Source organism: Rhizobium sp. WYCCWR 11146 (assembly GCF_013591995.1).
Taxonomy (GTDB): domain Bacteria; phylum Pseudomonadota; class Alphaproteobacteria; order Rhizobiales; family Rhizobiaceae; genus Rhizobium; species Rhizobium indicum.
The window spans coordinates 1-57,671 of sequence record NZ_JACCEY010000005.1; the positions used below are offsets into that span (position 1 = coordinate 1).

The following is a 57,671-nucleotide window of genomic DNA, read 5'->3' on the forward strand; positions in this document are numbered from 1 at the left end:
AGAAGTCTTCCGCCAGAAACTCCTCGCGCAAATCAGGCGTACCGGTTAGCCTCTCAAAGCCCGCAGGTCGCGGTTCAGCATGAACTCACCCGACATTCCTGGGGGGAAATTTGGCATCCGTGAAGTCTCTATCGCAGGCTGAAGTCAGTGTCATAAAGGGTATGCTGAACCTCAGCCCCCGGCCAACTGATCAGAAAATCCTGGCCTATTTCACCCATCCGGATCGAGACCTCAATCACCGCCTAATCGGGCAGATTCGCAAAGGCCATTGGTTTAGCGCGATCAGACCCGCATCTGAGACAGCGGTGCACGCCTTTATGCTCGCGTGCCAATTTGGCGTTTATCCTGACGCAACACTGTTCGAGCCGCCTGCTGGTGGTCCCTCTCTTGGAGGGCATGGCCCACGATATCTCTTGCTCGATTGGTGGCCCGTAGGCCAGGGCCTTTTCTCCTCAGGTGCAATTTTGGCGGACAACGGCCCCCGCTTCAATTGGGTCTATGACTGCGGAACGACATCAAAGGACAGCCTCTTGGCGGATGCCATTGCGTCCTGCAATTTCAGGCGTTCTGCACTGGGTTTCAACCGGCTCGATCTGGCCGTCCTCTCCCATTTCGACCGCGATCATATCAGCGGCTTTTCGCGCCTCGTGCAGACATCTCGAATTCGGATGATCTTGCTCCCCTATCTCACGCCGCTCCAGCGCCTTGTCTTGGCGCTTCAGCAAGGCGTATCAGCCGACGACGCCGAGTTTGGCTTCTACATTGACCCGGTTGGCTATCTCAGAGCCTTGGACGGTGGCGATATAGGCGAAATCGTGTTTGTACTGGCCTCCGGACCGGATGACGAACTGCCACCTCCGCCTATCGAACCGGGTCCAGATCTTGAGGGACCGGAAGAGCCCCCTATCAAGTTCCCCGAGGACACGCCACCGGAAGGGTCACAGGATGAGCTATTCTGCGCGCAAGACAATGCGAATGTGCGCTATCTGAAGCGAGGCGGAACGATATCAGTACCGTTCGATTGGGAGTTTCTTCCCTATAACGACCCGTCAATGCTGCCAAAAGCCACGAAAAGGTTCCAGTTAGCAGCGTCGAAGTTGGTACAAGATATCCTGACCGTACCGACGACACGCAGCGCCACGCTCGACAAGCTAAAGAAGCTTTACGATGCCCACTTTGGGAAATCATCAAAGAACCGGAATATTATCTCGCTTTTCCTTTATTCCGGCCCCGTCAATCAATCTGCGGTCCTGCTTTGGCACTCCTCCAATCGTCCGCTCGGCTCCCTCGCCGGAAGCACGCGCTTCTCGCAGATGTATACGGGCGACGGAACCCTCGGCGCAGGGAAACAATTCGCCGATTTTGAGAAGCATTATCGACCCGGAAGCCGACTTGCACGTGCTGGCATCCTCCAGGTCATGCATCACGGGGCCGAGGGTAACTGGCACTCAGGTTTGGGATCGCTTCTAAAACCGGAAGCGAGCATTTTCTCATCTGACCCAGACCACAAAGGCTACGCGCATCCGCACGCAGCTGTCCTCCGTGACTTCTGGTCCTTTCATCCGGTGCAGGTCGACGGATCTCAAGGATTGCATTTATTGGGTGCGTTTTAAGACTATGGCCAAAACTCAGTCGCCTGAAGCTATCCTGGAAGCGGTGTGCGCAACACGAACAATTCCCTCGTCCTGACTAGCCACTCTCAGACTACCCGCTCGCTTCACAACAACGTGCTGCTTTCCTCCTCCGCGAGGACTTCTTTCTGACCCAAAGTTCGGCGGTTCGTCCCATCGGGTCATCGACGCCTCATTACTCCTTTTTGCCGTCCGTAGATGGTTCAGGACGGACAAGGTCGTTGACCCACTCGCCAATCAAGACCTTCGATTCCAGAAACATTCCGCTGAATAGGAAAAGGGATGAAAACGGAATTCCTTCGATGCGGAGAAGATGCGTTCGAAAGGTAGCGTCATGAACGCGGCCATTCTGGAGGCTGCCGTCAAACCTCTTTTTCCGGTCCTCGTCCTCATAAACATTAATGGCTAAATCCAGATGCTGCATCTTCACTTCGCCAAGGGGCGTAAACGCTGGATCACGAGAATGCACTAGTTTGGCCAGTTTCTCGAAGTATCCGTCAATATTCATGCTGGGCCACCGAAATTTATATCTCAAATGTCTGTACGCGCTGGATTGTTAGAGCGACACTGTATCGCGATCAACCCAGGAGTATTACTCTGTAAGACAAGCCCACCGCCGCGCAGGGGCCTATCGATGTCGGCCGACCAAAGGAAAGACCACGGCCTTGCGCTTGCCGATCCTTCGAGGTGAGCAATTAGACCTTCGTTGAAGAAAGGCACGGGCCACCACATTGCAAACTGTCAGAAAGCTGCATATATTTCTGACAGGAGAAATAATATGCAACGACTGACAAGTCAGATCATGGCCTATGCCGAACAGCTGCCCGAGGGAACAGCGCTGTCCGCAAAGGCCCTCCTGCATTTGGGAAACCGTGCCGCGGTAGACCAGGCACTGTCGCGCCTATATGAACGCGGCGAGCTCGTCCGGGCCGGTCGTGGGATCTATCTCAAGGCGATCAAGAGCCGTTTCGGGAGCCGACCGCCGACGGTCGAGCAAGCCGTCGAAGCCGTTGCACACCAGCGTGGCGAGGTCATCGTTTCGAATGGTGCTGCGGCTGCAAACTCGCTGGGGCTGTCCACTCAGGTACCGATCCGGTCCGTCTATTTCACATCCGGCCGCAGCCGAACCATTACTGTCGGTAGCCAGACGGTCGAGTTGAAGCACGTGCCGCGCTGGCAGCTCGCCTTGGCGAACAAGCCTGCCGGCCTGGCTGTGCGCGCGCTGGCATGGCTTGGTCCGGAAAAGGCAGAAGAGGCACTTCCGAGCATCAAGCGGAAGCTTTCCGCCGAGGCATTCGGCGAACTCGTTGCCGCCGCCCCTCAGTTTCCCAGCTGGCTTGCCCGCAGTGTAGGAAAGGCCGCCTATGGCTGAGCAGTTTTTGAAGCTGTCCCTGGACGATCGAAGAGACGTTCTTGCGATCGCCGCAGAGAAAGCCGGGCGCCCGATCCATCTCCTGGAAAAGGACACGTGGGTCGTCTGGGCTCTGCAGACCCTTTATGGAACGGCGCTCGGTGACCACCTCGTCTTCAAAGGCGGCACGTCCCTCTCTAAAGCCTACAACGCCATCCGTAGGTTTTCGGAAGATGTCGACCTGACCTACGATATCCGCGAACTCGCTCATGATCTCGTCGGCGAGAACGAGCAGGCGTTGCCGGAAACCAGAAGCGAGGAAAAGCGCTGGTCGAGCGAAGTCCGCAAGCGTTTGCCGACCTGGGTATCGGAGACCGTGAGCCCGCTCATTGTCGATGCGATCGACGCCCAGTCGCTTCCAGCCACCGTCCGTGTCGACGGCGACAAGCTCTTCATCGACTACGAAGCAGTTGCTGGAGGATCCGGCTATGTCGCGCCGAGCGTCATCTTGGAGCTCGGGGCTCGGTCGACCGGAGAACCGGCAAGCGTTCGTGACATTTCATGCGACGCTGCTGGCCTTGTCGATGGTATCCAGTTTCCCACCGCAAGGCCGCGGGTCATGCATGCCGAACGCACGTTCTGGGAAAAGGCGACGGCAATCCACGTTTTCTGTCTGCAGGAACGGCTCCGCGGAGAGCGATTTTCACGACACTGGCACGATATCGTTCGTCTCGACGAAATAGGCATCGCCGACAGCGCAATCGCTGATCGCGAGCTGGCCAAGTCGGTGGCGCAGCACAAATCGATGTTCTTCGCTGAGAAGGCGGCTGACAAAACGCCGATCGACTACGAAGCAGCAGTGGGCGCTGGGCTTCAGCTGACGCCCTCCGGCGCAGGGAGGGCAGAACTCGAACAGGACTACGCCCGAATGCTGGATGACGGCCTCCTTCTCGATCAGGCCGAGACCTTCGACGAACTCCTCGCTCGATGCGCAAAAATCCAAGACAAGGCCAATGCCAGCGGCTGAGAAAAGCGCCCATGATCGCGGGAACCCAACTGAAATGACAATTCGCGCGATGGCCGATCCGTGATTTTCAACCGCTACACCACCTATCGGCCCGGCCTTTTCGCCCGTCTGCTTCCCTCCGGCAGGTGGAAGCTCCGGCTACCGACGGCGACCACGGCGTCCGTCGAGCTCCACACCGGAACGCGGGCCAAGCTACGCTGTCTGGACATTACCGCCATCGGGATCAAAAAGGCCCTGCTTTGGCACACGGTCGAAATCCGCACATGCAGTCATGTCGAAACTCTGTCGTGCCTCGGCGAGGACGCCGCTACTCGGCTCGCGACGGACCTTCACAGGTTCATCAATCGCTACCTGCTCGAACTGATCCGGTCGGATCAAGAGGTTTTGAAAGAGGTCGATGCGAAACTCGAGCCATTGATCGAGGGGAAGCGGCAATACCTCGCACAGGCAGATCTGGCGCAAGCCATCGCGAGTGTTTCTGGTCCGGCCGCCGCAGCACTCTCCCATCCCTTGTTCGACGCCGACGGCTTAACCGCGGCCATGGAAGCCGATCTTCCACGGTCCCTGTTTTTCCTGACCGACCCCGACCGGCGCCATCAGTACAATAATGAATTTGTTGCGACCGAGCTCACCAGATACGCCCCCTTCTTTGACGATCTCGATGGCCGATCATTGTCCGACCAACAGAGGGAGTCCTGTATTCGCCTTGAGGACAGCAATCTCCTCATCGCGTCCGCAGGGTCAGGCAAGTCGGCGACGATGGTCGGCAAGGTCGCTTATGTGCTGGACAAGGGACTGTATCAACCGGAGGAAATCCTTGTCCTCGCCTATAATCGGGCCGCAGCTGAAGAGCTGAGGGAACGAATTGCGCAGCAGCTTGGCGTCCAGCCAGCGGATCTGCAGTGCAAGGTCACGACGTTCCACGCTCTCGGTCGGGGTATCATCGAACTGGTGGAGGCCAGGCCACCGCAATTGGCGAATTGGGTGGACCACCCTACTGGCGAAGCACGGGTCATCGCAAAGATCATCGAAGACTTGATGCAATCGGACGCGGGCTTTGCCAAGGTCTGGATTGACCTTCTCGTGCTATATCCGCAAGCCGATATTCCAGCGTCCGTTTTTGACAGCGATGCGGACTACAACCGCTACATCTCGGCGCGCCGGCGTGGTGGCGACGCGTCTATCGGCGCATTTGGCGGGATCTATGTCAGATCTTTGCAAGAGCAGACGATAGCGAACTGGCTGTGGCTCAACACGGTCGAGTTCCAATACGAGCGCCAAATCGACACGGAAGACGAAGACGGGACGATCAGATATGTGCATCCCGACTTCTATTATCCGGCAAGCAACACCATCCATGAACATCTTGCCATCGATAGCGCCGGATCCTCGCCATTTGCCAACTATGTGGAACATGCCGATAGCAAGCTGGCGGCCTACAACCGCGCAGAGCTTGACGTTTTCACGACGAAATCGGCCCAGGCAAACGACGGAACGCTTCTTCTTCAACTCGAGGCCGAGCTTGCAAAACGAGAAATTCAGTTCCATCAACGCAGCCTTGAGGAAATCCTGAAGGCGGTCGAACCGGTCGTTATCAAACACTTCCAGAAGCTGATCGCCATCTGCATCAAGCATATCCGTGCTGGCGATCTGACATTGGAAATGCTCTTGGTGCGCGCAAATTCCCTTCACGACAAGAAGCGTGCCAAGGCGTTCGCGCAGGCAATCTGGAAGATTACCGAGGCCTACTCGAAAAAACTAATTGATGACAAACGCATCGACTTTGATGCCATGATCGCCAACGCGACCCGTTTGGTGGAAGAGGCCCGCTATAAGAGCCCCTACTCCCTCATCCTCGTCGACGAATTCCAAGATATCTCAGATTCCCGCGCCAATCTGATTAAAGCACTGAAGCACCAGAAGCCATTCTCGAAGATCTTTGCGGTCGGAGACGACTGGCAATCGATTTATCGCTTTGCCGGCTCTGATATCAGCATATTCACGCAATTCGAGGAAAATTTCGGCGCAAGCTGGCAAGGCAGGCTCGAGACGACCTACCGATGCAATCAGGTGATCGCCGATGCTGCCGCAAACTTCATACAGCGAAACCCCGCTCAGCTGAGAAAGGCAGTTCGCTCGGCCAGACCGGCGATTGCGCGATCCATCAGAGCAATTCCGATAACGGGCGAGCAAGGCAAGCCCGACTTCGGTAAGGCCAGCCTGCGGCTCCTGGACCGGCTTGACCGGTTTCTCGGCGGGATCGCAAGCCAATGGCGCACGAGCAGCGCTGCCCGGCTGAAGGTCATGGTGCTTTGGCGGTATAACCTGCTTGATCCGTTTGCCGGCGGGCTCCCCCGGTTTGAAAACATCGAGGTATCGGGTTTGTCATTTCATCGCGCGAAGGGGCTGGAGGCGGATTACACAATCCTGCTAGATGTCAGCGAGGGTGAATATGGTGTTCCCAGCCGAATTGAAGATGACGAGCTTCTAAACCTCGTTATGCCGCAGCCAGAGACCTTCGAATACGCTGAGGAACGGCGTTTGTTTTACGTCGCCCTAACGCGGGCAAGCCGAGGTGTCTTCCTGCTGATGAACGATCGGCAGCCATCACGTTACATTCACGAGTTGGCAAACATCGCCGGTGGCAACTTCCGACTGGAGACAATTGACGGCGAGGCGCTGCCTCAATGTCCAACATGCCATGTCGGGCATGTCACCGAAAGAAAGAGCAAGACCGGAGACCGCTTTATGGGGTGCACGCAGTACCCAGATTGCAGTTACACAGCGCAACTTGGTGTGCGCTGAAGAACATCCGATCATCGTGGACAACCAAAAATGCTAGAACCGGCTCAAGAACTCCCACGGGTACCCTTGGAAACCGTGGACCCGATAGCGCGTAAGTGAATAGTCGTTGCGATTACGATGTCCCCGGGTAACGAGCGTTCGCCGTTTCGTCGCGGCGGTCGGCTGGGACTGGGATGACGGTCGACCGGAGTCGTTCCGGGCTCCGATGACCTCATAGTTGACTGAATTGTCCAGTGCGCGCCAGGCGGGCCGGCAAATTGCGGAAAAGATCACGGATCCCGGTGGTGTCCGCACATCACCAGAGCACCGGGAACTCCTCGAACCCGCCATTGATGATCTCCTTGCGCAACTTGGGTTCTTCCAGCGCCACGACCAGGCGCAGCGTGGGGAACCGCTGAAGATCGTACCGAACACCACCTTGACGGCGCGTCCGATGTGGAATTTCCGGGTCGTCGAAATGGCTTCGATCGAACAACTTCGCCGGTAGCCGATCAGCACCTTGCTCTCCGCGGGAATATGCACGCCCGCGATGGTCGCGGCCGCCCCTTGGATAGCGCACGATGCCATCCCAGCCCGCGCCCCGGCCAACGCCTTGTCCACCAGGGATGGATCGCCGACCAGGGTTCGGCTTAAGAGAGCGCGCGTATTCGTCCGGTCATCGCAGGCGCTCGGGCTGCTTCAGGTTCCGCAACCAGCAATCGGTTAATGATACTAGTGGATATACAACTAAAAGTGCAGAAAAGGTCCGACCCTACTCTCGACTAAGAGACGCATCAGCGGTTAAACATCCATCGGGTGGAAGCAAATTTCGCACGGCAACGCCGCTTTACTTCAGCGGAGTGAACACCTGTTGCCGTTCAGGGGGGTCTTATGAAATTAATCTATTCGCTCTTTCTTGCCTTTACGCTATCAGCAAGTTCGGCTACCGCACACGGCGGCGGAACTGACGGGAACGGGTGCCATACCAATCACAAGACCGGGGGCTACCATTGCCATTGAGAACTCTTGCACTGATTGGAATGTTTTTCGCCTCGAGCAATATTTGCCTTGGCTGGGATGGCGTCGATAACGAAACGGGGGCCTCAGTCGAGATCGGTAAAGGTAATCTTGTTAGATCCGGCCAGACTATTGAGATCTACGACCACGGGTCCGGTGAATACCGCGACGTTGACGTCCAAAGCATTCAACGTTCCGGTGGATCCGTTGAAGTGGAAGTCTACGACAGTGAGAGCGGCGAATATCGCACTCTCGAGATGGATGATTGAAGCCATGAGCAGGCGTCATGGTGGCGCCTGCTTCATATTGTTGCACAGCGTTGAATCAAGTTTTCAAAGGCGCGGTCAGAAATTGACGATCGGCTCCCAACCCCGGTGCAAAAATCGCGGAGATAGTTGCGCTACGTAGCTCCTGCACGCTTGCTTGCGGGGTATGGGTTGCTTGTCACACCGAAAACCAGAGTAATCCATGTCTATTGGTATCCTCACGCCGACTGGTGAATGCAGCATCGAGCCTGCTCCTGGAAGGCCTATCATCCTCCTCGGACCTAACGGTACTGGAAAGAGTCGCCTTGGCATCCACATCGATAATCTTGAGGAGACAGGAGCCTCTTATCGTATCGGGGCACAACGCTCACTTGAGCTCCCGGATGAAGTTTTTTCGGAGAGGTACGAACGAGCCATTGGCTTGCTTCGCCGTGACAGCCGGCGCGTCCAGGCCTCGCCGGGATCAATGGAGCATAATTACGATGAAGTACTTGTCGCCCTCTTTGCCGAACGCCTCCGGGCACTGGAACTTGCGCACGAAAAATCGAAGGGGCGGAAAAATTCCATTCGACCGGTTACCGTGATCGACAGACTTCAAGAGCTTTGGCATGAGTTGATCCCCAGCCAAAGCCTTCTGTTTTCGGAAGCCACCGTCCGGGCGGTCAGGCTCGATGGCGATGGCGAGTCATACGAAGCGTCCGCGATGAGCGATGGAGAGAGGCTTGTTCTCTATATTCTCGGTCAGGTCCTACTGATCGAGACCGATAGCCTTCTGATTGTTGACGAACCCGAACTGCACATGAACCGCTCGCTGCTTGTGCGGTTATGGGACCTTGTCGAGCGCGCCCGACCGGACTGCTCTTTTCTCTATGTGACACATGACATCGATTTCGCGGCGTCCCGTCGCAGCGCTCAACTATATGCCGTTCTAAACTATGTGCCGGCGACCTATAAGGAGGTGCTTGTTCGCACACGAACTCGGCTTGAGGAGGACACGCCGGCAATGTGGACGATCGAGCCCTTGCCCTCGGCGACTGAGCTCCCGCGCGATCTTCTTGTGCGGATGGTCGGAAGCCGCAAACCAATCCTGTTTGTTGAAGGGAAACAAGGCGGCCTGGACGAGACGATCTATAGGGCGATCTATGGCAATTTCACCGTCATCCCGTCCGGATCTTGCGGCCAGGTGATCCAGTTTGTCCGCAGCTTCCGCAAGCAGGAGGAGTTGCATTGGCTGCATTGTGCCGGTTTGGTGGATCGCGACAATCGCGATCCATCGGCGGACGGTGCTCTTGAGGAGGGGATTTTTACACTTCCCGTTCTCGAGGTCGAAAACTTGCTTCTCGCGCCCGAAGTTTTCTTTGCGTTGGCCGAGGAACTCAAGCTCGACAAACGTGAGGCGACGCGCCGCTTTGACACGCTGACGAGTGACGTCTTTGAAGCGGCAGGACGCGACGCGGACCGCGTTAGCCTGAGACACACCAGCAATGTTATCTGGCAATCCGGTAAATCAGTCGGCGCGAAAGCCAAGAACATCAATGAGTTGTCGCGCATTTACGCTGAGCTTACGGCTAAAACCGACCCCTCCTCGATCTATTCTGATTTTCACTCAAAATATCAGGGCGTCTTGGCAGCGCGGGACTTCGAGCAACTTCTCCTTCTATACGACAACAAGAACAAGCTTTTGGACATGCTCGGGAAAGCATTGGACCTGCAAGGCAGAAGCGCGCTCGAAAATCTCGTGTCTCGGCTTCTTGTATCGCCAACCGCGAGCCCACTGACTGGCGCTCTCGTGCAACGACTTCCGGTAATTGATACTGGTACGTACTGACTCGCAGGCAACTTCCGTGAACCCCTCGTACGCGGCTCCTGCTTGCTTCAGAAGCTCGGGGGCCATGACATCTCCATGCTACCCTCGACCTCCGATCGATCTTCGCCTCCGCCCATGCTAACGCCGAAACGCGCAAGAGGTGCGGCAGCGTCGCCGATCGGTTGGTTGCAAAAGCCCTATCCGGTTGACGCTTTGATCGATCTGGGGTGGCATCTGGCTTCATCGTCGTCATCGGACGACCTCCAAAAGGAACGGAAGTTAGCGCGCTCCTATGGGATCCGAACTTTGAAGCCGAAGGGGATTTCGAACGACGAGTTCGACGCCGACCACGTTCTGATCGCTTCCCTTACTTGGTGGCTTCCTGTCGGACGATCGGCGTGCGCAACGCTTCTGGGCAGATCTGCAGAATCTTGTCGATCCAGATGAGGACGTGCTTCTGAATGCGCTCGGCACTTATGACGCTGGCCGCGGTGCCGAGTGATCAGGCTTTTCAGCCCTTGGTGATGCCAACGTCGGTTGCGGCCTTGACTTTCGGTTGCATTCTGGGGAATGCTCGCTCAGAGCTTTTGCAAGAAAAAAGTACGCTAAAATGGCTGGAGCGGCAGGGTAGACTTGGTCGTTCGGCAACGATCTGCGGTCGGGCTACCGCGATTTATAGATAGCCGTCAGATTATACGCCTTCAAGCAGTCTTACCTATGTCTTGTCCGGAGGGGTCATGGCAATTCGGGTTCTGCCTTCACAGATCATCGCGATGCTTGCGCCGCGGCGCCATCGCTTGCGCAACTTCTTGTGGCACGCAGTCCGCGGCGCCTGGAACAATCCACAGCTCACCTGCCCCGCCATGGCAACCGGCAGGACGATACGGATCTTCGCGATATGGAGGCGATCATACAAAAGCTCGGCTCCTACCGGGTCATTCGCAATTCCTACGACCTTCTGCACGACCCGGATTGATGCCGCAGCGCGAATACATCTGCAACCAACACTTTGGGAGGCAAGTCATGGCAAAGGTTACTCGTGGAAGCCGGCAATCAACGGGGGGGATTTCCGAAGAGGCGTTACGCAGACACATCCGCGCCAAAGGCGCTGACTATCTGCAGGATCCCAACGTCACATCGGTAGGGATCGGCCTGAAGAATGGGGACGGCCCGATCTGCATTCAATTCACGGTCGGCACCAAGGGAGATTCTGCGATTGAATCACTCGGCAGCCGCCGCATTCCTGAGGCAATCGAGGTCGAAGGGCAGATGGTCCCGACGGATGTCTTGCAGCGCGCCTTCCGTCCGTCGTTCGAAATTGTTGCAGAGGAACAAATTGATCTGCGCCGCCAGAGGCTCGATCCGATCCGGCCAGGTGTCAGCATCGCGCATACCGCTGAAACTGCTGGGACGCTTGGCTTGATCGTTTTCGATCGCGCGACCGGAGCGCCCTGCGTGCTGTCCAATTGGCATGTTCTCAACGGCAACGTCGGAAAGATCGGAGACACGATCGTTCAGCCCGGGCCCTACGATGACAACAATATCACGCTCAACGTCGCGGGAACCCTGCTCCGCAGCCATTTGGGCGCGGCCGGCGATTGCGCGCTATCAAAAGTTCAGCAACGCGGGTATGACCGCTCGGTTTTCGAACTCAATGTGGTGCCGGCTCGAATGGCGCGCGTCGCACTCGGCGACAAGGTGGTCAAATCCGGGCGGACGACCGCAGTAACCAGAGGCGTCGTTCGTCGCGTCGACGTCATGGCCAAGATCAACTACGGCATCCCCGCGGGCGAACAGGCGATCGGCTGCTTTGAAATCGGTCCCGATCCTCAGGACGTTCCCGCAGACGGCGAGATCAGCAAGGGCGGCGATTCCGGATCGGCGTGGCTCATCTTCGACAAAGGCAAGGCCACCGACATTTTTGCCGGCCTCCATTTTGCTGGGGAGACCAATGGCACGAGCGACGAGCACGCGCTCGCCTGCTACCCAGCCTCCATCCAGAAGAAACTCGATTTCGTCCTGGAGCCACTGACCACGGCGCCCACCGCAGTCCAGATCGAGAGTATCGTGGCTCGACGAGGCTACGATGCGGGTTTTCTTGGAGCAGCCGTCCCGGAGCCAGGCCTGTCTGCCGCGCAGAAGCGTGACGCTGTCAATTTCGGACGAGGCCAAACGATACCCTACACGCATTTTTCGGTCTGCCTGAGCGCAAAGCGCCGGATGGCGCGCTATGTCGCCTGGAACATAGATGGCTCGAGGATGGTGGCACTGCCACGCCGCGGCTTTTCGATCGATCCGAGGATCGATGCCAAATACCAATTCGGAGATGCGCTTTATCTCGAGAACCGCGTCGACCGTGGACATATTGCGCGCCGCGCCGACGTCTGCTGGGGACCCGTTGCGGAAGCGGAACAGGCCAATCGGGATTCGTTCTATTTCACCAATATTGCGCCGCAGCACGAGCGTTTCAACCAGTCATCCAGAAAAGGGCTGTGGGGTGAGCTCGAGAATCTCGTGTTTGACCAGGCCGACCTCAAGGACCTCAAGCTCTCGGTCGTTGGTGGGCCGGTATTCGGAACGGAAGATATTGAGTACAGGGATGCCCTCATTCCTCGATCATTTTGGAAAATGATCGCCTATCTCGGCAAGGATGATCGGTTGCGATGTGCAGCTTTCATCCTGTCTCAGGAAAAGCTGCTCAACGATCTTGAGAGCCTCGATCTCGATCCCTTCCGTATCTATCAGGTGTCGCTTGCCGAGCTTGCCCGGAAAACCGAGCTCAATTTCGATCTGCTTTCGGATGCCGACATCATTAGTCGTCCCGAGCTAGTTACCCGACCGGTCGGCCCTGAATCCCTGGTCGACGCCACCAAGGCTGTGACAGAGATCCGTTCCGAGCGCGACATACGCCTCTGATCTGGTGGACGATGAAATCTCGACCGGGCTCGTCCTTGGACAACCAGGCCGGGCACCGCGGTTGACGCAGCGACTAACCGCGTTAGTCGAGCAAGCGGGAGCTTGGCTTCGGCTTCTCTGGTTCGATGCAATCACTCCCGGACGATTTCTCGTATGGGAGACGGATCGGCTAGATTTCGAGTTAGTCCGTTCGGCCATGATTAAGCTGGAAAGTGCTTTAGGAGAGATCATGGAAATTCTTAGCAAGTTGAAACAGATGCGGCTTCCTACCGGTCATACAATTCGAGAGTTCTTTTGGCCCTGTGTTTTTTGCATTATCGGATTGTTTGCGCCTGTTTTGCTGGGCGACGCGGTTTTTGAGGTCTTACGAAGCGCGGCAGAGGATTTAGACCTGGCGCTCGGCCGGATACTTTTTGCAGGTTTTACGTATTGTATCCTCGGCCTTGCGACCTCCCAATTGCTTTATGCCACAGTTCAGGCTGTTAGAAGGCAACCAGGACGTGGCGCTCGCACGACGCCTTCACAGACGGATTTCCACTCCGTGTGGATTGATTTAAGTATAGCTGTCGCGTCGGCTTTGCCGCTTGTGGGCATCGCTCTTGCAATTGCAAGAGCAACAGCGTCTCCAGAGTTAGGTGATTACGGAAATCCAATTGAGGCGCTGACCAGGCTTGAGCGCTACACATTGTGCCTCGCCCTGGCGTTGGCGGTGGGTATTTTTTGTCTTTCCCGAACTAAAGGTGCGAGACATAGATCGAACATCGTCGTTCCAGCGGTCGTGGCTGTTCTCTTCATATACTATGTCATACCACGCGCGCAGTTTCCCGGCTTCGTGTCGGCGATCTCCGTGTTTGCGGCATGGCTTGCTTGCATCGCGGCAATATCGATGTACCTCCGTCATCTGCGTCGGATATCCGGTATTCCAATTCTGTCTTTGCTTGTTCTATGCGGGCTCGCATTTACCCTTTTGGGCTGGAATAGAAATCATGAAATTCGAAAGGACGGAGGCGGTTCAGCCCCTGACCATCCTCTAGCTGACGGCGCCTTTCTTGAGTGGTTGAGCAATCGACCGGACCTCGAAGCCTATGAGGATCGCCCCTACCCCGTATTCGTTGTGACCGCCGAGGGCGGTGGGCTGTACGCTGCATACTTCACCGCAGCGGTATTGGGAGCTTTACAGGATACGTGCCCGCGCTTTGGACCACATGTATTCGCCATCAGTGGAGTTTCCGGCGGCTCGCTCGGAGCCGCCGTTTATGCGAGTTTGGCGTCGGAAGCTGTCCAACCTCTCAGCGCGTGCAATTTCGACGCCGTCAAGGATCAAGGGCTCAAGGAGCGAGCAACCAAAATTCTTGGACAGGAGATATTGACGCCCCTTATGGCGGGCACTCTCTTTTATGATTTCTTCTCGTCGGTGCTGCCTTTCTCCATCCCTGCACTGGATCGGGGCCGCGTGTTCGATGACGCAATTGAACGTCTTTGGTCAGGGCAACCCTCCGGCGGCCTACTTTCCCTCCCCATGCATAAGGCATGGCGGCCAGATGGAATGGCACCCGCGCTCATTTTGAATACATACGATCTGACGGGTTACGGCCCGGTGAGCGTCGCACCTTTCCGATTGAATCTCGGTGTTGTCGGCGACTTTTACGAGGCGGCCACCGATTATTCTCTGAACGACCTCCACGGAAGCTATCCGAACGAAATTCGCGTCAGCACCGCTGTGGGTCTCAGTGCTCGATTCCCCATCGTAACACCGGAAGGAACGTATGCCAGGTCCGTACTTTACACGAAGCCGGGATCACCTCCAGGTCCCCCTTCTAGCGAAAACCACATTGAGCGAACTGAGGTGCTGCGATTTGTGGATGGCGGTTATTTCGACAACAACGGGGCGGGCGCAATTTACAGCCTCCTGACGTCTTTGCACCAAGCCCGTAGTCGCGATCCTTGCCCTCAGGGTGTCCGCAGCACGGCTGACGTCCCTTGCCTCGCCAAGCCTTTTCAAATTTATGCCATCCAGATTAACGGGCCTGAAGGTAGGACGCGGTCCGAGGTTTATGGCTCACTAGCCACCGTGATCGCAGGCATAACCTCGATCCGAGGATCGTGGAAGCAGAATATGAACGACATTTTGGTCCATGAGATCGGTGAGTCATGGGGCAATTTGCCATGCGGGCTTCCTAGAGCTCCGATTTATCTGGATACAACGGCCTTCCGGGCGTTTGACCCTGATCACGGGATGTTTGATCTACCGCTTTCATGGCAACTGTCGCGAACAACAGAACGGATGCTCGACTCCCTCGTGCCCCATGCTTCCCTTTGTCAAAAGCAGCTCGGGCCAGGAAGCAACAGCAACGACTGCGGTCCGTGGGACGTTAGGTGGGCGTTGGAGAGTCAGGATCCGACGACACAATGCCCTTTTCGATAATTATATAGGGCGAGGCAGGCTGGACAGGGGCTGGACTACCTCGCTGGCCGATACGTACCTCGCACCTTCGCCGGGCGGGGCCGAATTCGCATGTGGAGCTTCTGCGCCGGCCAACGCGGGACACTTCGAGCTCGCCGGACATCGATGAGACCGAATGAAGGGAGTCGATACCCCCTATGCCGTCCATCATCGATTGGAGTGCCTGCGCTTCGGGGCCTGTGGAAAGCGCAACGCGAAACCCGCTTCTGCAGCCAACCGCAAACGAGTTACCCCGAAATGCGGGTGCTGATCCGTCCCAGGCCCAACCCGGCAAGCCGCCGCGCGGTCGAACGCAGATGCGCTTCGTCTGTCGGCCTTTCCGGGAATCGAACTGGTGATCCGGTTACTACATTCTCGATCCGTGGGAGACGTATGACCGGTCCTATGGGGCGGTCGAGGCAACGGCCAACACGGGGCGGAGCGATCGCAGCCAGGCTGCACGCCTGGCTATGCCTGTGGTGAGGCGAGTGTTGTGTCGTCGGCGGAGTCATCCAATCTGCGATCGTGTCATGCTAGCATCTAGGGTGAAGGCGCGTTTAGCGCGACCTTAGTGGCATCAAGCGCGGTAAAATGACACCACTCTTCATCATCGGAACCCCAGTCGCCGATGATTTCTCCGGCAACATAGGCTGTTAGGCCCCGAGCCGACACACGCGGCAGGGCCATGCGCGCCACCTCCAGTGCGTCGGTCGCTTCAGGGCGTTCCCCCGCTCTTGCTCCCGTTCTTGGCTGCGTCTCCCTTGGCGGCCTCCCCCTTCGCCTCCTCCTGAGCCTTGAAGCCGAGGTAAAGCCCGCTCACCAGCCCCATCAACAGGAGCAGCGTGGGGTCGAAGACAGGCAGGCGAAAGTTGCGTGCGACGGTCCACACAAACAGCGCCCCCAGGATCAGAGTCCAGGCGATCGCCTGGATACGCTGCAGTTGCGGCGCGCCATCGACACTCAGGACATCGCTAACGAAGCCGCGAGATGTGCGGCCTTCGGTGGTACCGGCATTGATAAGGACAGACCCGAGACCGGTCGCCCCGCTGATGCCGAGAAGCCACAGGATCTCGTTGCTGAGGAGGCCGTAGTAGAGGTCGAAGCTCATGGCGATGAAGATATAGCCGGCTATCACCAGAAAGAGCCAGAAGGCCATCTGGGTGCGGCCGAGGCTGTAGGGGCCGGTGGCTCGGTCTGCAAATTGCGATGTGGGATAATTCCGCTGGATATCGGCCACCTTGCTGGCCGCTGGGTCGACTGTAAGTTGCGCGTCATCTAGAGCTTTCTCGGCGTCCTTCAATTGCTGCGCGACCTGGTCAATTCCGGCCTGCTTTTGCCTAATACCCGATACAGCTTCCTTGATGTCCGTGCCTGCAGTCTCGAGCTCTGCTTCGGTTGCCTTGATCAGAGTTTCATTGGTCGAGACGATCCGATCTCTTGCGGCTTTGGCGTCGTCGCGTGCCTGCGTCGAGGCACCGGGCGAGGCAGTGAGGGCAGCCTCTGCTTGGTCAAGCGCAGCCTGCGCAGCGGTCAGGCCGCTTACCTCGTCGAAGGTCTTCCCAGCCGCATCGCGGGCTGCCTGCGCCGTGTTCCGTCGGGCCTGCAGCCTCGCGACCTCCTCCTGCGGCTTGATGAGCAGGTCTTCCAGCCTCATTCGCTGCACCCTTGCGTTTCCGTGCGCAGGGTCAACGTCGAGAACCGTCTCTAGTCTGCCATTTTCCGCTCTGGCGGCAACGAGGGCACTCCGTGCGGCGGTGTAGGCGGCGAATTTGTCCGGGTCGCCCGGGGCTGCGGCGAGGTCGGTCTCGGCGAGTCCGAACTCGCGCTGCCGTCGCTTCTCTTCGAGCTTCACTGCCTCGAGCCGATACAATAGATCTCGGCAGGTTAAGCTGTTGTCGCGGAGGAGCGGCGTCCGCGCGGCATATGCGATGAAAGCGGCGGTAAGCAGGGCCAACGCAAGCAATCCGACAAGCACCGGGGTCAGCGAGAAAACGTACATCGTGATCTGGTCAATGGTGCCGTTCCGGGCGGTCTCGGGGATGGAAGCTGTCGATCCGGCGTGCGACAGGCCGATATCGACCTGGCGCTTGCCCAAGGGCTTGGCAAATGCCACCTCGCTCAACAGTTCCTGCCAAAACTTCGCGGCAGGGTCGGTCGCGTCCTCGGGCGTCCACAGGGGGAAGTAGAGCCGCTGCACTGCGTCAGTCGCGTGCGCCTGCACTTTGAGAAACGGGGCGAGCTTGTCGTTGAGAAAGACAGAGAGTGGCACCGGATCGAGCGGCTTCGCGTACCCGGCCTTCGCCGTGCGGAGATCGGTCTTCGCCTTGTCAACAGCGCTTTGGAACTGGGTGATCTCGCTGGCCGGCTTGCCTTCGTCCGTTGCCTGTGTAAGCCTGGCCTGGCTCGCGGTCAGCGCTTCCTGCATTAGTTTGACGTTGTTTGCCCGCTCCTCCACCGTTTCCCTGGAGACGACGCCGGCCACCAGGACGCAGATATTCCGGCCGGGCTCCGTCTCCCCCGGCATCACGCCCACCATGCGCAGGATACCGGCCCGGTCGTTAGCGGCGTCAGCTTCGGTCAGGCTCTGTTTGGCTGTTGTCTCGGCTTGCTCGCATTTCGTGCTGGTGACCTCCCCAACATTCGGTCCGGAGGCGGCCGCGAGGCAAAAGCAAAGAACTAGCGCAGCGAGCCCCAGGAGGACGAGCCATCCGGCGGGCCACGTGGCAGGATCCATCAGCCGACGCGCTGCGGCATTCACGGTGCTTGCTGCCATAATCTCCTCCTCGGTGGGTCCGCGGGTGCACGAGCGTGCCTGCATCACTGCAGAAACCGCATACATTTCAGTGTTATGGTACAGCCGGGCCGCACTGGTCTTCATCGCCCTTCATATCGACCCAACAGATGATATCGCAGGCAAGCTGATTAATACTGTGTTGGCTAAATGGACCCGAACCGGGATTACCCAATCGGAACGTCGAACGAAAATTAAACCGGAGTTCCGTCTCCTTGGGGTTGTTTTTTCCGATCGGTTTTAGTTGCCGCTGTATTGAACGGAGGGGTGCAAGAACCTCGCCCCGTTCATAGATCCTGAAGATCTGGTCGCCTTTTCTGTTGGCGGCACTTACTTTTGGGTCCGCGCTCGTCGAGCCTGTGACAGGTGAGGAATCAAATGCATAAGCGGTGTGTATGCGCGGGGAGGCGTACGCAGCCTGTTGAGCGAGCCCGCCACCCAGCGAGTGCCCAACTGCTATTATCTCAGCATTCGGGCCGAAGTCCTTATCTATACGGCTTGTCAGTGCTTTAACGAGATCACGGGTCTGGGCATACTGGTCGCGTGTGAAGGGGTTTAGCCGCGTCAGCCACCTCAAGTTAGCAATCCAGTCTCCGAAATCACCGAGATCGGTCCCTCGGAAAACAAGCGCTAGCCGTTTTCGGCCAGTTGCCTCCGTATCGCGCCAGAGCTGATAGCCAAGTCCTCTGATCTTAATAGGGCCGCCGGGAGTTTCAACTACTGGGTCGCTCTCCAAATAGTCGGGAAGTTGTTTCCAACGGTGTCGAGGCACCACAACACTTGGACAATAGGCGCCCCCTGCCAGCCTCTCATTATAGGCCGCCGCCGCAAGAAGAGCGTAGTCTGACAGGTGGACAAGAGCTGGATCGCGAGGTTCACGCAGCCAAATGTCAACAGCTTTGCGAGACGGATCAGGATCGCGAACAATGATCCTCGTATCCCGCGGCACCTGACATGCTTGGGTGGCAAGAAGAGCCACTCCGAGCAATATGCTTTGGCTAAAACCGTTCGTCACTGACCTGATCTCCGCATACTGGACCAATCCGATCTGAAACAACCCTCTCCTGATCGGCAATCTGCATAACCCCCACCTCGCAACGCGACAGCTCTCATTATGACAAAGGGACGCAATCATATGATGGTCTAAGGCCCTCGGCGCTGCGCATGCATCCGGCCCGATACCGTCAGGCTTCTTCGGGCGGCCGAAGAGCGCACAGCGTCATCTCACACCGTTGCAGGCTCGATGAACTTTGCGAATACAAACCCATCCTTCACCCGATCGCCCTCGAGATCTACGAGCGCCCATCGACCCCTCGTGTTTTCCTCGAATTCAAGGACATTGAGAGGCGTGCCGTCGAGCAGTTCCTTGATGATCGGAAACTCCGGTCCAGGCCCGCCCCGCAGTTTGAGGTCGGTCCGTACCCGGACGACAAACGCGCCAGGCACCACAGCCTGCGCGCCGGCCGCCAGCAGGTTCTCGACAACGCAGATAAGCTTGGACCGGATCTCCGATTGATCCAGAAAGCCGTTAACGTCCAGCGCGAAGAACTTTTTTCCGACTGTGCCGGTCCCCTGAGGAATGGCCTCGTTTCCGCCGATCGTCACGGCATGCCGCACGCCATTGCGTGTCTCGAAGCCGACGACGATGGCGCTGTGCGAAGGGTAACCAGTGTTCCGCTTGGCAAAGTCGAAACTCAGCGTGGCACCATCCCGATTGTGATGAATAAGGTCTCCCAGCCTCGGCGCATATTCAGTGATACGATGACCGCGGAACACGCCGGTATGCGCGTCACCATTTGCGATGGCGGCGTGAACAAACACGCTGTGACTCAAATTGAACTTAAACTGTTGCGGCGTCGCACCTGATTTCTTGACACAGAAGGATACAAACGCGGCGGACCACGCATTGTCATTGAGCGTGGGATTGAGATCGCGGCTGCCGCCCCCAGCCTCATAATAATCTGCGATGTGTCCTCGCAGCGGCTCGTCGCCTTCATCGATACCGTTGAACCGATCGAATTCCGCCTTGGCAATGCTTACAATCGATGGTTCAGCAACGACCGCGGCGGCGACCATGATATGGCCAGGAGCCTCCCCTGTCGCCGGGTTTGGAATCTCCCGCGCGATCTTGATGAACTGGTCGATGTTCTCGCCATAAAAATGCGTTCCGTCGAAATGCCCTTGCTGAAGACCCTTACTTTTCCTGAAATTGCCAAAGCCCGTATTATAAACGATTGCAGTGAACGCCGACTCCAGATCCGTCAGCGATTGCTTATCGTCAAGGTCAAGTTGGCGGAGAGCATGCTTGAGCTCCGTGACCATTTTGTCAACGCAGGCGTCGATGTTCTGCCAACGCTGCTCGAGGAAGAAATCGGGGTCGGTTTTGAAAAACTGCAAATCATATTGGAAGATGCCATAACCGTGGACGAACTTCTCCGGTCGCCGCGCCACCCTTTGATACGCCTCGATACCGGTGGCTTCGGCCATTTCGCCAAGCAGCCCATGTGCAAAGTCGAACATTTCCCCACCGCGGTTCGCGTCGACAAGTTCTGCCCGGTTCTTTGGAAAGGCGCTACGGTTCGGCGTGTCGAGCGTATCGCCGACAGACAATCTCAATATCTCCTCACGCGACAGGTGCAGTCGGAGTTTGCTCCAGAGTTCACCGGACTCCTGAAACGCAATGGCGCAGATCAAGTCGAAAGACAGGGGCGTTCCGGCCAGCGCCGGGACAATGTCTGACGCGAAATTGGTCTTGAACCACTTGATCTCTTCTTTGATGCTCATCGAACTCTCCTAAAGTAAGGGGCCAGGGTGGCGTGAAGGCAACGGGTTCTCTTCGGCGAAATCTGAGCACAGATCGCCGTTCTTGAATGCAATGCCGTCGAATGCTGCTGCTTCAGTTGCCGAGTTTGATTTCGGTACTCCTGAATGCTCTTTGCGAAAGCGGAGTCTTTTCGTCGTCGCAGGTCTGCGAGCCATCATCGCTGAGGATTTGAACCATCCCTGAGCCAGGGATCTGCATCAACGCCTCCGGCCGCAACGACCCGAGTGCCGGCGCCTTCAACTCCTCAGGCGATGATTTTCCGCCAAGCCAGCGGTACAGCGCGAATGGTCCTTCATCGGAAACTGGTCCGGCAACGATCAGATAGTGGTCATCAACCCGTTCGACACTGCGGATACCCAGCCCTCCGAGATCCAGGCGGAAGGGTTCACCAAGCACGGCACTTCTTTCAGGATGGCTGATAACTTCGGCGGGATTGGTGAATGGAATCACTACAGCTTTGTCGTCGATCGTATCGCGAAGGCCGATCAACAGCGCCCCATCTGGCGCCGTCGCCAGTCCCTCGATATTAAGCTCGGATTTCTTGTCTCCGATCACGCCGAGGATCGCGTCGCGCAGCCGGAGGAAATCCCCCTCCCATTGCAAGGTGGCCGCCTTGCCTACGGCGACGACCTTTGTGGCAAAGAATATCTTGCGCTTGTCTTTGTCCTCGCCGCTGCTGTTAAGCGAATGCGAGCTAATCCAGTAGACGATCTCTCCCTCATCGTCTCGCGCTGCAGCCTCGATATCGGATTTGTCAAATCCACTCGGATGCTCAAAATCGAGCGGCACCCCCTCGGATTTGTCATTTCTCGTATAAAGCCGCAGAATATTTGTTTCGTCGCTAGCAACAACGAAATGATCATTGTCGATGTACGTGGCTGCCGACGCCTCGCACAGGCCCTTATAGTGTATCGGATTAGGGAACTCAGAAGCCTGTGCCGCTCCGAGCAAAACCAACAAACCGCCCAACGACCAGACCTGGAATCGCACATGCCCCTCCGTTTCACCGCCCCCACTGCGGTTGACTTGAGATTATTACTCAGGCGAACGAGGTATCTACCGCGACTAATATGTTCATCGTTATGTTTATTTTCGTTTCTTCGGTGCATATCTAACAAAATATAGTCAAAAGTGCTCAATTATTCATCCTGAAAGAATTCATTTTGTCTCTCGTTCTCCAGTATGCTACATAAGATTGTATCTTATCAAATTTTGTCTCTTACACAAGTAGAGAATCTTAGTTATTCTAATAACAAATATTCTACACTTCCTACAGGTAAATTCTGCCCTTGCCCGGTTGAAATAATCCATTTTGAGAAAGCTCTGGCCCATTGAGAGGACCAGGGATGAAGCGCTTGAAGAACTGCCTTGCGGTTTGTCTGTGCTCCAACACTCAAAGCTACCGATGTTCAAAAAAAAGGTCAGGATCGGTGCTATTCAAGTGTCTCCTAGTGTAGTCGTCGTCGACGATTATTACTTGTTCCGCCGCATCAACAAGCTGAACTTGGCTCAATGCCTCACGACTGCCTAATAAGTCCCCTTTATCATTCAGGGCGATCCAGCTCTCGGGAGACGTGATACGCATATGAATGAATGCACTTCCTGTGTTCGCGTCGATAATCGAAAGACCGAAAGCTCCGAAGACCCTGATCCTGCTCCCATCGGGCGAATATGCGAGCTTCTGAATCTCGCCTATGTTGGGAGAAATGCGTGCCTTGAAGACTCCTTGTAGCGGGTCCCAAAGATCAATGAGACTTCCGTCAGCCACAGCAATCGCATCTCCCTTCGGAGAAAAGGCAAATTCAGGCCACTTGAAACGAGTAATAATGGTGACAAAACTGCCTACTTCTCTCAGGTTCCAAACCTTTACACGTTTCTCATGCGCTTCTGCGGTCGCAAGAAGATTGCCGTCCCACGAATAGCTTACTCGGCCGGCATTCCACGCCTGCAATGGGAGTTCAAAGACCGGGGCGCCTGTATCAGTCACCCAAGTTCGTACGGCGGCTCTATCTGCGCCATCGTGCAGGCTCCGCTCCACGGAGGCGGCAAGGGTCTGGCCGTCAGGAGAAAAGGCTAGACCCCATGCAATAGGCAAGTCATCTCCACCGGGAATCTCCCGCTTTCGCGTACCTTCAGGTACGTTCCAGATATCTATACTATACGCTCCGGTACCCACAGCAACAGATCTCGAGTTGGGTGAAAATCTAACGTCGGCCACTAGTCCGGCAGGCGGGATGACAAATTCTAAGTTTCCATTTTTCGCGTCAAGGATGTGCGTATCGCCACCAATTTTTGCAACAGCAAGCCAAAGTCCATCGGGTGAAATGTCCTCGAGCTTGTCGTATTCTTCAATGCCGCCCAAGACCGATGCAATACGTCCCTTCTCGAGGTCAAAAATGGTTATTGTGCCCGCGCTCGTATCGATCCAGGCCGCAATCGTTGCATAGTCCGTGAACGCGCCCCATTGGACTGTGTAGCCGGTAGCCTTTTGACCCCCGATTTTTGTCCATGATTTCACGTCCCATCGCACAAAACCATCTTTATCGGTTGCCCAAGAAAGTTCGGTGGGCGAAGCGAATTTTATGAACTTAGAGCCATCGAAATCGGCACTAGTAGCTATCGTTTCCAAGCTACCATCGGAAATATCGATCAGGCTTACAGCCGAGTCATTTCCTCCTCCCGGACCGACCGCCACCGTCTTTCCATTTGAAGAGAAAACGACGGGACCAGCTGAACCGTGAAGCTCTGTTGTTGACAGCATTTCCCAAGTTGAAGTGTTCCATACGGAGAGCACATCGGGGTTTGCTGAGTAGTCCGCTGCCAGCAACCCGCCGTCTGGGGAAAAGTCGAGCCCAGCAACAGAGCCGATATTGGTAAGGCTGGTGAGCACATCAAACCGGTCAAAGTTGTTAGTCGACCACACCCTTATTGCGCCTGCCCAGTAGCCGGCCGCCAGTTTCTGATCATTAGGAGAAAATGCAAGGGTAAGCACGTTGTTGCGGATGGACTCGTGTGGCAGCCGGCCAACCATTTTGCCTCGAGTAATGTTCCAGAGATAGACTACCCCATCCTCAGTCCCGGCCGCGATATGTTCGCCGTTATGCGAAAAGGCGATCGATGTAATTGCATCTTGGAGTTCAGTGGCTAAAGTTCTCCGTATGCGACCCGAAACTGCATCCCAAATGATAACCTTTCCGTCGGTTGTTCCGCCTGCGAGGAGTTTTTCATCGGCTGAATAGAGGGCCGTTCCGCCTATCCCAGGATAAAACTGAGGGTACAGAACGATCTCTTCAGCCGCTGCGTTCACCACGAACAGCCTTCCACTGTACGACACCAAGCCCCTCGTACCGTCAGATGACAGGGCCAGCGGAAGCGCGTTGGCAGGTGCGACCATTGATCTCAGCGTTGCTCCCGTCGGAGTTCGGATATTCCTCGACGTTTGACCAACATCGCCGAGCACGGAGAAGAAATGTGTCGATATGGTCGCCACCGCGACCTTATCTATCGGAAAGGTCTGCCTCCTGTTTCTTAGCGATAGGACGCGTTCTCCTGGAATGCCCCACCCTAGCTGAACTGTACCGTTCTTCAGTCCACCATTCCCGACCGCTACAAGCGCCCCAGTAACGTCAAATATGGGAGAACCCGAGTCACCATGCAGTAGTGGACCTTGAACATGAAGGACAGGGAGATCGACTGAAGGAAATCCCAGTGTTTCAAGTTCATCGCGAGCACTTTGGTTCAAGCCCGGCTTCAAGGTCGCTGGCGCAATGTCACTAAGCCAAAGGCGGACAGACCGCAAACCGCTCGTTGCTTCTGGGAAACCAGCCAGCCACATTGGCTCTCCGGGCGAAGGCGTGACTGTTCGATCAAACCAGGCGACCCAATCCGGGGGACTGTCAACTTCCAACAAGGCCAGGTCACCGTCCACATCAACGGACCTAATGCGGGCATTGCGAACAACAATACCAGAATTTTCACTGCCAGCCCCGGAGCCGGCTCCGCCAAATTCCACTAATATGTTGTCCGCACCGGCCACTACGTGAAATGAAGTAATCACTTCCGAAGCACGCTGCCATGTAAATCCACTCGCAATACGCCGAGGGGACAGGTTATTGGAGTTTACGGCAATAATTCTGACAGTACTTTTCTGGATTTGCTCGATGACAGTGATCGGCAGCGCTTGGGCGAGTGCCGAAACTGGCGCGAGCAAAAGAGTTAAGAATACTATTATGGCCTGCCGGTCTCGAAGAACCATACTGGACGCCCTCCGATTACCCAATTCACCTCAGGCAATTTTCACTGCCGAATTCGATATGGAACAGAGCTAATATTCATAGTGTAGCACATCGTCTCAGCAAACAGCAAACTACGCGGTTGAAATCTTTTGCGCTATAGTTAAACGAGACGAGGAAGGTGCCGCGTATAAAATTGGGGATTAACCGATGAAAAGTCTATGGTTACTCGCAGTGAATACGATAGCCGGGGCGGCTCTAGGAAGTTTCTTGGGGTTACTAATTGCGCTGTCTCAGTCCCCAGTCGTCGCACCAACAATCAGTGTTCTGGTGGCTGCTGCGGTTGTGTACCTAACACTAAACGACGCTCTCCCGATCCAGCGTAGTACTTCGATCTCGACGGAACTACATCTGCGAACCCTCGGCTTTTGCGTAGGAGGTATAGCGGCGCTCATTGTAGGTCTCCAGATCCGCAGCACGAACGGACTGAGTGAAAATCAGCTAGTCGCCGACTACCGCTCACTTTTGGAGATTGGAGTTTTGCAAGATGATGCTCGGAAACTTGTTTCCAACTCGTATACCCAGTTGGCGGGCGCACGGAGTGAGGCAGAAAGGCTGGTCGGAATGTCAGTCTTGTTCTCCTCAGATGCCCAACCGGCGAATTGCGACGAAATGCGTCCCAACCGGTTTGCAGATGACACGAGCCTTCGAGCGAAATACATTAATGAAGGCTCACCCTGGACGAAGGCTGTCGCCCTATACGACATAACAAATCGCAGCGATGCCCCGATCAATATTAGAACGTATCTCACCACCGCATATGCAACTATTTGCCAAAATTGATTATCGGGTTCATCCTCAATTTTTGTGATTCAGCGGCAGCATTCTCGTCCTCATCGGTTCCGCACCGGCGCGACTGTACATTGCCCGCTTAGCACCTTAAGGGGGTTGATCTGCCCTTCGGCTTGACCGTTGCTCCACGTTGTGAGCGGTTTGCGCTCCCACCCAAGAATACCAGGCTGTTTCGGCTATCAAGCTGCGAACTTGCTTTTTCCATTGTATCCTTCGCTGCCTCACCCACCGAATACATGAGGTCTATGGCCTAGCTTAGCTAGCGAACCGAATCGCATGAGCTCGACCGTCGTGTTCAGCGCAAACGGCAAACAGCCCGTAGCGCGTCTCGAGCCAGCATGAATTGCTAAGAGATTGGTGATGCCGAACCTTCCCTCGAGATTTTCGAGTAGAAATCCAGCATCCGACTGGTAGCGGATCGGCTTGCGGTTGGCGGATATGATACGCCCGCCGCTCCGAAAAACAGATGACGGCCTTCAGACAGGTGACGGCGTCACGCTTGGCGACAGGCCCTTGTTGATTTCCGCTGAGAGCTGACCCGGCACAGCCAGATATTTCCATTGGGAATTGGCTCTGACTCACATTTGCTGCTGTTTAGGATGATGCTTTTGCTAATTTATCGGAGGATCAGCTATGCCGCGACGATTTCAATGGGCGAGCCTCGCGCCGTCCGGCCTTGCAGTCGACGAAGTGATGGTCGTCGCAGAGGGCATCGTCAACTTAACGGAGTGTGGACATCGGTGTGCGATGCCGGGTCATGACAAACCGTGATCCTCTCTATCGCCGACATCGCTTTCCCGCTGAAGTCATTGCTCAGGCCGTATGGCTCTATTTCCGCTTTCCTCTTAACCTGAGAATGGTCGAGGACATGTTGGCGGCTCGTGGCATCATTGTATCTCATCAAACGATCCGTCAGTGGGCAGAGAAATTCGGGCTGGCTTTTGCAAACGACATCCGCCGGCGCTCAGTTGGCCGGCTCGGTGACAAGTGGCATCTCGATGAGGCCGTCGTTTCAATGCGTGGCAAGAAGCACTGGCTGTGGCGCGCTGTGGATCAGGACGGTTTCGTCCTGGAGGTTCTTGTCCAAAGCCGCCGCAATGCCAAGGCAGCCAAGCGGCTGATGCGTAAGCTCTTGAGGGGCCAAGGACGATCGCCGCGTGTGATGATCACCGACAAGCTTCGTTCCTACGACGCCGCAAAGCGTAACCGATGTTCTGCTCCCACGTTGCTCTGGTAGCCCTGATCTGTGATCGCCTATCCCCCGATGCCGTCTCTGCCAAGTCTGGAAAGCAACAATTTGGACCTCGTGAAGGTCCACACCTGGCAGCTCATGTGTCGACGGCGTCACCGCCCCGTATTCCACCAGGAAACCAATGAACCGGCGCGCGCGATTTACATATTTGGCCGACAGACGATCGGCTTGCCGGCTGCCAGGGCAACGGCATCGGTGCTGCGCAAAGCGGCGAACGACATCGTCGTCAATCTCTGTGATGGCAATCTTCGTGCTCTGTAGCGGTAATCCCCCCGGTAATTAACGGGCTTCAAAAGTAGAATTTTCTCGGGCTTTATGATCGAGTAGATTTTGATGAAGACGAGCAGATTCAGCGAACCCCAAATCCTTGCCATCCTGCGCCAGGCAGAAGGCGGCGTTCCTGTGCCGGAGTTATGCCGGGAACACGGGATGAGCAATGCTAGCTTTTACAAGTGGCGTTCGAAGTATGGCGGCATGGACGCCTCGATGATCAGCCAGATGAAGGCTCTGGAGGATGAGAACCGGCGGCTGAAGAAGATGTATGCCGAGATGAGCATGCAGGCAGAACTGCTGAAGGAAGCCTTGGGAAAAAAATAACACGGCCGTCTCAACGCCGAGAGATGGCCGGGAAAGCAGTGGCGTTGCACGGGGTGAGCATTGCGCTTGCCTGCCGCACCTTCGAGGTCAGCGAGACCTGCTATCGTTACAGCGCCAAGCTGAACGACGAGAACGAGCAGATCGCCGATCTCCTGATCGGACTGGCGCGGGCAAAGAAGACCGTAAGCCCCCGGTGAAGGCCGTCTTGCGAGGTTGAGGCGAACATCGGAAGTCCTAGTGCTAGCACTAGGAGTAGTCATATGACGAAGCATCCGATTGAAGTGATAACGTCTGTCGAGCGCCGGCGGCGGTGGTCTCGGGAGGACAAAGAGCGGCTGGTTGCCGCGTGCCTCGAGCCGGGCGTGGTGCTCTCCGAGATTGCCCGCGCGGCCGGCATCCATGTCAGCCAGCTCTTCCGTTGGCGCAAGGAGCTTTGCCGAGTTGATGAGTCGTCGACACCGACGGCGGGCACATTGGTGCCTGTGATTGTGTCCGAGACCGCACCGACAGCTCAGCCGATGCCCTCGGAGCCACCCGCCCCATCACCTTCTCGCCGGAAGCGCAGCGATGTAACGATTGAGCTGGGTCGGGGCCGTCGTGTCCGGGTGGACAGTGACATCGACACGGACGCATTGGGCCGCATTCTCGATGTTGTACTGGGACGGCGATGATCCCGGTCCCGAGTGGTGTGAAGGTCTGGCTGGCGACCGGTCACACGGACATGCGCAAAGGCTTCCCCGGTCTGTCGCTGATGGTGCAGGAGACGCTGAAGCGCGATCCGATGTGCGGACATCTGTTCGTGTTCCGGGGTCGCGGTGGAGGCCTGATCAAGGTGATCTGGCATGATGGACAAGGAGCCTGTCTGTTCACGAAGAAGCTGGAGCGCGGCCGCTTCATCTGGCCGTTGGCGGCCGACGGCACGGTGGTGATCACACCGGCGCAGCTCGGTTATCTGCTCGAAGGAATAGACTGGCGGATGCCGCAAAAGACCTGGCGGCCAACATCGGCAGGATGAGCAAAAGCACTGGAATAGCGGACTCGAATATGATTCCATCCTGCCATGAGCGACGCGACTGATGAGCTTCCGGACGACCTTGCCAGTGCGCTTGCACTGCTGGCCGAGGAGCGTGCGCGGCGTATCACTGCCGAGGCAGAAGCAGCGACCGCCAAGGCGCAAGCCGCCAGCGCAAAGGCGCTCGTGTCGCATTCCGAAGCGCTGATCGCGCGGTTGAAGCTGGAGATCGAGAAGGTTCGCCGCGAGCTTTACGGCAGCCGGTCAGAACGCAAGGCGCGACTCCTCGAACAGATGGAACTGCAGCTCGAGGAGCTGGAGGCTGACGCTGGCGAAGACGAACTGGCGGCAGAGGCTGCGGCCAAAGCCTCGACCGTGAGGGCTTTCGAGCGCAAGCGCCCATCACGCAAGCCGTTTCCCGAACATCTGCCGCGTGAGCGGGTCGTCCTCGCTGCACCGACGAACTGCCCCTGCTGCGGTTCAGCCAAGCTCTCGAAGCTTGGCGAAGACATCAGCGAGACCCTCGAGGTCATCCCGCGTCAGTGGAAGGTGATCCAAACGGTACGGGAGAAGTTCACCTGTCGCGCATGCGAGAAGATCACCCAGCCACCAGCTCCTTTCCATGTGACGCCGCGGGGCTTTGCCGGGCCGAACCTGTTGGCGATGATCCTGTTTGAGAAGTTCGCCCAGCATCAACCGCTGAACCGACAGAGCGAGCGCTATGCCCGAGAGGGTATCGACCTCAGCCTGTCGACGCTGGCAGATCAGGTCGGCGCTTGCGCCGCCGCGCTGAAGCCACTCCATTCGTTGATCGAAGCACATGTCCTGGCTGCCGAGCGGTTGCATGGTGACGACACCACAGTGCCGATCCTGGCGAAGGGAAAGACCGATACGGGTCGCATCTGGACCTATGTCCGGGATGACCGGCCGTTCGGCGGGCAATCGCCGCCGGCGGCACTCTACTATGCCTCGCGAGACCGGCGGCAGGAGCATCCCGAGCGCCACTTGAAGAACTTCACTGGCATTCTGCAGGCAGATGCCTACGGCGGCTACAATCCGCTGTTCAAGGTAGACCGCGATCCGGGGCCGCTGACGCAGGCGCTCTGCTGGTCGCACGCGAGGCGCAAGTTCTTCGTGCTGGCCGACATCGCCACGAATGCCAAACGCGGCAGCCGCGCCGCACCGATCTCGCCTATGGCGTTGGAAGCCGTCAAACGGATCGATGCCCTGTTCGACATCGAGCGGCAGATCAACGGGCTTGCCGCAGCGGAACGCCTGGAGCGCCGTCGCAAGGACAGCCTGCCGCTTGTCGGCGAACTGCGCTGCTGGCTTCAAACCGAACGGGCAAAACTGTCGCGCAGTTCTCCGGTCGCCGAGCCGATCGACTACATGCTGAAGCGCTGGAACGGCTTCACGTCTTTCCTCGACGACGGCCGGATTTGTCTCACGAACAACGCGGCCGAACGAGCGCTGAGAGGCTTTGCTCTCGGGAGGAAGTCATGGCTCTTCGCCGGATCGGATCGCGGCGCTGATCGTGCTGCCTTCATGGCGACGCTGATCATGAGTGCCAAGCTCAACGACATCGATCCGCAGGCTTGGCTTGCTGACCTCCTGGCCCGCATCGCCGACACGCCAATCAGTAAGCTGGAGCAATTGCTTCCGTGGAATTGGCAGCCGCACGGATTGAAAGCTAAAGCAGCCTAACCTGCGGCCTTCACCGGATGCTTACAGAAGACCTGGGGCTTTGGCCTGTGCTTCCTTTACCTGCGGAATGTCCGAGGACATCGCTGGAACCACATCCGCATCAATCCAAGGCTAGCCGCAGGTCTAGACATAGATCCTCACATTCAGAAAAGTCGTATGTCCGAAATATCCCGCTCAGCATCAGCAGCGCCAGATGGGGTCTCCTTGCCGCTTACATTTGTCTGGTGAGAGCCGCAAGCGAGGAAGTCCGCCGGCATTCGACGGCCGCCGCTGGTTAACGAGTTTTATGGTATCCCGAGGCGAGGAAGCTTCAAAATGTCCGCCTCTGGGACACATCGACCTGACGGCCGTCGCTCTCGCGGTCGATCATGAGCTTACTTGTACGGCTGCCGCGGCCTCGCAGGATATCCCTCAACATATTCCTCAAGCAGCCCAAAATGATCAAGGATCCTGAAAGGATTGTTTGCGGCGGCTCGCTAATCGTTGGGGTCATCGATAGAACACCACGGACACAGATCTCGTTTGTCTCTCAGCGGCTCCGAGCATTCAGCACATTCCGCAATCGGAGGGGCTATCTCCCCGTCCGCAAACACTCTGCTGCGGCCTGCGCCTGTGATCATATAAGGTGTCGGATGCCCCAGAGCGCACGCTATAGGGGTTTAATATATAGAAATAAACTCTAGTGGTTCGACATCCTCAGTAATAAGGTTTGCGGTTTCGCCTCGGCTTAGAAGTTTTTTCTAGATTCGGTTTCGACTTAAGGCTGGCCATCGTCTCATTGACGATCGAGGAAATCAGCTGCAGATTTGAGATCACTTCTTCCGGTACCGGGTTATCGAATAGCTCGCTCGACGATGCTGGCTTTGCAGATTGCGTGCGACCAAATCGAAATGCTGCCGTGACCAACGGTAGCAACTCGACTTCGATCTGGTTAGAGTGACCGATCTTGCGGCCAAGGTCGTCCATTCCAAATCGGGAAAGAACCTTAAACTCTTCAAACCCGATATCTGCCTTGGGAGGCATGTCGAAGCTTTCGACATCGTGTATGTCGCGGCTAAGTCGACGCCCGATTCCGCCAAACGCACTCAGCAATGCGAGAGGGCTCTGCAAAGTCGCGAAAAATACGTACCAGAATGCGGCTCCGGGACCGCTTCTTGTCATGAGGATATCGATATGATCAAGGGAGTTCGGTGCCACTTGAGTTGCCAGAAAACCCCGCGCTGCGTCGCGGTCTTCTGTGCTCGCACTTAAACCCTGATCCTGCAAAGACTTCTGCAGCAAGGAGCCTCGCTCCTCCCGTGGAGCTTTTGAAATTCCTTCCAACGAAACATCAATACCGACCTTGGCGGAAATGTCTCTCCAGGCCTGATCGAGTTCGACACGATCCGAACGGACAAGAGCCTCGGTGAGCTTCTGCACCACCGAAGTCGATTGCTTTTCGTGAAAGACGCTTGCCGCCACCCGAAGCACTGCGAGTGCATGCTTCGATACGGAGGGCACCAAATCACCCAGGACGCCACCGTTCAAAACTTCATATATGTCGAGCCATTTGTCTGGAAGCGATGGCAGCTGGCTTTCCGGGGTTCCCGCACTCAGCGCCCGCGCCCAAACATAGCTGAGCGTGCGGCGGCAGGCGGCGGGGCTTGCCTGTCGCAATTTCATTATTCCTTCTGAGTGGAGTTGGACTTCGACGAGTGAAAGCATCGCGACCGCGTCGATGACGACGGACGTCACTAAATGAGAATCGCCGCGTGGTGCATCGAGAAATGCTCTTGCGGCCTCGAACGGGACAAGCCGACAAAAAGCGGAGAAAGGGGAAACGGCGTTTGGATTGGCATTAAGAGCAGCCAGCAAGTCGCTAATCTCGCCTTCGCGTGCAATTGCCAAATTTGGAAACGACATCTGATTCAAGGGCTGTTGCCCCCAGACGACCGTCACACCGCCGGTTTCCTCTTTCAAAACCGCTTTCAAGTCTAAGCGTCTCGATCTCTCAATGACAGCGTCGGAGGTTCCAGAGGCAAAAACCTCCAGAAACTCTCGTCTAGATAAGGACGCTGTCCACATTGTCTCATTCCTTGCCAAAAATACGAGCCTTTGTAACGATCTTACTACGAGGAATTACAACACTGATAGCGCCGTCGAGATAAGCCGGTATTTTTTTATCGTAGTAAAAGCTCAGCGCCGTTTTGGCACGCGTCACGGCTGTATAAGCAAGTCGCTTCTGAACCCCACCCATACGTGAGAGGTTATCGAGCCCGGCAATGTGCACGCATCGAAACTCAAGACCTTTTGCCGCCGACATTGAAGACAGCCAGATCGGAGCTTGCGGATCAAACTCATCACTTTTGCAGATAGTCAGTTGGGACGCAAAACCCAAGCCTGCGAGATGATCCGCGATGAGCAGAACGTCTTCATTCTTAGGGCAAAGAACACCGATCTTCTCCCCCGGATACGCCACCAGCTGATCGGCGATCTGGTCTGCGATGGCTTGTGCCTGTTCCGCAATCGAAAGATCTGACTTGGTGGTGACCTTCACAGGATATGCCAGCTCATCGTACTGCGCATTGGGCCTTAACGGAACGTGTGACGGATAGCCTGCGAGTATGGCGTCTGCGATACTGCAGATATCGCGACCGTTCCGAAAATGATAGTTAAGACCATGCTTTATGGTGGTTGCTGCCTCAAGCTCAGCAAAGCAGCTGTCAACCTCGAACACCTGTTGATGCTCATCAGCTGCCGCAACCAGGACTTTCGTCAACGCAGCGAATATCTTGATCTCTTGAGGCGTATAGTCCTGTGCCTCGTCCAGCAAAAGCGCATCAAATAGCTTCGTGACCTTACCGCTGTTGATCAATGCCTGGACGCCATCAGCTCTCAGCTGACGGGCTTGCTCCAAGTCCATGCCACTTGCATCGAAACCCTTACCGTTCTCGCGCAGGATATCGTTGAACAGCCTCGCATGAGTGGTGATCCTTTCGACAGGAAATTTATATTGTGCGCCGCCGATTTGAATGAAGCTTTTCAATAACGAGCCGAAGACAACGACCTGCAAATTCGGGGATGCACCTAACGCCAGATAATTCGCGCGGAGCAGCAGGAGATTGGTTTTGCCGCTACCTGGTGGGCCCTGAATCAAAATGCTTTCATCGGCGGCGATGTCGAGAATTGCCATTTGCTCGTCGATAAGATCAGTGTCGTCTTTCCACCAAGTGCTCATATGCCGTTCTCTTCCGCTGATAGAAAGTGGATCGCATCGCCAGCAACCGACCCTGTCTCAATTTTGGTGTAATAGCTTTCTAATGTCTCAAGAAGCACAGCCTGAAGCAGTGAGCTGCTGTACAAATCCTCTTCAGAACCTTTAAAAATCGTGCGCTGGTGGTTCAATTCGGATGCTTCGATGGCCCTAGAAGAAAGCGCGTCGCTGTAACGAATGACATACTGCGGAGTGCCTTCATTGTCGTCCAGGTTCGAGATCACAAATTTTAGGGCGAGCGGAAACTCCATACCCTTAGCTTCATCCGCACTGAACGAAAGCATAATTTCACGACTGTCGTTCTCAGCCTCAAAGATATCGGATCTCCGAAGAGGGAAGTATGCAGCTTCCGCAAGGATAGAAGCCAAGCGTGTGTCGAGCTGCTGAGCGAACTGGTCCATCCTCTGCAAGAACAAACGTCGTCTCTCCGCGTCTGCCAAGCTGGCCGTCGACATGTTAGCCCTTGCGAGCTTCTGCCGTTCCAGAATAGACAGTTTGCGTGCCTCGGCGTCGACATTCTCCGGCTTGGCGGCGTCCTCGAAGTCACTCCAACTTAGCATCTCCAGACGAACTTCGGGGTTCTTGACCAAGGCACGGCGAGCTAAGAACATTAGGCGGGGCTCGCCGCCGCTAATGTTAGGCGTCGTTCCGCGGACCGCATCAACCAGCAAAGTAAAGGGTTCGCTCACGTCCGCGAAAATCGGCTTCTTCATCAGCAGATCGTGCAGCACCGCGCCCATCTGATAAAAGGTGACGGCCCGCCAACCCTCTATCGTATCTTTCTCCTTGCGATCCAAGAATTCCGGGGAGCTGTAGCGCAGAGTACCAATGAATGGCCGTTGATCTGCATCAGTCAGGTTGGAGACCCCTATCGGAAGTAGTACACCTAGATCGAGGAGAATGGCGCGACTGAAGTCATCACTGATCGCGATGTTCTCTGGTTTGACATCCCGGTGAGCCAAGCCAAGGTCTTCGAGAAACCGAGCTGCGGAAGCTATCTGTGAGACAAGGGTTCCGTAATTCTCAGGCGGAATTGATGACCCAACCTGATGAAAGTTTTTGAAAGGCAGGCGTTCCATAACGACGAATAGGTGGCCGGTGGCAGCGCACTCCCCACCTTCCAATATCCTGACCAGATGAGGATGCCTTTTGCCAATTAGCTGTCGTTCGCGGTTGATACGCTCCAGCTGAACAGCCCTCCCGTAGCGTTCGATTAGCTCGGGATGAAATATTTTTACGGCGCCTTCGACACCGTCTCTAACACCTGAAAGCACAACGGCAGACTTGCCGTTTCCTAGAATGCCATCGATAGCCCAACCGCCAACGCTGTTCCCAATAAATCCTTCGGCGAAGATTTTCGCCTGTGCACTGTCCATCGGATTACTTCCCCACCCACCGACGCACTAATCAGTGCCTCACGAATCTCAATTTAACGCTCTGCTTGTATCGAACAAATACAGGGTCTCGGCAAGATTATCGCACGCCGAGACTGTAATAAATTTAGTATCCGTCGCTAATCCCTCCTGGACGATCGTTGTCATGAAGGGAGAATCATACCAGCTGTCTCCTGCGGCTGACGAAATCACTCGGATTGAACGATATGGACGAACTTAATATGAACGTCCAGATTACCCGACTGCGACTGCAAAACGAGGGCCGTCAGTTCGTCTTACGCCGACGGGTGGTATAGCGCCTGTTGGAGATAGTCCGTGTGGCTACCTACTTCTAAGAAGCGGCCGACCGCAACCGACAATCAAACCCGTAAGAAGCATAGTCTCATCCAAGGCCAGCCTCCGCGATGAAGGTGGTCGGCTTGTTTCTCCAGTGGGACTGATCGGACGCGACGAGTAGGATGCGCTTAGCACGGGTCAGGCCGACGTAGAACAACCGCCGAGATTCGTCATACGCCTCCTGCGTCGATGTCGAGAAATGCGGGATACTACCATTGTTCATGCAGATCAGGGCAACGCCGTCGAATTCGCGTCCCTTAGAATTGTGCAGCGTCATTAGCTTGAGCGCCTGCTCGGGATTGGCGAACAGGCCCATATCAGAGATTAGCAGATTCGCGAGATCAACCTTGCTGGCCTTCATGTCGGATAGCATTTCCTCGGCGGAATCGATCAGCGGCTGTTTGGCGCTGCCCGGCAACCATTCCTCGTGTTCGAGATAGTCACCAGCCTCACGGGCGATGGCGCGCAGCCAAACGCCGCCGCCGGGATGCTTTTCAGCAAGTGCGCGAGCGAGATAGATCAAGCCAAGCGCCACACGGCGCCCCTGATAGCTGAACATGTCATAGCGCGAGTTACCGGTGAGGTCGCCGATGAGCCGAAACAGCGCCCGCTCGACACCCGGGACTCCGAGATAATTGCCGGCCTCTGCGCAGGCTCCGAGTTGCTCGGCAAGCCCGGCAAGCAGTCGCCGACGTTTATAGGGCCGTGCACCCGGACCGAAGACAGGCACGTCTAATTCTCGGAGGGCGCGGGCAACGGGGATGAGATGCGTCCACCATGGCGCAAGAATTGCGGCCTTGCCGAGCGGGATGCCTGCATCCTGCAGTGCGGGCAGAAAATAGTCGGTGATGGCGTCAATCGGCTGGCCGACATGAACGTAGTTCACTTGCGCCGCTACTTGGGCAGCATCGCCCGCCGAGTGCATCCCCGGGACGGTCGGGATCAGTGTTGATGCCGTGCCGACAATCGCCGGCCCGCATCGGAAGTTACCGGTCAAGGATGTGTCGCGGTGCGCGTCGATCTGATCTCCAAACTGATCGGCGAGTTCCGGACGAGCACCTGCGAAGCGCATGATTGACTGATTCTGGTCACCGACAAGAAAGAAGCGCGTGTGAAGGAAATCCTGGATTGCTCCGAAGATGGCGATCTGGATGTCCGTGGTGTCCTGAAATTCGTCGATAAGCAGCCAAGCAAAGCGGCTCGCGATGCCGCGCCCGACGAACGGATGTTGTTCGAGAATCTTCCATGAATAATAGAGGATCATCGCGAAATCGAGGTATCCGTGGGCGCGGACCCGCTCCCAATAGAGCGCGGCAGATTCGTCAGTGACAATCCCTGTCTCGATCCCTTGGCCGCAGGGGCCGCCGTTCACGTCGATGCGAAGAGATTCATAATCCTCGAACACCTGCCCGACGGGCATGCGACCGAAAGCGTCCTCGACCGACGTTACGATCTGCTCAAACTGACTGTTCTCCCGGGAAAGCACCTGAAACGACGCCGGAACCTCGGGTAACAGCCAGCTATAGGGACGAAGAATGAATTGCAGACAGTAAGCGTGGATCGTGGAGATTTCACAGCGGTCTGCGATCGCGTTATTGCCGTAGGTGCGCAATCTGGTCTCGATCTCGTCGACTGCAGCATTGGTGTAGGTAATACAGCCGATGAACTGTGGCGTACCGATAACCTGATCGGCCAGCGTCAGCAGCTTGGCGAGAATGACCCGCGTCTTGCCGCTTCCCGGGCACGCAGTGAGAAGCAGATTGCCGTCGTATTCGACGGCCTCGCGCTGTTCCGGTGTCAGCCGGATCATTCGGTAAGCCACTCATATGCCTCCTCGATATAGGTCGGCAGATCGGTCGCGAGGTGGGCGTAGCGCGCAGCTATCTGCGCGAAACGCGCCTTACCAAAACGTTTGGCGGTATTGAGCGTGATACGGCCAAGCTCAATGCGTAGCGCTGTCTCGTCGGCGGGGCTCAGTCCCCCGAGCGCAAGCGTTGCGAACCCTTGCTCCATCTGTGCAAGGATCTGCGGCGCGCCGAGAGCGCGGACGGTCTCGATCAGCATTGGCAGGCGCCCGAGCGATACCAACTCGCGTTCGAAGGTGGTGGCGCCCTCAAAAGTGGACACAAAGTCGTTCTCCAGTGCCACCAAATCGGGCGCGTGGGTTTCCGGATCGAAGTCCTCGGCGTCGGACGGCTTCATGTCAGCATCGGCGACGATGGCGCATTTCTTCTCGAGCGATCCCGCGCGGAACAGTTTGGCATAGACGTCGAAGTGGACGCCATGAATCGCAATTACTGAGATGCCGACCCGCTCAAGCTTCACGCCGTACACTTGCTCGATCATCGCCGGGATCAGGAACATCTCGGCTGGACCTTCGACTAGCATGACCTTGCGCGCGTAGAGCAAGGCGCTCTTGGTTGCGTCGAGGTAGCGTTCGAGATCGGCAATTTCTGGCGCGGTCAGCGCGGCATTGAGCGCGAGATTGCCGGCAGCGATAGTCGCGTCCTCGCGCTTGGTGAGAGATACAATGCTGCTCAATGGAACCTGAGAGGTCACCTGGGTGCTGTGACTGGTCAAGATGGTCTGCACGTTGATCGCGCGCAGTGCCGCGATCAACGAGAACTGCAATTGAGGATGAAGATGCGCTTCTGGCTCCTCGATCAGTATCAATTGGCCGGCCGAGCGGTTGAGCGCGATCCGCCGCTGCAGGTATTCCATCAGGATCGCGATATAGAGAATGTTGTTCATCCCAAGACCGTTGCGGCCAGGTTCGAACGAGGTGAGTGAAAGGTCTGATAGAATGATTTTCAGGTTGCGTATGATCGCGCGGAAGGTCGCAGCGGAGAGGCCGAGAGTGGCGTCCATCTCAAACGCGGGGCCAGAGACATCCTTGAACCGTGCGTCAATTGCTCCTGCTATTTCGGCAATAGTCGCCGAGTTCGCGATCGCCTGGTTGGCCTCGTCGAGGATGGCAATTAGGGCATCCTGCTCGGCCGCATCGATCTCGAACGCCTCGATCAGACGGATGAGTGGCGACTGGCGCGGATTACGCAGGTCGCTCTCGACATCGCGGAGCGCAGGCAGATGAACAAGGAGGTAAGATTGCAGATCTGCAAAGCGCACCGACTCGCCGATCCCGTCGTCATCCCAGGCAATCTCCGTTAGGTCGATGGCAGGGTCACCGCCACCGCGGATTTCCCACTGATAATCTTCAAGGGTCAGCGCCCCGGGCAAGATGTCGCCACTTACAAGCTGCTCCCGGACAGCTGGCCGCGGACGGAAGCGGTAGAATATACGCGCGCGGTCCGCAGCCGTCTTCCAGGTACTAACTAGCGCCTCTTCATTCACCCGTCCCTCGAACCCAGCCAGTTCGATTCCTATCAAAACCTGGCTGGGCTGGGCGATATCGATCGCGAAGTGGATGTCCTCTCGCATCAGCGCCCGGAAACTCGACGGCAGCATGTTGTCTAGACAAATTTGGATTGCGCGGAGGATCGCGGTCTTGCCAGTATTGTTTTCTCCGATGATACAGCACAGATCATCCGCGACATTCACGTCGAGTGACGCGAACGTGCGAAAATTCTGGATCACTATTCGAGATACTCGCATGATCCCCCGTCTGAATCTCGGCTGAACTCAACGATTTAAGGTTGCATTAGGGGCACGACGAAGACAAGTGTGTTTATCATGCTCGCACCGGCTCAGAGTTCTGCAGGCGATCCAATTTGCAACACTAAGTTTGATACCGATCGGCGCCGAATATCGCTTTCGATTGGTAGAACGCTTGGCGACTTAACCGGCACCGCTTATCCAAGCACGAATGGGGTAGCGAAGTGGGCTCGGAAACCTCTGTTTTACGTCCTCTCTTAAGCGATGGATAGCTTCGAGGCGAACGCGGCGGGAACGCCGCGTTCGCAAGATTTCGGATTATAGTTTGTCGAAGACGGACCCCATACGTGGGCTGAATAGACGGTCGTAGGTCTTCAGTAGGAAGCTGTCAGTCATACCCGCAACATGATCGCAAATTACCCGGGCACCGTCTTCTGCCCTAACAAAATCGCTATATGCATCAACTGGCAAAAAAGCCCTCGGGTCAGATGCGAACGCTTCGAAAACAGATACGACCATTTTCTGCCCCTTGAACTCTAGATGTTGAACCTCGGCACTCCTGATCACTTTGGTAACGATAAGCGCCTGGAGCGCATCCAGGAAAATGCGTTGCGGAGCGTGCAGTTTTGCGCGGTACCTGATCAACGGCTCTTCGAAATCTTCAAGCTCAGTAATTTCGATATGCGTGACGAAATGATGAACGAGCCGGCCGATGCAGTGCTTCCGCTCTTTCCCGAGACCGAACAGAGCTCTCATGACGGACTCGTAGACGTCATTCGAGTTAGCGAGCGAGTACTTCTCATTCAACGAGTTCAAGAACGGCGCGCACGCGCTTTCGTTAACAGCTTCCCGAAAATCGCGTTCAGACACCAAACCCATTGCTATCGCGTCTTCCAAATCGTGCACGCCATAGGCAATGTCGTCGGCCACATCCATAATGCTGCAATCCAATGACTTATGAAGTGGTTTCCGATGCTTGGCCTTTCCTTTTGCATCAACAAGCTCGGGATCAACACTGATGAATAGATCCCGGTCCTCGTCGCTAAGCGGTTCTAGGATCCAATCTACGACCTCGCGCTCGCTATCAAGATAACATTTCGGTGGTTTCGAGCTTTCTCTGTTGATCACCCTGATCGACTGGGGCGCAGCGTCAATTTTAGGCTTAATTTCTGGATTTGCAGCCTCTTTGAAGCTGACTGGATATTTCAGAATTCCCAGGAGGGCCCGCCTCGTCAGATCCGCGCCATGCTTTTCCGAAAAGTTCTCCAGTCTCGAGAGTATGCGTAGCGTATGGCCATTGCCTTCGAAGCCGCCGTTGTTACGCATGCAAAAATTTAGCGAGACCTCACCCCCGTGACCAAATGGTGGATGACCTAAGTCGTGAGCGAAACCGATAGCTTGGATTAGACTTGTAGGTGGCAGGAAGTCGTGCGCGTTGTGCGTCTTCGCCGCCGCCAATTGCCGTACGATACTGGCGCCGATCTGAGCTACCTCCAAGGAGTGCGTCAGGCGCGTGCGATAAAAATCACTATCGCCGAGATTTAGTGTCTGGGTCTTCCCTTGAAGCCTTCGAAACGAGCCTGAATGCACAATCCTCGCGTAGTCGACATCGAACGGTCCGCGTGCGTCTTCTGGCTGCGGTGTCCATTCGCTTTTTCTGATCTGCCAATGATCCATATACTCCCACCCACCCAAGCTTTTGATACAGCGACCACAATCGGAAGCATATACTTCCAACGACAGCTCGCTCAGCCAGAGACTGCGCTTTTCAATTTGCGTCAAGCCCAACAAGCTTGAAAACGCTGTAGCTGGGGGAGAAAATATGTCCCGGTTTACAAATCCAAGGCTAGTTGACAGAATCACGGAAATGCCCATTATAGGGAACACAGAGAGAGGAGACGGCTTTGACGGAACTCACCCCTTGGGACTATCATCCAGATCTCACTGAGGAGAGGCTCTGCGCCGTCGCGTCCATGATTGTTGATGGGCGACATTCGGCGCTGGAGCGTTATGACGAAGCTGCCGGTGATAATAGCTGGACCCACGGCTGCCGCGCGTTCCAATTTGGCCGTTTCCGCATTCTCAATGCTGCAGATGGTGGAAGTTATCCTTGGCTGTCCGTAATTGACCGGACTCTTCAGTTGGTTTTCAAAATTGGGGAAGTCCCAGTCCGGATTTATAAAGGGATGCCGGATGAACCGACATCTCGAACACTTCGACAGAGTTTTGGCGAACTCAATCAGCTGGGCCTTCTATTCCTTCGGGACGAAAAAGCACAGGATTTGGCCTATCGGTTCGCAGTCGAAACGGACGTTGACGGCGCGGTTCTTGCTGTCAGCTTTGTCGGGTTTCACGGAGAGACTGCCGTACTGAATTGGAATGTCCCGTTTGATAGCACCCTTGGCTTTACGGGCACAGTGGGTAGAGAAGCCTCGGAGATCGTCAAACTGGATCCGCCGTCCGTTGGTGTCCGTTCTGACCGTAAGCGCGATGACGGTGCCACCGGCTCCTGAGCCTGGTAGTCTGACGGAAGACCAAAATGCCTGACCACCTGACTTTCGAAGGGGAGCGCTTGCGCCTAGCACGCGTTGCCCAAGGTTTAACGCTTGATGATCTGGGCGCGCGAGTTGGCGCGACACGTCAGTATTTGAACCAGTTAGAGCAAGGCACAAAACTGCCTACTGGACAGATGACTGACGCGCTGGCCGCCGCGATCGGCGTAACCACGCAGTTTTTTTACATGGCGTTGAAGGGGAGCGTGCGTCCAGAGCAGTGTCATTTCCGCAAACAGCGCACCACGCCAATGTCCGTTGTCAGCCAAGTCATAGCGCGTGGCACCTTGCTCGACAAGTTTGTAGCCTCGTTGGATCGGGAACTCGACCTGCCGCAAGTTTCCTTTCCTGACGTCCAAGCCCATACTGCTTCTGAGATAGAGGAAGCAGCAGACGCTGCTAGAGGCGTATGGAAACTTGGTTCGGGTCCGATCTCTAGCATGATGCGCGTTGTGGAGAATGCTGGGGCCGTGGTCGGCTTCTTCAACGGCGTTTCGGAGAGGGTTGATGCACTTTCAATAGATCGTCCTCGCCCACTTATCATACGAAGTGAGGCCAAACCCGCCGCTGTTAGACTACGTTTTGACTTAGCACATGAGTGCGGACATTTGGTCATGCACCGGGGCATCGAAACGGGCGACAAGGTAACTGAAGGGCAAGCTAATCGCTTCGCGAGTGCTTTTCTGCTGCCTCGGTCATCGTTTATCCATGAGTTCAGTCGAGCGCGAAATCTAAACTGGCAGGCAATATATGATATGAAGTTGCGGTGGAAAGTGTCTGCCGCTGCAATCATACGTCGAGCGTATGATCTCAATATTATTTCTGCGGACCAGTATCGCACGGGCTATATCCACCTCAGTAAAACGGGCCAGAAAAAGTCTGAGCGCTACGACGATAAAATTCCTGCCGAAGAACCCGAATTGCTCCAAACCGCCATGATGGAACTTGAGAAAGCTTTTCCAGGTGCAGTGAGGCGGCTGGCTTACGAGGCGGGTTTAAATGATATGATGTTTGCCAGTGTATCGGGACTACAGTTACCGCCGGTCGCGCATGATGAAAGTGACAATGTGATCCCCTTTGCCATGAGGTAGCTTGGGTCTCATCAAAGACGACAAACAGCAGACAAAAGACTCGTCAGAGAATCCCCCACGCCCGAAACCTCCCCCTCCCCGTCATCTCCCTGAGGCCCAGCTCCAAAACGATCCGCCGCGCCGCCTGCGGCGTGACGTCGAGCGTCTTCGCCACCATGCCGGCCGACACCAATGGTTTCGCCATCACCAGTTCCACCAGCTCCGGCAGTTTCGAAGACGTTCGCCGCCTGTCCAGCTTCCGATCCATCATCGTCTTCGCCAGCGTCAACCGGTCATGTTCTTTCATGCCGATCTCGGCGGCCGCCAGAAATCCGTGGGCGATGGCGAGCAGCCGGGTTTCTCGGTCGCGATGCCGGCGCCGATCGACCGGAATGGTTTTGAGGCCGAGATTGACGGCGGCAAGATGGGCGCCGGTAATGATGCCGGCCTGGCGCAAAATGGATGCGGAAAGCAGCCGGCCGAGCCATGGCGCGTGCTGAAGCACCGAAAGTTCGTTCCAGCCATCCAGGGCAACGATCGCCTGCAGCACGGCCGGCAGATGTTCTAGTTGCCGCAACACTTCACGCCACTCCTCCAGCCGCTCGTCCTCGTCCCAATCGAGATCATAGACCAGCGGATCGGCCGGAGCCCGGCCGGGCTTTTTGGCTCGTTCGATCGCGGCGTCAGAGCGCGCGAGCAGCGCATCGATCGCGGCATAATCGACGCCGGGCAGATCTTTGACGTCGTCACCATCATCCCCCTCCCCTTCCGCGTCGATCGCGACCGCCGCCCGAATAACTCCGGCCGTCGTCGCCTCGTCCCCGCCGCCCGACCCAATCTCCGAGGTCTGTCGGAGCGAGCGGAGGCCGTCCGGCGATAACGCCCAGCCCGGTGGCTGGCCGGCAATGCGCCAGCGGGTGCGCAACACGTCGCGGGCGATGGTGAGCTCATGGGTGGGTGTGCGAATATCGCGGGTGTGGTCGTGGAGGACGAGGTCTTCGAGATGAACGAGTTCGCCGTCGATCCACAGCGAGGCGCAGGCATCGGCGAAATTTTGGCGTTCGATCCACCCCTGGCCGACCGGCGAGCGGGCGATGCGCTCGTCCAGACGCGCCAATTCGATACCGGCGCGAAAAGCCGGTTCCATCAAGGCAGTCATGCTGATTTTCGTAAGATCGTAAGCCATTGAAATCATAGTAAATGATTTCTTATACGAACTCTATATCAATATTGTAGTTCCTCACATGGTATGATGGTAGGTTGGCCTTCTAACCATCGATAAGTACTGGTTATCGATGGTAGATTGATTTCACGGCGCAAATCAGCAAGGATCCCAGCAAAGCAGGCTGTCATGGCCGCCAGAAACGTCCTTTCGGAGCGCCTGTGGCCAAAGCCAAAAAATCACTGACCGCCGTCGAGCGCCGCGCCGAAGAGCTCGACACCATTGCCGCCGTGCTGCCGATCGAGCGCCGCGACGAACTTGCCGAGCTGCTCACCGATCAGGATGTCGAGACGCTGCGCCATCTGGTCAACCAGGGCATGGGCGACAACACGCTGCGGGCGCTGACCTCGGATCTGACCTATCTGGAAGCCTGGGGGATGGCAGCGACCGGATTGTCGCTGCCTTGGCCAGCACCCGAGGCGCTGCTTTTGAAATTCGTCGCGCATCACCTCTGGGATCCGGAAAAGCGTGCTTCCGCACCCGATCACGGTATGCCGGCCGACGTCGACGAAAGCCTCAGGCGCCAAGGGTTTCTCAAATCCGTCGGTCCACATGCGCCGGCCACCGTGCGACGGCGGCTGGCGAACTGGTCGACGCTGACCAAATGGCGCGGTTTTGACGGCGCCTTCGCCTCCCCTGCCCTCAAATCAGCCATTCGGCTGGCGATCCGAGCCGCGCCAAGACAACGTCTTCGCAAGAGCGCCAAGGCGGTCACCGGCGACGTCCTGGCAAGACTGCTGTCGACCTGCGCCACCGACAGTCTGCGCGATCTGCGCGACCGGGCGATCCTGATGGTTGCCTTCGCCTCCGGCGGTCGCCGGCGCAGCGAGATCGCCGGGCTGCGCCGCGAACAGTTGACCGTCGAGCCGCCGATTCCGGTCGAGAATGGCGCCCTCCTCCCCTCTCTCGCCATCCATCTCGGCCGCACCAAGACGACCTCCGGCGAGCAGGACGATATCGTCTATCTGACCGGCCGGCCGGTCGAGGCGCTGAATGCATGGATGGTGGCCGCGAAGATCGACAGCGGCAGCGTGTTTCGGGCGATTGGGCGATGGGGAAATGTGTCGCGGCGGGCGATCGATCCGCAGTCGGTCAATGCGATCATCAAGCAGCGGGCGGCAATGGCGGGATTGGATCCCATAGAACTTTCTGCGCATGGCATGCGATCCGGCTATCTAACCGAAGCCGCTAATCGAGGTATCCCGTTGCAAGAAGCCATGGAACAGTCGCGCCACCGCTCTGTGCAGCAAGCATCCAGCTACTACAACAGCGCAGAAAGGCGGAGCGGGAAGGCTGCTCGGCTTTTGGCATGATTTAAAACGTAAGCTAATAGTTAGCCATCAATCAGGAAGAACTTATGAAAGCCGTACTCAATGCCGTGTTGGATGGAAAGATCAAATCCTTCCGGAATGAATTCCTTGACCACGCACGTGATGTTTTTTTTGAAGATGGCAAGACGTTTCACAGTGGAGAATTTGGTCTACATCGGGAAAAGCTTGTCCGGCGATTCCTGAGATCGTTTGTGCCGCATCGGCTGGCAATCTCGACGGGTTTCGTTGTCAACAGCGAGAATAGCATTGCGACCCAAGCCGACGTGGTTATTTTCGATTCGGCGCAATCCCCATTGATTGAAAGCGATAATGATCAACTCTTCTTTGCTGCCGAAGCCGTCTGTGCGATCGGTGAAGTAAAGTCGTGCCAGACAAAGTCCGAGTTGCCCGAGACCCTTAGGAAATTGGCCGCTCAAAAGCAGATCAAACATCTCGCATGGACTGGGCCAGCGTCGCGCGTCGGCTCTATAGGTAATGAAAAGCAGCTGATTACATTCCTGATCTGCGAAGAGATCCGAAATTCTGACCGCGAAGCCACCGCGCCAGACGAAATCAACAAAGCGATCTTGAAAGCGTACGAGGAGGCAACTCCCCCTGTCCCGGCGGAGCTCAGGCACAATCTGGTTCTTTCGCTCAAGCAGGGGCTAGGCGTCTATTCCCAAGAAGGTTTTTCACCAACGCTGCGAGCAGTTCCTTACTTTGGAGCACCAAACCAGTTCATGTGGGTGGCACCGTCGGAACCCAATGGGACTGATCACATCGCGTTATTCTGCGCTTTGCTATTCGATCTGACCCACAAAGCTGAGACTTTTACGGCCCCCATGCTGAAATACATGGCCACGCCACGCGTCTCTTATTCACACGGCGTGCAGCTTAATGTTTCAGACCCGAGCGAAGAAAGGCCAGCCGAGGTGATCAAACGTCAGTTCGAGTTCAAGGACGGTAATGACGTGGCGATCCTGGGCGCCAAGTCTGACGCGCCTTCATGATCGAGGCTTAGGAGACGAGGGTTGAAGTCAGGTCTGAGGGTTCCAGCGCTTCCGCTCTTCAGGACTTCAGTAGCACCGATCCATACCGTGCTCCTGAATTCACTGCCGCTTGAAGGAGGCGTCAGGAACAACAAAATAACAAAGGTGCGCCAGAAAGCTTTCACCGGTCGGCTCCAGGTCTCACGAGGGAGCCCTCAGTCTGAAATACTGCTGCGCCATCTGCTCCCATTGCGTCAGCTTTTCGGCGGGAAGTCCATGCAGAAGCAGGGTCGAGCGAAGCCAAGCGAAATGCTTGATGAGGTCACCGCACAGAACCTCCTTGAGGACCGTGAGCGGCGGGGCACCGTCCGGATGTTCGAGATCCGGATGCGTCAGCCACCACAACCAGTGGGTCATAAGGAAAGGCGTCGTGCTGGCGGCGCGAAAGAGCGGGCAGATTCATGAACTGCGATACCATAAGGTGGCGCGGCGCCCTCCTCTCTATACGCCTGAATGATTGCCGGCCCGAAAGCGACACGGCTGAGTGCCTCCTTGTGCTTTTCGCGTTTGCCGGCAGCGAGACCCGCAGCGATCGCTTCGCCGCGGTAGACCGGACCGAAGGCGATACCGCCACGAAGAAGGACCTTGTTCTGAGGGTCAGGAGTAGAAATGAATATCGATGAGAGATCGATCATCACCGACCTCACGACCTGTTCAATGTCAGATTTGTGCTGGGAGAGAATGAAAACCCCGTCGTTGATTGGTAGCGTCTCGATGGATGTCTTCTTTGCTATTGCATGCTCCACCGCCATGTGGAGTCTAACCAGCGCGTTGGCGGGCTTTTCCAGAGAAACAGACATAAGGTGTCCCGCTCCCATGAGGTCGATCCAGGCCACGTAGACATTTTCCGCGCGGGCGATCTTGCTGGAGTCGAAACGGTACCGTTCACGCTGACGTCGAGCGTAAATGCGCGCTTGCTCTTCGGGGCTGGGTCCGCTCCTCGGCGGCTTTTCAACAGTCATGGGTGCCTTCGATCCTCCGTGCGGTTCCAATTGACGTCGATTTATACACGCTGCCCGAAAATCCGCCCCTGGGCATGATCACAACAACTGGCATAGGCGGTCAGGTTTAGGCTCTTCGCAGGCGGGATCCGGCTTCGTGACATTCGGGCAGAAGCAGCGATCGGACAAACACCATCGGCTATTCATGAGTGAGGAATAGCCGCGCCTGGTTCTCCTCAACAACATCCGCGTTGGAGCTTGAAGGCAATCGAGCCTCCATCAGCCGAATTCCCTCAGCGACCAAGGCGTCTGCCGGGAGTTCGATTTCAACCAACGCAGGCGCGGCCTGCGCCGGCGGCTTCACCGATATCCGCGAAAAGTGGCTCAAGTCTTCCTCCCGACCGAGAACGGCAAAGCCGTCCGGAAAGATTGCGCCTCCGGAACGCTTCGCTGCCTCGATGAGATCCGCAGGGAACTCCGGAAGCTCTCCCATGAGATCCAAATCCCCTTCGCTCGACTCGATCAAAGCAAAGACACGCCGAGCAACTTCCATGTCCAGCGCCATACCATTCACAAATCGCAGCGCCCCCGATTTGAAAATCAGGTGCTCTTCCCCAGTGACGACCAACGTCTCCCACTCGGCGTCTTCTCCGACGATCCACGTCCGGTCAAGCCAGTCAACGGTGGTGAAGGTCTGCTCGGAAGGTCTCCAGCGGCGATCGCGCGCTGCCTCTCCGATGTCAGGCCCAAACAGGAGAGTCAGGACGCCGCAATAGCTGCCGAACCGCACGCTCCGCGGATCAGAATTTTCGGAAGGGTCCTCCCCGTTACCGGATGACGAACCTGAACTCACCGTGTGGTCGATGAATATCTCGGCCTTCTTCACCGACTTCATCCAGCTGCCGACGGCATAGCCATGCGACGCGATCCAGGTGCCGATCTTGCGGCCCAGATAGGGCTCGACTTGTCCGTGATATCCGTCCCTAACAGTTTTTGTGAAAGCGGCCCTGGAAGCTCCCTTGGTCGCTTTGGACTCTGCAAGGGCGACGAATAGATCTCCTGTGCGACTGAAGACATAGTCCGGCGACCGGGTGGTTGGCGGCTTGCCATGGACGGCGTGGTTTTCGAAATGATCTACCCAACGGTATCCATCTCGAACCATCTGAAGATAGGCGATGCCGTCACCAACGAGGCCGGTCATGGCTTTTCCGACATAGTCCTTCAGGGTCCGAGCAGTATCCAACAAAGCGAATCGATCATTCTTGTCATCGACGTGCCTAGCGATGAGATGGCGGCACATCTGAACCTGAGCTCTCGCCGCATGCTGATCCATCTTCGCTCTGCTGGAGCACTGCGCCATAGCACCGTAAAGTTCGGCTGCCGTGAACAGCATTTCGGTGTTCTCGGGTGCTCGACCGACGATCAAGCGGTTCCTCTTCGCAACATGACCATTGATCTGCTCAACACTCAGTTGCTTTTCCTTCGCCTTCCACATCACCCCGGTCCCCGCTGGAAATTTGTTCTTCAACGCGAATAACTCACTGTATCAGAAGAGGAAATCATGAAAAAAAACGGCTGACAAGTTATGCCTGTTCCGATGAAACAAACAGAATCGGTTTCTACGAAGCTTCTAACGTCCGACTAAGCGGTTCTTCGCTTTCCTTCGTCATTGACCTTCATAAGAGCCATCAGCATCGGCCCGAGGGAAAACTCCCCGCGCTGAGAGCGCTTGGTGAGATCCCGAAGATAACCACCAGCAGAAGTTATCAAAGTCGATCGTTCGAGAATGCACGCCATTGCCACCGCAGCATTTTCCGGCCCCATCGCGTTGCAGGCCTCCTCGTAAGCTGACGGACTCACACCCAGCATGGAACGCACCACGACGGCCGCCTTCATGAGCTCACGCCATTGTTCTATGCGCCCGCCGGGACCATAATCGGCAATCTGCGGGCAGGCACGAAGAACCATACCGAGCGGAAAGGCCTTGATCGGCTCAGGCCTCGCCTTCGGACGTCCTTCCGTCTCACTCTCGGTCTGAGCTCTTTCCGCCGGGCTTTCAGCCAGCTTTTTTCGAGAGCTAGGTTCAAGTTCATAGATGGATTCGGGTTTTGAATTCTGTATGTGGCGGTCATTTTGAATGGCATTGCCCAGCAAATCTTCAGTATTTAGCTGAGTTGCCAGAATGTTGAGCGCCTCTTCGCGCAGAAGCTCCATTTCATCGAGAGCCAATTCGACCTGTACTCTGTTTGGATAGCGAGGAAGTCGCGCGAGGATATCGATATACGCCGTTTCCACCTTACCCCAGTTACCCGACGCACCCTCCTCGACCGCAGCCGAGATTAGCTTGCGGACATCGCGTCGGCATATCGTGAGAGTTTCTTTTGCTCTCCGAAAGCGCATGCGTTCTGCGGCGACGTCCTGTGCCAAGATTGCTAGCTCGCTGGCGCGAACCAAGAGCGGGGTTAGATCAAAACCGTATGCCTGCTCGATTTCCCCCTCTCGATTGCGATGTGCGTAACGTTTGCCGTTCGGACTATCTCGGCGATGGATAAGCCCGGCATCGACAAGCGCCCCGAGCTGCCGGCGGAGTGTCGATTCCGTAATCCCGTGAGCTCGTACGGATAGCTGCGCATTGGACGGAAACACGACGAGTCCATGTTCAGCGTCGAGCTCTCCATTGGGATAAAACGTCAAAAGCGCATCGAGAACGGCAAGCGCTCTGTCTTGCAGGCCAAAGCGTTCCCTCGCTTCGCACACATCGCGAAATACTTTCCACTTTTCGACACGCGTGCCTGGTGTTGAAGCCGCGATCGCCAATTGCCCTTTCACCAAGGCAAGCGTCGCCGGCCGCCGCCCAAAGGGCGTCGTTACATGTCTCGTTTGCATTTTTCTTTCACCTTTCTTCAGGCAAAGGAAATCCGCTCACCAAATCGGTGCCAAAACTCTTGACTGTGATTCCGGGAAATGCGATTCTCGATCTTGCTAAGGATAACGAGAGAGGCTTCCGCGGTTTACCGTTTGGGGGCCTTTTTCTTTTGCGGTCTAATCTCCGTTGCATTCAGGTTTGGACTGCCTGTATTCGTCGTACAGATGATCCATGCGGCTAGAAAGCCAATCGCTGAAGGGTTTGGCTTCCGCATTCGAAAGCTCGATCGCGACCTTCTTTGACCTGGCATTCATTGTGAGACTCAGCGAACTATCGCTCGACGTCCATTCTTTCGACGATCTCGGGCTTTTCGGATTCTTGGCCGCTGACTTGTTCTTGTACCGGGTGAGATACCCGTGCAGGTTATCGAACCTCGCCTCTTCCTCGAGCTTCAGAAACTCAGCCGTTTCCACATAGCCCGTGGCGATCTTCAGAAGGGCAGGGGTCAGCAGCAGCTGGCGCAAGCTCAACCACTTGTCGCGGCCGATTTTCTTGGCCGCGCCGAGAGCCTTGATGACCGGGGCAGGGACCACATCGACCACGCCTAGCATTTTGGAGAGCATTGCCTCATCAACCGCCAGCGAAGATCTGACCACGTCCTTCGTCATTCCGGACGCGAGCAGGTTCTGTGCAAAATACGCACGCTCGATGAACGACAGGTTTGATCGAGCGGAATTTTCCTGCCCCTGTGCGATAGCGGACGTGATGTCGTCCAGTTTTTTGACAACTGCCTTGACCGGAACTCCGAGCTCTTTCGCGACCCTTAAACGCCGATGACCGAAGACAACCATAAAGCGTTGACTATCTGACGAACTGGGTCGAACCAGAATAGGCGTCGTCTGGCCGGACTCGCTAATCGCCTGCTTAAGCTCCTGGTACTCCTCGCCATCGTCGGAAAGACGATCGGCGACAAAGGAAACGTCAATCACCCGTGGATCCAGGTCCACGATCACCTCGCCTTCCATAAGCTTCTTGGTATTCTCGGCCAAGTCCTCGATCGACCGAACGACAGTCTTAGCTGCACCCGTCATACCGTAGCCAGGCTTCGTCGGTGTCTGGTTAGACGCGATTGAAGCCATGTCCAGTTTTGCAAATGGATTTTCACGTGCCATAGCCAGCCTCCAAACTCGCTTTCAACGTCGACAAAGGTTTGAAATGTCTTACAAAACTCTGCAAAAAAACGGCTGACAAGTGCGTCATTTCCGCCCCCATGCGCCGTGGATTAGTTCCATGATTTCGCCGTTGGCTGCGTTCAGGCTTTCCATGGCCCGGTCGTAGGTGGAACGAACGAAATCGCCCCGCTCGACCTCATACAAGGTCTGCTTCTTTATCGAAGCATCGGAGATTGCAGTCGACTTCAGGACGTGATTTCGCAGCATTTGTTGGGCAAACATGGATTGCATGAACCCGACCATCTGCGCTTGCGGGATGTCGGTCGGCTCGAAGCGCGTAACAAGATAGCGGAACCATTCGACACGCATCTCGGCGCCAGCCTCTGCGACCGGCCCCATTATGCCGCCCAACATCATCAGGAACTGGCTCATCGACATGATGTCCAGCATCTGGGGATGGATAGTGATCAGGATGCCTGTGGAGGCCATAAGCGCCGTGATCGTCAGGTATCCCAGTTGTGGTGGGCAATCGATGACCACGACATCGTACCTGTCGTCCACCTGCTTCAGGGCGTTGAAAATGCGCATATAGAACAGTCGGCCGTCCTCACCCTTCTTGGAGGAGATTGCCAGGGGAACATCATACTCATACTCCTGCAGGACCAGATTTGCAGGAACCACGTCCAGGCCAGGAATGTTCGTTGGCTGGATGACTTCCGCGATCGACCTCCGTTCATCATCGAAACGAAGCGCCTCGTAAAGGGAGGCCGTATCATCGAGTTCAGGTTGGATTCCAAACAGGGAAGTCAGCGATGCCTGCGGATCCAGGTCGACCGCCAGTACGCGATGGCCGGTGAGAGCGAGATATTGAGCAAGGTGCGCGGCGGTCGTCGTCTTCCCGCTCCCGCCCTTGAAATTCACGACCGATACGACCTGCATCGGCTCGCCTTCACGACGACGGGGAACGTAGTATCTCTTATCAGATTTTTTATTGGCCTCCAGATAATCACGAAGCTCGAGCATCTGGTCAGCCGTGTAGTAGCGCCGCCCACTGACCGATTCTATCTCGGGACCCTTACCTTCCGAATGAATCTGTCGAAGATGGCTTTGGGTGACCCCGATGAAGTCAGCGACCTCTCCCAATTGGAACTTGCGCAGTCCCTTGCGAGCATCTGGCGGATACTGTTGGCTGCGCAGCATATGCAACGCGTTTGAGATCTTTGCCCCTTGCTGGGCAATCTCGATATCAAAACGATTAGGCTGCTGATGGCTCATTTTGCAAACTATTTCCCGGGAGGCTGAACTTTCGAAAAAATGGCCCCATAGCCATAATTTTCGCAACTATCTCCCGATTCTCAGATAGCCGCAAGAGAATTAAGGTTAACAAAGGGTTAAGGCAAAATCGACGGGTTGCACACCCATAGCTTCTTTTCCTTGCGTTTTCACGGATTTAGCTAGGGGGGTGGCCCGCCGCGTTCATGGTCCGTTTTACTGTGAATCCTACAATGCGCCCCGCGTTTATGTGGCTGCGCAAGGCCCCCTCGATCACCCCTTATCGCTTTTCCTTGCCGACTCGCGTGAGTGCGACTTGTAGGATCCTACAACTGCCTCTCGATTCAATTCTGTGCTGATTTCGCCGCCACCAACAACGACGGAGAAAGTTCATGCAGGTTCTCGCGTTTTCAGCACCCCGGACGATTCAAGAGGCTCACCTCCTTCACCTCCACTACCAGCTACGTGCGCGGGTTTTTTCCGACCGCCTCGGTTGGGAGGTGGACGTAACGGCGGGGTACGAGTCCGATGGCTTTGACGCACTTCGACCGACCTATGTTCTCGCCATCGCCGAGACCGGCCAATTGGCTGGGTGCGCGAGACTTCTTCCGGCGCTTGGTCCGACGATGGTAGCCGATGTTTTCCCCTCGCTTCTCCCCGACGGTCAGCTCAACGGTCATGCCGCGATGATCGAGAGTTCCCGGTTCTGCGTCGATACGGCTCTCACGGAGGGGAGGGCGGACGGCTCGGTCCATGAAGCGACGCTCACCATGTTCGCTGGCATCATCGAATGGTGCATGGCGAATGCGTACACTGAGATTGTTACGGTGACCGATCTTCGGTTTGAGCGGATCCTCGCTCGCGTTGGGTGGCAGTTGCATCGTTTAGGCGAACCCAAGAAGATCGGCGTGACGATGGCCGTAGCAGGCACGCTATCCGCCGACGCAGATACGTTCCTCAGGCTTCGCCCCTCCAACTACCGTTCTGAACTCGCCCCCTGTCAGCCTGGCAGCCTAAGGAGAAATACGTGAACCAGCTTCGCTCTCACCCTCGGCTCGTCCGCAAACTTCAGGATGCGCTCGGCGATCAGCTTTGTGTTGCCCTGGATGACGTGAATGTCGTCGAGATTATGCTCAATCCAGACGGAAAGCTGTTCATCGAACGGTTAGGTCACGGCGTTGCGCCCGCCGGCGAGATGTCATCCGCTGCCGCCGAGATGGTCATTGGTACAGTGGCGCACGCGCTGCAGTCAGAGGTCGACACGGAACAGCCCATCATCTCCGGCGAGCTGCCAATCGGTGGCCATCGCTTTGAGGGACTGTTGCCCCCCGTTGTCACCAAGCCTGCCTTCGCGATTCGTCGCCGGGCATCACGCCTCATTCCGCTCGAAGACTATATTTGCGCCGGCGTGATGACAGAATACCAAGCCGCAACGATCCGCAGTGCCATTTCCACGAGGCTGAACATCATCATTTCCGGGGGAACGGGCTCGGGCAAGACGACGCTTGCGAACGCTGTGATCCGAGAGATCGTCAAATCCGCCCCAGACGATCGCCTCGTCATTCTCGAAGACACCGCCGAAATCCAGTGCGCAGCCGAGAACGCCGTTCTCCTCCATACCAGCGATACGATCGACATGGCGCGGCTCCTCAAGAGCACGATGCGGCTGCGCCCCGACAGGATCGTCGTTGGCGAAGTTCGCGACGGCGCGGCCCTGACGTTGCTCAAGGCCTGGAACACCGGCCACCCGGGCGGCGTGGCGACCATCCACTCGAACACCGCCATGTCGGCGCTGCGTCGGCTTGAACAGCTGACGGCCGAGGCAAGCCAGCAGCCGATGCACGAGGTGATCGGAGAGGCGGTCGACCTGGTCATTTCGATCGAGCGGACACCGCGGGGGCGGCTGGTTCGCGACATCATTCAAGTCGAGCGGTTCATCAACGGACAGTATGAGATCGAATCCGATCAGCCCACTGAAGAACAGGAGGCGCGCCATGTCGCGTAAGCATACCCTCATCGCGGCCGCGCTCGCGGCGGCGCCAATCGTTCTTGCCTCTGTCGCGCCGGCGCTCGCCAGTTCCGGCGGCAGCCTCCCATGGGAAGGGCCACTGCAGCAGATTCAGGAATCGATAACCGGCCCGGTCGCGGGTGCGATCGCGCTTGCAGCCGTGGCCATCGCCGGCGGCATGCTCATCTTCGGCGGCGAGCTCAACGATTTCTCGCGGCGACTTGTGTACGTCGTTCTTGTCGCCGGCATCCTGCTCGGCGCCACCAACATTGTCGGCCTGTTCGGTGCGACCGGCGCTTCGATCGGGCTGACCGACGAGCAGATCACGTCAATTGGTTCGAACAGAGGAGGGGAGGGAGATCATGGCTGAGTCCCTGTCCGGCCTGCGGCGTAACCGCATCCATCGCGCGCTCTCTCGCCCGAACCTGCTCATGGGCGCCGACCGGGAGCTGGTCCTGATCACCGGTCTTGCAGCAGTGATCCTGATCTTCGTCGTGCTTACGGCCTATTCGGCTATCTTCGGCGTCACTGTCTGGGTCGTGATCGTCGGGCTGCTCAGGATGATGGCGAAGTCCGACCCACTGATGCGGCAAGTCTATATCAGACACATTTCCTACAAGCCCTACTACAAGGCAACCACTACGCCGTGGCGACGGTACTGAGGAGGCGGCCATGGTAGCTCTCAAACGCTTCCGGGTGACCGGCCCTTCCTTCGCCGATCTCGTTCCCTATGCCGGCCTGGTCGACAATGGTGTCCTCCTCTTGAAGGACGGAAGCCTGATGGCCGGCTGGTATTTCGCTGGCCCGGACTCCGAAAGCGCGACTGACCTCGAGCGTAACGAGCTGTCGAGGCAGATCAATGCCGTTCTGTCGCGGCTCGGAAGCGGCTGGATGATCCAGGTGGAGGCCATCCGTATTCCAACGGTCGACTATCCATCAGAAGATCGATGCCATTTCCCCGACCCGGTAACCCGCGCAATCGATGCCGAGCGTCGGGCGCATTTCGCGCGCGAGCAGGGCCATTTCGAGAGCAAGCATGCGCTGATCCTGACCCACCGGCCGCTCGAATCCAAAAAGACTGCTCTCAGCAAATACATCTATTCGGATGAGGAAAGCCGGAAAAAATCCTACGCGGACACGGTGCTCTTCGTGTTCAAGAACGCGGTGCGAGAGCTTGAGCAGTATTTGGCCAACACGCTTTCGATCCGGCGAATGGAAACCCGTGAAACGGTCGAAAGGGGAGGCGAGCGAATTGCCAGATACGACGAGCTGCTGCAGTTCGCGCGGTTCTGCACTACCGGGGAAAGCCATCCAATCCGGCTACCCGACGTTCCCATGTATCTCGACTGGATCGCCACCGCGGAGCTTGAGCATGGACTGACGCCAAAGGTCGAAAACCTTTTTCTCGGCGTCGTTGCGATCGACGGTCTGCCGGCCGAGAGCTGGCCCGGTATTCTCAACAGCCTAGACCTGATGCCGCTGACTTATCGGTGGTCATCGCGCTTCATTTTCCTTGATGCCGAGGAGGCCCGGCAAAAGCTCGAACGGACGCGGAAGAAATGGCAGCAGAAGGTCCGGCCGTTCTTTGACCAGATATTCCAGACACAAAGTCGATCCGTCGACCAGGACGCGATGACGATGGTAGTCGAGACTGAGGATGCGATCGCGCAGGCCTCGTCGCAACTGGTTGCCTATGGCTATTACACACCGGTCGTTGTGTTGTTCGACAGCGATCGCGAAGCACTCCAGGAGAAGGCCGAAGCGATCCGGCGGCTGATCCAGGCGGAAGGTTTCGGGGCACGGATCGAAATGCTCAACGCCACCGACGCCTATCTCGGTAGCTTGCCAGGCAACTGGTATTGCAACATCCGTGAGCCGCTGATCAACACCAGCAATCTCGCCGACTTGATTCCGCTGAACTCGGTCTGGTCCGGAAACCCCGTCGCGCCATGCCCCTTTTACCCACCGAATTCGCCGCCCTTGATGCAGGTTGCGAGCGGCTCGACAGCGTTTCGTCTGAACCTGCACGTCGATGATGTCGGCCACACGCTGATCTTCGGTCCGACCGGTTCTGGCAAGTCGACGTTGCTCGCCCTGATCGCCGCGCAGTTTCGTCGCTACGAAAATGCGCAGATCTTCGCCTTTGACAAAGGCAGTTCACTTCTGCCCCTGACGCTCGCAGCCGGCGGCGATCATTATGAAATCGGCGGCGACAGTGTGGAAGAGGGGAGGGCATTGGCCTTCTGCCCACTCTCCGAACTCAAAAGTGTTGCCGACCGGGCTTGGGCGGCGGAGTGGATTGAGATGCTGGTCGGTCTGCAGGGTGTCACCATCACACCCGATCATCGCAACGCCATCTCTCGGCAGATCGGCCTGATGGCGAGCGCCTCTGGTCGCTCACTCTCGGATTTCGTCAGCGGCGTGCAGCTGCGCGAGATCAAGGACGCACTGCATCACTACACCGTCGACGGCCCGATGGGGCAGCTTCTCGATGCGGAAGAGGACGGCCTCACGCTCGGCGCCTTCCAGACCTTCGAGATCGAGCAACTAATGAATATGGGCGAGCGCAATCTCGTGCCAGTGCTGACCTACCTGTTCCGCCGGATCGAGAAGCGTTTGGATGGGTCGCCAAGTCTGATCGTCCTCGACGAGGCGTGGCTCATGCTCAGCCACCCTGTGTTCCGCGACAAGATACGCGAGTGGCTTAAGGTGCTGCGCAAGGCAAATTGCGCCGTCGTTCTTGCGACCCAATCGATCTCGGATGCCGAACGATCCGGGATTATCGACGTGCTGAAGGAATCCTGCCCGACCAAGATTTGCCTTCCGAATGGCGCCGCTCGTGAGTCGGGCACGCGAGAATTCTATGAGCGAATAGGGTTCAACGAGCGTCAGATCGAGATCGTCTCGAGCTCGATCCCCAAGCGCGAATACTACGTCGCTACCCCCGACGGCCGGCGGCTCTTCGACATGTCGCTTGGGCCAATCGCACTGAGCTTTGTCGGCGCGTCGGGCAAAGAGGACCTCAAGCGCATTCGCGCACTGAAATCCGAACATGGCCACGAATGGCCGATCCACTGGCTTGAAACGAGAGGAGTTCACGATGCCGCA

General features: G+C 56.6%; 43 protein-coding genes and 3 pseudogenes (2 of these 46 only partly in view). 26 read left to right on the forward strand and 20 right to left on the reverse strand.

Going from position 1 to position 57,671, the window contains the following annotated elements:
• Window positions 1–110: 110 nt before the first annotated feature.
• Entirely contained in the window at window positions 111–1,613 is a 1,503-nt protein-coding gene (locus tag HX899_RS02260) for a hypothetical protein (RefSeq protein ID WP_205930900.1), read from the forward strand.
• Between the two features lie 193 nt (window positions 1,614–1,806).
• Here the strand turns inward: HX899_RS02260 and HX899_RS02265 are convergent, their stop codons facing one another.
• Window positions 1,807–2,139: a hypothetical protein gene (locus HX899_RS02265; RefSeq protein ID WP_127431510.1), complete on the reverse strand. Its 333-nt coding sequence runs from the start codon at window positions 2,137–2,139 to the stop codon at window positions 1,807–1,809.
• 270 nt (window positions 2,140–2,409) lie between these two features.
• On the opposite strand from HX899_RS02265, the gene HX899_RS02270 reads away from it, so the two are divergent.
• Genes HX899_RS02270 through HX899_RS02280 form a run of 3 tightly spaced genes read left to right on the forward strand, consistent with a single transcriptional unit; the run spans window position 2,410 to window position 6,814 of the window.
• A complete protein-coding gene (locus HX899_RS02270; protein ID WP_127431509.1) occupies window positions 2,410–3,003 on the forward strand; it encodes a DUF6088 family protein in 594 nt (197 codons plus the stop codon).
• Window positions 2,996–4,009, forward strand: a complete 1,014-nt coding sequence (locus HX899_RS02275) for a nucleotidyl transferase AbiEii/AbiGii toxin family protein (protein WP_127431508.1) — start codon at window positions 2,996–2,998, stop codon at window positions 4,007–4,009. The genes HX899_RS02270 and HX899_RS02275 overlap by 8 nt, the downstream gene beginning before the upstream one ends.
• 60 nt (window positions 4,010–4,069) lie before the next feature.
• Window positions 4,070–6,814 carry a UvrD-helicase domain-containing protein gene (locus HX899_RS02280; protein WP_127431507.1) on the forward strand — a complete coding sequence of 915 codons (2,745 nt, stop codon included), beginning with the start codon at window positions 4,070–4,072 and terminating at the stop codon, window positions 6,812–6,814.
• A gap of 295 nt (window positions 6,815–7,109) precedes the next feature.
• Here HX899_RS02280 and HX899_RS02285 read toward each other — a convergent pair.
• Window positions 7,110–7,435: pseudogene (locus tag HX899_RS02285) on the reverse strand (cytochrome); the annotation flags it as partial.
• Window positions 7,436–7,684: 249 nt separating this feature from the next.
• On the opposite strand from HX899_RS02285, the gene HX899_RS35530 reads away from it, so the two are divergent.
• The 6 genes from HX899_RS35530 to HX899_RS02315 all read left to right on the forward strand — a co-directional run bounded on the left by HX899_RS35530 (window position 7,685) and on the right by HX899_RS02315 (window position 15,224).
• Window positions 7,685–7,813: a YHYH domain-containing protein gene (locus HX899_RS35530; protein ID WP_127431506.1), complete on the forward strand. Its 129-nt coding sequence runs from the start codon at window positions 7,685–7,687 to the stop codon at window positions 7,811–7,813.
• Window positions 7,804–8,079 (forward strand): DUF5334 family protein, encoded by a 276-nt coding sequence (locus tag HX899_RS02295; RefSeq protein ID WP_244604864.1) that lies wholly within the window; start codon window positions 7,804–7,806, stop codon window positions 8,077–8,079. Before HX899_RS35530 ends, HX899_RS02295 begins: the two co-directional genes overlap by 10 nt.
• Before the next feature lie 199 nt (window positions 8,080–8,278).
• The gene (locus HX899_RS02300) at window positions 8,279–9,904 is read left to right on the forward strand and encodes a DUF4435 domain-containing protein (RefSeq protein WP_127431505.1); all 1,626 of its coding nucleotides are present in this window, start codon (window positions 8,279–8,281) and stop codon (window positions 9,902–9,904) included.
• Window positions 9,905–10,694: 790 nt separating this feature from the next.
• Window positions 10,695–10,859 carry a hypothetical protein gene (locus tag HX899_RS02305; protein WP_164735981.1) on the forward strand — a complete coding sequence of 55 codons (165 nt, stop codon included), beginning with the start codon at window positions 10,695–10,697 and terminating at the stop codon, window positions 10,857–10,859.
• On the forward strand, window positions 10,859–12,799 hold the full coding sequence (locus HX899_RS02310) for a DNA/RNA non-specific endonuclease (RefSeq protein WP_206112789.1): 1,941 nt from the start codon (window positions 10,859–10,861) through the stop codon (window positions 12,797–12,799). Before HX899_RS02305 ends, HX899_RS02310 begins: the two co-directional genes overlap by 1 nt.
• Before the next feature lie 229 nt (window positions 12,800–13,028).
• Complete coding sequence (locus tag HX899_RS02315) at window positions 13,029–15,224, forward strand: patatin-like phospholipase family protein (protein ID WP_164735980.1); 2,196 nt, start codon at window positions 13,029–13,031, stop codon at window positions 15,222–15,224.
• A 733-nt stretch (window positions 15,225–15,957) separates the two neighbouring features.
• On the opposite strand, the gene HX899_RS02320 is transcribed toward HX899_RS02315, so the two are convergent.
• The 5 genes from HX899_RS02320 to HX899_RS02340 form a co-directional block, all read right to left on the reverse strand.
• Window positions 15,958–18,015: a hypothetical protein gene (locus HX899_RS02320; protein WP_127431502.1), complete on the reverse strand. Its 2,058-nt coding sequence runs from the start codon at window positions 18,013–18,015 to the stop codon at window positions 15,958–15,960.
• A 73-nt stretch (window positions 18,016–18,088) separates the two neighbouring features.
• On the reverse strand, window positions 18,089–19,090 hold the full coding sequence (locus HX899_RS02325) for a hypothetical protein (RefSeq protein ID WP_127431501.1): 1,002 nt from the start codon (window positions 19,088–19,090) through the stop codon (window positions 18,089–18,091).
• 167 nt (window positions 19,091–19,257) lie between these two features.
• A complete protein-coding gene (locus HX899_RS02330) occupies window positions 19,258–20,817 on the reverse strand; it encodes a DUF2272 domain-containing protein (RefSeq protein WP_127431500.1) in 1,560 nt (519 codons plus the stop codon).
• A 112-nt stretch (window positions 20,818–20,929) separates the two neighbouring features.
• The gene (locus HX899_RS35535) at window positions 20,930–21,847 is read right to left on the reverse strand and encodes a DUF3616 domain-containing protein (protein ID WP_127431499.1); all 918 of its coding nucleotides are present in this window, start codon (window positions 21,845–21,847) and stop codon (window positions 20,930–20,932) included.
• A gap of 409 nt (window positions 21,848–22,256) precedes the next feature.
• Window positions 22,257–25,112, reverse strand: a complete 2,856-nt coding sequence (locus HX899_RS02340; protein ID WP_127431498.1) for a trypsin-like peptidase domain-containing protein — start codon at window positions 25,110–25,112, stop codon at window positions 22,257–22,259.
• 1,586 nt (window positions 25,113–26,698) lie between these two features.
• Between HX899_RS02340 and HX899_RS02345 the strand changes: the two are divergent.
• The 6 genes and pseudogenes from HX899_RS02345 to tnpC all read left to right on the forward strand — a co-directional run.
• A pseudogene (locus HX899_RS02345) lies at window positions 26,699–27,145 on the forward strand (IS6 family transposase); the annotation flags it as partial.
• 93 nt (window positions 27,146–27,238) lie between these two features.
• Window positions 27,239–27,454 carry a hypothetical protein gene (locus tag HX899_RS02350; protein WP_127431497.1) on the forward strand — a complete coding sequence of 72 codons (216 nt, stop codon included), beginning with the start codon at window positions 27,239–27,241 and terminating at the stop codon, window positions 27,452–27,454.
• Window positions 27,455–27,526: 72 nt separating this feature from the next.
• Window positions 27,527–27,969, forward strand: a pseudogene (locus HX899_RS02355) (transposase); the annotation flags it as partial.
• 81 nt (window positions 27,970–28,050) lie between these two features.
• On the forward strand, window positions 28,051–28,461 hold the full coding sequence (gene tnpA / locus HX899_RS02360; RefSeq protein ID WP_181291598.1) for an IS66-like element accessory protein TnpA: 411 nt from the start codon (window positions 28,051–28,053) through the stop codon (window positions 28,459–28,461).
• Window positions 28,458–28,805 carry an IS66 family insertion sequence element accessory protein TnpB gene (gene tnpB / locus HX899_RS02365; RefSeq protein WP_181291599.1) on the forward strand — a complete coding sequence of 116 codons (348 nt, stop codon included), beginning with the start codon at window positions 28,458–28,460 and terminating at the stop codon, window positions 28,803–28,805. The genes tnpA and tnpB overlap by 4 nt, the downstream gene beginning before the upstream one ends.
• 45 nt (window positions 28,806–28,850) lie before the next feature.
• A complete protein-coding gene (tnpC, locus tag HX899_RS02370; RefSeq protein ID WP_181291600.1) occupies window positions 28,851–30,506 on the forward strand; it encodes an IS66 family transposase in 1,656 nt (551 codons plus the stop codon).
• Between the two features lie 696 nt (window positions 30,507–31,202).
• Here the strand turns inward: tnpC and HX899_RS02375 are convergent.
• From HX899_RS02375 to HX899_RS02400, 6 genes are all read right to left on the reverse strand, one after another.
• Window positions 31,203–32,477, reverse strand: coding sequence for a hypothetical protein (locus tag HX899_RS02375; RefSeq protein WP_127431496.1), 1,275 nt, complete (start codon window positions 32,475–32,477; stop codon window positions 31,203–31,205).
• Between the two features lie 97 nt (window positions 32,478–32,574).
• A complete protein-coding gene (locus HX899_RS02380; RefSeq protein WP_127431495.1) occupies window positions 32,575–33,723 on the reverse strand; it encodes an ATP-binding domain-containing protein in 1,149 nt (382 codons plus the stop codon).
• A complete protein-coding gene (locus tag HX899_RS02385; protein WP_127431494.1) occupies window positions 33,720–35,135 on the reverse strand; it encodes a protein kinase domain-containing protein in 1,416 nt (471 codons plus the stop codon). The genes HX899_RS02380 and HX899_RS02385 overlap by 4 nt, the downstream gene beginning before the upstream one ends.
• Before the next feature lie 400 nt (window positions 35,136–35,535).
• Complete coding sequence (locus tag HX899_RS02390) at window positions 35,536–37,311, reverse strand: UvrD-helicase domain-containing protein (RefSeq protein WP_244604863.1); 1,776 nt, start codon at window positions 37,309–37,311, stop codon at window positions 35,536–35,538.
• Window positions 37,296–39,101 (reverse strand): ATP-dependent endonuclease, encoded by a 1,806-nt coding sequence (locus HX899_RS02395; RefSeq protein ID WP_127431493.1) that lies wholly within the window; start codon window positions 39,099–39,101, stop codon window positions 37,296–37,298. The genes HX899_RS02390 and HX899_RS02395 overlap by 16 nt, the downstream gene beginning before the upstream one ends.
• A gap of 318 nt (window positions 39,102–39,419) precedes the next feature.
• Window positions 39,420–40,778, reverse strand: coding sequence for an anti-phage deoxyguanosine triphosphatase (locus tag HX899_RS02400; RefSeq protein WP_127431492.1), 1,359 nt, complete (start codon window positions 40,776–40,778; stop codon window positions 39,420–39,422).
• A 227-nt stretch (window positions 40,779–41,005) separates the two neighbouring features.
• On the opposite strand from HX899_RS02400, the gene HX899_RS02405 reads away from it, so the two are divergent.
• Both HX899_RS02405 and HX899_RS02410 read left to right on the forward strand, forming a co-directional pair.
• Window positions 41,006–41,614: a hypothetical protein gene (locus HX899_RS02405; RefSeq protein WP_112849394.1), complete on the forward strand. Its 609-nt coding sequence runs from the start codon at window positions 41,006–41,008 to the stop codon at window positions 41,612–41,614.
• 26 nt (window positions 41,615–41,640) lie between these two features.
• The gene (locus HX899_RS02410) at window positions 41,641–42,744 is read left to right on the forward strand and encodes an XRE family transcriptional regulator (RefSeq protein WP_244604861.1); all 1,104 of its coding nucleotides are present in this window, start codon (window positions 41,641–41,643) and stop codon (window positions 42,742–42,744) included.
• 43 nt (window positions 42,745–42,787) lie between these two features.
• Here the strand turns inward: HX899_RS02410 and HX899_RS02415 are convergent, their stop codons facing one another.
• Window positions 42,788–43,918: an RHE_PE00001 family protein gene (locus HX899_RS02415; protein WP_164735979.1), complete on the reverse strand. Its 1,131-nt coding sequence runs from the start codon at window positions 43,916–43,918 to the stop codon at window positions 42,788–42,790.
• A gap of 188 nt (window positions 43,919–44,106) precedes the next feature.
• On the opposite strand from HX899_RS02415, the gene HX899_RS02420 reads away from it, so the two are divergent.
• Both HX899_RS02420 and HX899_RS34925 read left to right on the forward strand, forming a co-directional pair.
• Window positions 44,107–45,258 (forward strand): site-specific integrase, encoded by a 1,152-nt coding sequence (locus tag HX899_RS02420; protein WP_127431490.1) that lies wholly within the window; start codon window positions 44,107–44,109, stop codon window positions 45,256–45,258.
• A 44-nt stretch (window positions 45,259–45,302) separates the two neighbouring features.
• On the forward strand, window positions 45,303–46,265 hold the full coding sequence (locus HX899_RS34925; RefSeq protein WP_244604860.1) for a DUF6602 domain-containing protein: 963 nt from the start codon (window positions 45,303–45,305) through the stop codon (window positions 46,263–46,265).
• A gap of 180 nt (window positions 46,266–46,445) precedes the next feature.
• On the opposite strand, the gene HX899_RS02430 is transcribed toward HX899_RS34925, so the two are convergent.
• From HX899_RS02430 to repA, 6 genes are all read right to left on the reverse strand, one after another.
• Window positions 46,446–46,661 carry a hypothetical protein gene (locus HX899_RS02430; protein ID WP_127431489.1) on the reverse strand — a complete coding sequence of 72 codons (216 nt, stop codon included), beginning with the start codon at window positions 46,659–46,661 and terminating at the stop codon, window positions 46,446–46,448.
• The gene (locus HX899_RS02435) at window positions 46,658–47,266 is read right to left on the reverse strand and encodes a hypothetical protein (RefSeq protein ID WP_127431488.1); all 609 of its coding nucleotides are present in this window, start codon (window positions 47,264–47,266) and stop codon (window positions 46,658–46,660) included. Before HX899_RS02435 ends, HX899_RS02430 begins: the two co-directional genes overlap by 4 nt.
• A 178-nt stretch (window positions 47,267–47,444) precedes the next feature.
• Complete coding sequence (locus HX899_RS02440; protein ID WP_127431522.1) at window positions 47,445–48,740, reverse strand: hypothetical protein; 1,296 nt, start codon at window positions 48,738–48,740, stop codon at window positions 47,445–47,447.
• Window positions 48,741–48,886: 146 nt separating this feature from the next.
• Window positions 48,887–50,131: a plasmid replication protein RepC gene (repC, locus tag HX899_RS02445; RefSeq protein WP_127431487.1), complete on the reverse strand. Its 1,245-nt coding sequence runs from the start codon at window positions 50,129–50,131 to the stop codon at window positions 48,887–48,889.
• Between the two features lie 156 nt (window positions 50,132–50,287).
• On the reverse strand, window positions 50,288–51,283 hold the full coding sequence (gene repB / locus HX899_RS02450; RefSeq protein WP_127431486.1) for a plasmid partitioning protein RepB: 996 nt from the start codon (window positions 51,281–51,283) through the stop codon (window positions 50,288–50,290).
• An 84-nt stretch (window positions 51,284–51,367) separates the two neighbouring features.
• Window positions 51,368–52,558: a plasmid partitioning protein RepA gene (gene repA, locus HX899_RS02455; RefSeq protein ID WP_087002812.1), complete on the reverse strand. Its 1,191-nt coding sequence runs from the start codon at window positions 52,556–52,558 to the stop codon at window positions 51,368–51,370.
• Between the two features lie 389 nt (window positions 52,559–52,947).
• On the opposite strand from repA, the gene HX899_RS02460 reads away from it, so the two are divergent.
• Window positions 52,948–53,586 carry an acyl-homoserine-lactone synthase gene (locus tag HX899_RS02460; protein WP_127431485.1) on the forward strand — a complete coding sequence of 213 codons (639 nt, stop codon included), beginning with the start codon at window positions 52,948–52,950 and terminating at the stop codon, window positions 53,584–53,586.
• On the forward strand, window positions 53,583–54,560 hold the full coding sequence (gene trbB / locus HX899_RS02465; RefSeq protein WP_127431484.1) for a P-type conjugative transfer ATPase TrbB: 978 nt from the start codon (window positions 53,583–53,585) through the stop codon (window positions 54,558–54,560). The genes HX899_RS02460 and trbB overlap by 4 nt, the downstream gene beginning before the upstream one ends.
• A complete protein-coding gene (locus HX899_RS02470; RefSeq protein ID WP_127431483.1) occupies window positions 54,550–54,933 on the forward strand; it encodes a TrbC/VirB2 family protein in 384 nt (127 codons plus the stop codon). The genes trbB and HX899_RS02470 overlap by 11 nt, the downstream gene beginning before the upstream one ends.
• Window positions 54,926–55,225 carry a conjugal transfer protein TrbD gene (locus tag HX899_RS02475; RefSeq protein ID WP_127431482.1) on the forward strand — a complete coding sequence of 100 codons (300 nt, stop codon included), beginning with the start codon at window positions 54,926–54,928 and terminating at the stop codon, window positions 55,223–55,225. The genes HX899_RS02470 and HX899_RS02475 overlap by 8 nt, the downstream gene beginning before the upstream one ends.
• A gap of 10 nt (window positions 55,226–55,235) precedes the next feature.
• On the forward strand, window positions 55,236–57,671 hold the 5' portion of the coding sequence (locus tag HX899_RS02480; protein WP_127431481.1) for a conjugal transfer protein TrbE. 15 nt of this gene lie beyond the right edge of the window; only the first 2,436 of its 2,451 coding nucleotides appear in the window; it begins with the start codon at window positions 55,236–55,238; its stop codon lies beyond the right edge, outside the window.
• Window positions 57,664–57,671, forward strand: the start of a protein-coding gene (gene trbJ / locus HX899_RS02485) for a P-type conjugative transfer protein TrbJ (RefSeq protein ID WP_087002824.1). Its footprint extends 790 nt past the window's final position; the window shows 8 of its 798 coding nt (coding positions 1–8); its start codon is at window positions 57,664–57,666; its stop codon lies beyond the right edge, outside the window. Before HX899_RS02480 ends, trbJ begins: the two co-directional genes overlap by 23 nt.

Bases quoted from the DNA above. Each gene is read 5' to 3' on its own strand.
- repC (WP_127431487.1), bottom strand. From the start codon at position 50,131: ATGCAAACGAGACATGTAACGACGCCCTTTGGGCGGCGGCCGGCGACG.
- HX899_RS02340 (WP_127431498.1), bottom strand. From the start codon at position 25,112: ATGGTTCTTCGAGACCGGCAGGCCATAATAGTATTCTTAACTCTTTTG.
- HX899_RS02275 (WP_127431508.1), top strand. From the start codon at position 2,996: ATGGCTGAGCAGTTTTTGAAGCTGTCCCTGGACGATCGAAGAGACGTT.
- HX899_RS02410 (WP_244604861.1), top strand. From the start codon at position 41,641: ATGCCTGACCACCTGACTTTCGAAGGGGAGCGCTTGCGCCTAGCACGC.
- HX899_RS02270 (WP_127431509.1), top strand. From the start codon at position 2,410: ATGCAACGACTGACAAGTCAGATCATGGCCTATGCCGAACAGCTGCCC.
- HX899_RS02385 (WP_127431494.1), bottom strand. From the start codon at position 35,135: ATGGACAGTGCACAGGCGAAAATCTTCGCCGAAGGATTTATTGGGAAC.
- HX899_RS02330 (WP_127431500.1), bottom strand. From the start codon at position 20,817: ATGAGCATCAAAGAAGAGATCAAGTGGTTCAAGACCAATTTCGCGTCA.
- HX899_RS02440 (WP_127431522.1), bottom strand. From the start codon at position 48,740: ATGTGGAAGGCGAAGGAAAAGCAACTGAGTGTTGAGCAGATCAATGGT.
- repB (WP_127431486.1), bottom strand. From the start codon at position 51,283: ATGGCACGTGAAAATCCATTTGCAAAACTGGACATGGCTTCAATCGCG.
- tnpA (WP_181291598.1), top strand. From the start codon at position 28,051: ATGACGAAGCATCCGATTGAAGTGATAACGTCTGTCGAGCGCCGGCGG.
- HX899_RS02265 (WP_127431510.1), bottom strand. From the start codon at position 2,139: ATGAATATTGACGGATACTTCGAGAAACTGGCCAAACTAGTGCATTCT.
- tnpB (WP_181291599.1), top strand. From the start codon at position 28,458: ATGATCCCGGTCCCGAGTGGTGTGAAGGTCTGGCTGGCGACCGGTCAC.
- HX899_RS02400 (WP_127431492.1), bottom strand. From the start codon at position 40,778: ATGGATCATTGGCAGATCAGAAAAAGCGAATGGACACCGCAGCCAGAA.
- HX899_RS02475 (WP_127431482.1), top strand. From the start codon at position 54,926: ATGGCTGAGTCCCTGTCCGGCCTGCGGCGTAACCGCATCCATCGCGCG.
- HX899_RS02315 (WP_164735980.1), top strand. From the start codon at position 13,029: ATGGAAATTCTTAGCAAGTTGAAACAGATGCGGCTTCCTACCGGTCAT.
- HX899_RS35530 (WP_127431506.1), top strand. From the start codon at position 7,685: ATGAAATTAATCTATTCGCTCTTTCTTGCCTTTACGCTATCAGCAAGT.
- HX899_RS02380 (WP_127431495.1), bottom strand. From the start codon at position 33,723: ATGAGCACTTGGTGGAAAGACGACACTGATCTTATCGACGAGCAAATG.
- HX899_RS02310 (WP_206112789.1), top strand. From the start codon at position 10,859: ATGCCGCAGCGCGAATACATCTGCAACCAACACTTTGGGAGGCAAGTC.
- HX899_RS02415 (WP_164735979.1), bottom strand. From the start codon at position 43,918: ATGATTTCAATGGCTTACGATCTTACGAAAATCAGCATGACTGCCTTG.
- HX899_RS02470 (WP_127431483.1), top strand. From the start codon at position 54,550: ATGTCGCGTAAGCATACCCTCATCGCGGCCGCGCTCGCGGCGGCGCCA.
- HX899_RS02395 (WP_127431493.1), bottom strand. From the start codon at position 39,101: ATGCGAGTATCTCGAATAGTGATCCAGAATTTTCGCACGTTCGCGTCA.
- repA (WP_087002812.1), bottom strand. From the start codon at position 52,558: ATGAGCCATCAGCAGCCTAATCGTTTTGATATCGAGATTGCCCAGCAA.
- HX899_RS02460 (WP_127431485.1), top strand. From the start codon at position 52,948: ATGCAGGTTCTCGCGTTTTCAGCACCCCGGACGATTCAAGAGGCTCAC.
- HX899_RS02320 (WP_127431502.1), bottom strand. From the start codon at position 18,015: ATGGCAGCAAGCACCGTGAATGCCGCAGCGCGTCGGCTGATGGATCCT.
- HX899_RS34925 (WP_244604860.1), top strand. From the start codon at position 45,303: ATGAAAGCCGTACTCAATGCCGTGTTGGATGGAAAGATCAAATCCTTC.
- HX899_RS02435 (WP_127431488.1), bottom strand. From the start codon at position 47,266: ATGACTGTTGAAAAGCCGCCGAGGAGCGGACCCAGCCCCGAAGAGCAA.
- HX899_RS02300 (WP_127431505.1), top strand. From the start codon at position 8,279: ATGTCTATTGGTATCCTCACGCCGACTGGTGAATGCAGCATCGAGCCT.
- HX899_RS02430 (WP_127431489.1), bottom strand. From the start codon at position 46,661: ATGACCCACTGGTTGTGGTGGCTGACGCATCCGGATCTCGAACATCCG.
- tnpC (WP_181291600.1), top strand. From the start codon at position 28,851: ATGAGCGACGCGACTGATGAGCTTCCGGACGACCTTGCCAGTGCGCTT.